This window comes from Ereboglobus sp. PH5-10, from assembly GCF_029504735.1.
In the GTDB taxonomy this organism is placed as follows: Bacteria; Verrucomicrobiota; Verrucomicrobiia; order Opitutales; family Opitutaceae; genus Ereboglobus.
Window position 1 is genome coordinate 1 of sequence record NZ_JAQFIP010000010.1, and the last position, 57,671, is coordinate 57,671.

Below are 57,671 nucleotides of genomic sequence, written 5' to 3' on the forward strand. Positions count from 1 at the left end.
AGGCACTTGTCCGAGATAAATAGTTTCGCGGTTTTGAGGCCCCGTTCTTTCAGGCGTCGCAGGAAATTTTGCCACGAGGCTTTGTCCTCTTTTGTGCCTTCCTCGACTCCGAGCACTTCGCGGTAGCCCTCGGCGTTCACGCCAACTGCCACAAGGATGCTCACGTTTTTGACTTCGCCGCCCCAGCTGCGCTTCAGCCAGATGCCGTCGAGATAGACGTAAACATGCCCGCCTTCGATTGGCCGCGCGCGCCAGCCGTCAATTTGCACCGCGATTTTCTGATTTAGTTCGCTCAGTGTCGAGGGGCTCACCCGGCTGCCCCACAGCGCCTCGGTGATGTCCTCGACGCGGCGCACTGACACGCCCGCCAGATACATTTCCACCAGCGCTTCCTCCACGCTGCTTTCGCGCCGCCGGTAGCGTTCGATGATGGCCGTCTCAAAGGGCAGTTTTCGCAGCTTGGGCATGCGCAGCGTCACCTCGCCCGCCTTGGTGTGGTATTGCCGCTCATAATGGCCCGCCCGGGTCGTGGCGCGTTGTTCGGTGTGCTCGTAGCGTCCGGCTTTGCATAGCAGCTCGGCCTCGGCGTCGAGCATCGCGTTGAGCGTTTGTTCCACCGTGCTTAGCACCACCTTGTCCAGGTGGCCTTTGATCATGCTTTCGTCCACGCGGATCACTCCGCCAGACAGCGCTTTGCCGACGGCCTCGGTGCCGCCTTCATCTGGGTTTTCAGTTTTTTGGTTCATCGGGAGTAGTCCCCCGCTGCTATAGCTTTAAAAAATGTGCGCAAGATTCCGGACGTTATCTTCTTTGGGCAACAGCCCCCTTGACGGACACTACCTCCGTTTTCATTCTTTGGGCAACAGCCCCCTTGACGGACACTACCCTAACTCTTCCAAGTTGCTAAGACCCTACTACGCAAAAGTGTCCACTACCTACACGATTCTCTCCTTCTCGACTTCATGAATAAATTCAGGCGTGATTTACAGGAAAACCGTTCCCCGCAGGTGCGCTCTTAAAATTCTCTAGTATGCTTTTTACTCCATTAATAAATTCTTGCCGCGAATATCGCCCGTTTACTAGACATCCCTCGACGTAATCCCTAAATTTGCTACTTTCACAACGTGATTGAAAAATTAAACACGCCCGAACGAAATGCTTTCCCTCACTCAATAAGCCATCACGATAATTTTCATACATGAATTCAAGTGTGTCGAGCTCACTAAAAACATACATTATTCTCACAAACTCATCTTCATCCCTAGTTTGTTCTGGAGTAGAATTTCCACTGATATGTTGTCCAGACGTAATAATTGTTGCGCCACTTACTAGGGGCATGAGTTTAGTTTTTTCCCGGACTAAATCTTCATTAAGTGCCCTTCTCCGCTCAAATGAAACGCGGAAAAGCTCTGAACGTTGTGCCGCACGGGTAGCGAGAGCACTCATAACAAGGCCTACAACAATTCCGGCCCAAGCAGCCGCATTGGGGTCCCATAAGCTGGGATGTGTTGTGACCGGTATAGGGGTCCGCATGGACCATTTAGGTTCGGCCCAAGACTTTGTAAACGTGAACGTATCTTGTGGGAAAAAAAAGTCGCGAATATTTTTAGGTGCGATTTCACAATTTACCACTCTGTGAGAAAAATATGGTATAAATCCGCCTAAAATACAAACAATCAAAACAACTAGATATTTGCTCCTGCGGTTCTTTATAAAAATCCACTTGATTCTTGAATCAAGCCATTCCATTTTTTTAGATGCATTTTTAGTAGGAACAAATCCTAATTCACGAATATATTTTTTAGGATTTTGGAATGCTTTGATTGCAGTCCAATGAAATTCTTTTGATTTACCTGTATTAGTTTTTTTTGAGGTCATAGTGCTTTCACGAATAAAATTATTGATTGAGGCACTGCAATGTCGCGAAACTTAGGGAATCCAATAAAATTTTTCCTCTGAAATTTAAATCCATATAGTTTTAGCAAATGAATCCAATCCGATGTTGTTTTATAATTAAAGCACATTTCTACAGCACTATAACGAGCCAGCAATCGGACAGCTACGAAATCAAGTATCGCTTGCGCATGAAACTGAGAACGGCTATAATGTTTTAAATTTTCATTAGCAAGCATGCACCAAGATTCATATAAATTGGAATTATTATGCTTAGGCTTAACCTTTAAATCGCAAGCATCCTCAATGACAAGCAGTTTTGTTCCAACTTTTACCGAGTCCCTTAACGCTTCAAACGTCTTTCTTAATTCTTGATCCGTTGAATGATGGAACACCCAGTTGCAAATAATCATAGATACTGGTGCGTGTTTTTGTGATAATTTTTTTAAATATTCTTTGAACCAAAGTTTTTGATTTGCTACTGGCACTTGTTTAAAATCCAATCCAAGGCCATTTGACGCTTTTACCTCTTTCCAGTCGGCTTGAAAATCGACAGCATCAATACCTGTGACATACTGAGTAATTTTAGCATCGTGGATCCATTTTGAGACCCATCCTCGTCCACATCCCAAATCAACTACATGAGGCTCTTTATTTTTTATAAAAGGAAAAACATTTTTTGAAAAAAATTCGTGCCGATGGGCCTCATATCTATTCCTATAGATAAAATCTAATTCTTTTCGGAAAATACGGTGAAAGCAATTTACGATATGTAACGCCTTTAAGTTTTTTTGAATTTTGTGCAGAGGTTTTAGCTTTTCGAGCAATTCCAATAAATTTTCTATTAACATCCGACTATGTCCAATTTCCCTAAGGGTAATACGCAGTGAATTATTTACATAATTAAAAGCCGCGGCATCATTCAACGCCTGATTAAGTTCATCCACACTATCTTGAGTGTTTTTCATTTTTATCCGATTTTTTTAATTTTTCTTCCATCCACGAAAATTTCGATTGCCTTATATTTCATTTCCATGGATCCAGACATTTTTAATTTTATTATGCTATTTGTAGATTTGGAACAAAGTGTCACAATCGGTCCGATTGCCGTCCAAGCCAAAGTCTCTATGTGAAAGGTTATTCCTTTTTTTGCAGTCAAAGCATTAGGTGGTATATACCAAATATGTTTATGGTTGTCATTCCAAATGTTTTTTTGCCCCACTGGAGTGGAAAGCTTCAATCGCATTCCGCTATCAAGAATTAAGCACTCTGTTTCTTGGTCTAATTGTGCGCTTACAATATTCCCAATATCCATAAATCGCGCAACAGATTCGTTTGGAGGGTGCGCAATGGCTTCTTCTGGGGAAATACAGTAACTACCATCCGGAAAAATAAAAAGGAGTCGATCGCAAATTTCAACTATTTCTTGGTGCTCATGCGAGACAATCACCGTGACCCCTCCGCGCACCAAATGCAGGTCGCGTATATGCCGGCGGATAGCTGCCCGCATTGCAGGCTCGAATGCAGCCTTTACCGGCTCATCTAACAGCGCACACCTGCTATTAGATGCAAAAACTCTAGCCAAGGCCAAGCGCTGACGTTCACCTCCACTCAGCCGTTTTGGTGATACTGTTAAAAGTTCTGAAATCTCCAATAGCTTCGCAATTTTGTGAACTGACTCATTAATCACATTCAGGGAGTTGTTTTGACAATATAAGGGAAACGCAATATTTTCAAAAACAGACATATGTTCGTAGATGACTGGATCTTGAAAAAGCATCGAAACTCCTCTATCTTTGGGCCGAGCTTTAGTTACACAACGTCCATCTACTTTAACATTTCCAGTTGATGCTGCTTGAAGACCTGCAATAACACGCAATAAACTACTTTTCCCTACTCCCGATGGGCCCAAAATTCCGATAAGCTCACCTTTATTTGCCGAAAAATTCATTTCGGGAAAAAGCTGTAAGCCACCTTCATAGCGAATTGTGACACCTTCAACTGTAAGGAATGTCTTTGATACTTGTTCAGGCATGACTATTTTGCTTCAACTTTGCTAAGACGTGACAAAAACCAAGAAAATGAAATAACTCCCAAAAGACAAGGGAGGAGAGAGAGTGCGCCGCCCATACATAAGCCTTGAAAATCTATGCGGAATTGTCCGATTGACGAAAAACAATAAACAGAAATTCCCTGCGCTTTTGGAGTTTCAGTCAAAAAGGAAACCAAAAGAAGCTCGTTCCAGCAACTCATAAACGCAAAGCACCAAGAAACAATTAATCCCGACTGAACCTGAGGCAAAATAATCCTGCAACAAATTTGCCAAGTGGAGGCACCTTCTAAGAGTGCCTGCGAGACATGGGCTTTCTTTAGTGCGAGAAAGCTAGGAACAAGACAAGTCGCAGCCACAATTGTGAACGCAAATGTATATACACAAATTAGGCCGAATAGTGTATTGATGAGATTCAATTTTGACAGAACAATATAATAAAATGGTATAAAGATAACTGGTGGTAAAAAACGGAGTCCTAGAATAAGACCAATTGTATATGAAGACATCTTGCGTATCGGTAATGAGAGAATAAGTGCAATACCCCCCCCTCCTATGACGGATGTTGTCGCGGAAAAAATTGATATGAGAATGGAATTTCTTAGCGATGAGAACAATTTAGGGTCGGACAAAAACCGCTTAATGGCCTCACTTAATGATATGTCCAATAACCCTATTGGGGAAGAACTAAAAAACGAAGCATCACTCCGCATCGAACAAAAAATAACCCATGCAATTGGAAAGAAAAACACTATAACTATCCCATATATAAAAAACGGATTAGAACGAGGTCGAAATGATATATTATACATTGTATAGCTTTCCTAAAAAAATATCTTTAATTGTTTTTCTGCATAATGTCAACGCCAACCCTAATGGCACACATAAGACAAAAGAAATAAAGGCGGCATAGGAACTGTTCCCATCTTGGAACATCAAACGATATAGATACATTGTGATTGTTTCTGCTTTAGGATTCGCGCCGCTTGCTCCCCACAATATGGCTGGGATATCAAAAATTCGAATTAGATCGAATCCGCGAATAATTATCAGTGCTAAAAACGTATTTTTAAGATGGGGAAGGAGGACAGAGAATAGTATACGTGTGCGAGAAGCTCCTTCAAGTTGTGCAATGGCGACATGTGCAGGATCAAGGTTATCTAGCTGAGAAGAAAGCACTAAAAATGTAAGAGGAAGCCATTGCCATGAATCAATAGCTATTATCGTTCCCCAAATGCCGATCTGATCGATAAATAGAAAGGACAAGTGTTGGTCACCTACCCCTATTAATGAGATTAATCCTATGCCAGGGGAACATAGCAAATAGAAACTCAATGCTGCGGTCCACGCTGGAAGCGAAGCAGGCAAAATCAGGAAAACCTTTGCTGCCTTTGAAAGAGATCCGATACATAACGTCATTAGCAATCCCAGCAAGAGTTGCAATGCGATCGAAACAATTGTTATTACGGAGGTGTTAAGAAATGCACGCCCAAGGCGATCGTCCTCTATAAGGCGCTTTGTAAGTGTGAAAAAATCACTGGGAAAATCTCCAATGCTTTTAAAAAGAAATATGAAGGAGAGTAGCGCAATACCACCTAGAATAATGGCAAAGCTCATGCAAAGTGATCGAATGAAAATGCCTACCTGCGTAGTTTCTCCACTTGGTAGGTTTCTTTCTAAGCTGCGCATGGATCTATATACTAGTTCTTACTAATCTCAAGGAGTGCATTGTTGAGTTCTTGAAGCGTTTTATCTTCTGAAATCTCGTGTGATAAGAATTTTGTTAAATAAATAGAAATTGCGTCTTCCATGCGACTCCAACGTGCAGTTCTTGGACGAGGCGTAGAATTCTCTAATGCAGTTGCTAGTGTAGGATAATAAAAATATGCATTCGGATCTTTTTCGTGAAGCATTTTAAATACACTTTTTCTTGTTGGTGGATTACCAAACTGAGCCGCTTCGTTTTGGTTCTCCATGAGCCACAAAATGAACTTTTCCGATGCTCCTTTAGACTTGGACGACGCAGGCATTGCAAGCAGCCAGTTACCTGACATCGATGTCGTTTTCGCCCTTCCTCTAGGAGGTAGCGCAACCCCCCATTTTCTCTCTCCATTTGTATCACGAGTAATTTCCCGGTCTATATTTTTAACCGCAGCTGGCCAATTGAGTTCCAAAGCGCATTTTCCTTTAATAAAAGCGGCTGTCATTTCCGTCCAATCATAATTCAATCCACCTCGTGGACTTAAACGCATCAATTCTTTGTATGTTCTCAGTGCTTCTAATGCTGATGGGGTATTCATCGATGCCCGAGAATAGGCAGGTTCACCATCATAAATATCTGCTCCAGTCGCCCATAATATAGGTAGAAAATCGGAGACCAACGGTGCACCAGATTTACCACGAATACAATAAACGTTTGAATCTGAACCGCTCACTTTACCGCCTAGTGACAAAACAGTGTTCCAATCGGTGGGCGGAGCGTTCAAGCCCCATTCATTGAGCAAATCCTTACGATAAAATAGGAGCTGACAATTTCCCACAAATGGTAAGGCCTTAAGTTGTCCTTGTGCTGACTTACCAAGTGCCAAACATGCTGGAATAAGATCCGATTCCAACGCGGGAGGAATCCCTGAAAATTGCGCAAGCTTACTTTCAAGTTCACTATACCATGGATCATCAATTAGCACAACATCATATACGGAGCGTGAGGAAGAAAGTGTTAAATTAAGCTTTTCTCTCAATGTCGTATAAGCTAATTCAACAATTTCAATTTTTGCATGAGGATACTTTTTGGCCATCGATGCAATGGCGGCTCCTTCGTCTCCTGCATTAATCGCTATCACCAGGGTTGGCAACGCTTCCTCCGATGCTTTTTGCGCAGGTTTTTTTTCGCATCCTGTTAACAAAATTCCTAATCCAAATAATAGCATTGGCAGGATGCGGGGAAAAATTCTAGTTAGTTTTTTGAGAAGGAATGTGTTTTTCATTTAAAAATTGTTGTCAAAGTGTTTGGATCTGCAACGTAAAATCGTGACTATCCAGCTGGTTGGTCTTCCCCAATTAGTCCAGAAATGGGTGAGCAATCTCCGATGCATTGTTTGTGATTATCTGTGAAAGGTTCTGGCGGAGGGGGGCATAGGACGACCGCAGTCAGAACCTTGTTAAGTCGGTGTCATGGCAAAGTTACTCGGCCTGAGCAAGCCCAGAGATCGATGAGGGCGAACTTCGTTGTCGTAGTTTCTCCAGTCCGAAAAAAACACTCGTGACTTGCTTAGGGGTTATCCCTAATTAAAATTGAATGTTTGCGTAATATATTGGTATCAAATGAATAATGAAAAAATTACGCAAGTCGATCAATTTTGGACATTTTAACAAAATTATTTTGAAATCAATAAGTTACAACATATCTAAAGTTAATTAGGGATAACCCCTTAACCCGAGTTCGTCAGTTGGAAAAACGCTTGTGTTGCAAATCAATGGGTTGCGCGATTTAAGGGGCGATTTTCGGCACTACATTCGCTATTTGCCTCGCGCTTGTCCCGAGGCCCTTGGCGCCCATCCATTGCTCAAGCGAGCGCCACATCGCCAGCGCCAGAAAACACACCAGGATGTGCGCTTGCACGCGCTCCTGTTTGTGATGGAAAACAGGCCTCATCCCGAGGTCGCTTTTGCTTGTGCGAAACGCCGCCTCGGCCTGTGTGAGTTGGATATACCACCTCCAGAGTTACGCCGGGTCGGTTTCCTCGCAGTTGGTTCTCAATAGATACGCGCCTTTTTGACGGTTCGCCTTGCTCCCTTCCGCCAGTCGGCTGCTGATGCAAAGCGCGTTCGCCCGGCCTTGCGCGTCGCGCTCAACTCGCGCCTCGATGATCGCCGCCGCGGCGGGGTTTTTGCCAAGGTGTCTGCCGATGCGCCGGCCCACCGTTTCGTGGTCTTCTTGCGGTGAGCGTCGCAGCCACGCGTCGATTTTGACCAGTTCGTCGGTGAGCCGCTCGCTTTGGCGTCGCAGCATCGCGCGTTCTTTTTCGGCCCGCGCCTCGCTTCGGCACAACACGTAACGCTCGCCCGGCTCGCCGCCGGGCTGCTCCACGAGGCGCACTTCCAGGCCTTCGCGGATTTGCGTCCAGTTGTCGTTGTCCATGAGTGTTTGCTCGTGGGCTTTGAGCCAACTCTTGGGCGTGCCGACCAGGTAGCGCGCCTTGTTCGCGCGCAGCAACTCGATGTTGGCCTCGCTGACCATGCCCCGGTCCATCACCCAAACGCGGTTGGCCGCGCCGTATTTTTCCTCCATCGCGCGGACTATCTCCACCACAGTGGTCGCGTCGTTGCGGTTGCCCGCGAACACCTCGAAGGACAAGGGAAGTCCCTCGGGCGTGCACACAAGGCCGATGCACACTTGCTTGTTGCCGGGGCGCTGGTCGCGCGAGTAGCCGCGTTGCGCCTGCGGGTTGCGCGCGCACTCGCCTTCGAAGCAGGTGCTCGTCACCTCGTAGAGCACGAACTCGAAGCGCACGCCGAACCAGTCGCGGTAGCGCGCCATCAGGTGAGAGCACAGCGCGTCCTTGTGTTTGCCGACCCGGTCGAGCGCGCGGTAGAGCCTCGCGTCGTTGACTTGCGCGGTGTCGATGCCGAGCAGCTCGTCGAGGGCGGTCGAGTCGAACCACTGCTCGGCCACTCCCAGCTCGGAGCGCTGCGCGCAAAACCGCGCGACGGCCAGTAGCGCGGCGGTGTGCGACCAGCCGACCGACTCGCGCCCCGGGGGAAGGAGTCGGGCGAGCAACTCGTCGAGGCCGAGGCGGTGCCAGAGGGCCAGCGCGAGGTAGCACTCGCCGAAGTCGCGGCAACGCTCCACGCGCACTTGCGAAAGCGCGCCGAGTTCCCAGCCGGGGGCCGGCGCGGCGTCGTCCGGCCCGGTGGCGGCGGACTGGGAAGGGGCGAAGCCGGGTAGCGGGGGCGTGTGCTCGCGGGGCTTGACGGCGGGGTGTTCGCCACGCAACAACGCGGGCAGCTCGTCCCACGAGTCGCGAATAGCGGACGCGTCCCGCTCGTCGAGTTTGCCGAGCGAGGCGACGATGCGCTGGCGCGGGCCTCGCGCGGTGCGCACCGTTTCGCACAGGTGCCAGTAACTGTAGCCTGCTCCACGGCACGATTTGGTTTTGCGACGCAAGAACATGCACGCAGTATCACGCAAAAGCCTTCGGGCATCAATGGGGTGTTCGGCACTACAAGCACTCCGGCGAACGGTTCCCCTATGAAGAGCCGCGCACGAAAAACGCGCCCTCCTATGAAACTTTTTCCAGACTTCTCTCCAATTGACGAACTCGGGCTAAAAAAGAAACATCGTTTGCCCCAAAAGGGGGGACGGCTGACTGCGTGCGCACGGGTGCGCGAAATCTTGAAGATTTCTCCGCACCCATGACTCGCGGTGTTTCTTTAAAAAGCCACCGAATCTTTTTTGCCCCGGCTTTGCGATTTTACCGCGGCGGGAACTCGAAATCGGCTTTTTTCTTGTCCTTGGACAATACCAGGTAGGCGTTGAACTGGCTGCCGCGCTTGCTCACGAAACCCTCAATTAAGGGGCTTTTGCCGTCGGCGAGCATTTGCTGAACGTCGTTAAGGGCGATGTCTTTTTGGCAGATGCTCTTTTTGCACTCAAACACGATGCGGGGTTCGTCGTTCGCGCCGGGTTTGGCCACGATGTAGCTGTCCGTCGTTTCGTAGAGCGTGCCGCCTTCGTGCGCCTTGCTGTCGCCGATTTTGGTCGCTTTGGTGAGGTCGGGCGCAGCCTTGGTTTTGCGAGCTACGGGTTTGCCGTCCTTGCCGACTTTCGGGGCGCGGGGAGGGAACTCCCATGCAATGCGCGCGCCTTTGCGCAGGAGATACGCGTCGAAGGGGCGTCCGCGTTTCGATATGAAGGCTTGGATAAGGTCGGTTTTGCCCTCGGTGACGAGCTTGATGGCTTGGTCGAGTTCGATGGGCTTTTGGCACATGAGGCGCCCGACCGAGAAGGTCTGCTCCCAGCCGCCGTCGGCTTTTTCGTTGCGGCGGCGGAGGATGTAGTTGGTGGGCGCTTCGCAGAGTTCCTCGCCGGTTTTCGGGTCGGTCCAGACGGGCGTGAGCGCGGCGAGATCGACTTTGTTGCCGAAATCGAGCTCGACCTTTTTTTGGCCTTCGTTTTTCGGGTCGTCGATGATGCGGAGTTTCGACGGGAAGCGGTTGCCGGTGCGGGGCGAAACAAAGCCGTCGAGCGGGCCGATTTCGCCGGCGGCGACGAGCTGGCGGATTTCGTCCTCCTCGATTTTGCGGCCGGTGATGACTTTGTAGATGGCGAGCGCGCCGTCCTGCGATTTGTAGGCGCGGAGCGTTTCTTTCATCGGCTGGTTGTCGGTCGGGGAGATGATGTCGGTGACGCGCGCGGTGGTTTCGTCCTCCTCGAAGTTTTTCGTGCGTTCGACGACGCCCTTGGTGACATCGACGATTTCGCGCATGAATTTGTCGCGTGTGTAATTGTTGTGCTCCATGAGGCGGAGCTTGTATTCCCACTCGCCGGTCATGTCGGGCTTGGTGAGCGCCTCGGCGCCGACGACGGAGAGAAACTCAAGGAGACCCTCGGCTTTCGGGGTGGGGGAGAGTTCGCGGCCGTTGCGCTCCATGTATTTTTGGTAAATGAGGCCGTCGATCGTGTCGGCGCGGGTGGCGGGGGTGCCGAGGCCGCGTTCTTTCATGGCGTCGGCCATGTCCTCGTCGTCAACGAGTTTGCCGGCGCTTTCCATCGCGGAGAGGAGCGTGGCCTCGGTGTAGCGCGGGGGCGGCTTGGTGGCTTCGGCGTGGAGTTGTGTGGAAATCGTTTTGGCCTGGTTATTATCCGAAGGCGTGAGCGCGGGGAGAGGGGGCGCGATTTTGGATTTTGGATTTTGGATTTTGGATTGGGAGTCGGAGGTGGACGCGTTTTCCTCGTCGATGCTGGTGCGGCCGTAGACGGCGAGCCAGCCGGGGTTGGTGAGGACTTTGCCCTCGGTTTTGAAGTTGTGCTTTTGCGCGATGGTGCTGATGCGCGTGGTGACGTCGTATTCGGCGACGGGATAGAAGGCGGCGACAAAGCGGCGGGCGATCATGTCGAACACCCTGGCCTCCATGTCGTCGAGGTTCTTGTATTCGGAGCCGGTGGGGATGATGGCAAAGTGATCCGAGATTTGCGCGTTGTTGAAGATGCGTTTGTTCGGGCGCACGTAACCCTCGGCGAGGGCTTTTTGGGCGTGCGGGGCGAGGTTGCCCTCAAGGGCCTGGAGCGTGGTTTTGCAGGTGGGGATGTAGTCCTCGGGGAGCGCGCGCGAATCGGTGCGGGGGTAGGTGATCATCTTGTGCTTCTCGTAGAGCGCCTGCGCGATTTGGAGCGTGCGGCGCGCGGAGAGGCCGAGGCGGTTGTTGGCCTCGCGCTGGAGGGTGGTGAGGTCGTAGAGGCGCGGGGCGATTTGCGTGGCGGCTTTTTTCTCCTCGGTGACGGCGGCGGGCGGGTTGCCCAGGCAGTCGGCGAGGACGGCCTCGGCGTCGGCCTTGTCCCAGAGGCGGTCGATGCGGTCGTGCGGATCGGCGTCGTTTTTCTTGTAACCGGGGCGTTGGTAAACGCCTTCGTAGGAGCCGTTGGGGATGCCGAATTGCGCGGTGATGCGCCAGTAGTCGCGGGAGACGAAGTTGCGGATTTCGAGCTCGCGGGCGACGACGAGGGCGAGGGTGGGGGTTTGCACGCGGCCGACGCTGGCGACGTTGCCGGCGCGTTTGCCAAACATGCGCTTGGTGAGGGCGCGGGTGCCGTTGATGCCGATGAGCCAGTCGGCCTCGGAGCGGCAGCGGGCGGCGTCGGCTAGGCCGGACATTTGTTCGGCGGTGCGCAGGTGGTTTTCCTCAAAGGCGGCGCGGATGCCCGCGGGCGTCATGGTTTGCATCCAGGCGCGGCGGACGGGGAGTTTGGATTTCGCGAGCTGGTATATATAAGTGAAGATGAGTTCGCCCTCGCGACCGGCGTCGCAGGCGTTGATGACCTCGTCGATGTCCTTGCGGGCGAGGAGTTTTTTGAGGGCGCCGAAACGGTCCTTGGTTTTGTCGATGGGTTTGAGTTCGAAGCGGTTGGGAATGATGGGGAGGGTTTCGAGGCGCCAGAAGCCGTATTTCTTTTTATCAATGTCCTCGGGCATCTGAAGTTCCACAAGGTGGCCGACGGCGGAGGCGATGACGTATTGGTCGTTTTCGTAATGATCGCCCTTTTTGGGCACCTTGCCGAGGGCGCGCGCGAGGTCGGCGGCGACGGAGGGCTTTTCCGCGATGATGAGTGACTTCATGATGTTTTAAGAGGCGAGCGGTTATGGGGGTGGCGCAAGGATTTCAAGGTTTTGTTTTTTGGGGGGTGTGAAAAACACGGATTTTTGACAAAGCGCAAAGTCACGAAATTGCAATGGGATGCGCATGCAAAATGGCCGCCGTTCGATGGGCGAATATTCCGGCAATAATTTTTTTCCGAGGGCCGGGCGCGGCGGTTTGCAGAACGTCGCCGTGCGCGGAACGGCAAAACCGCCGCGCCGTCCGCCTGCCGGCGACCCGGCCCTTGCCGCAGTTCGTCGGAAGCCCTTAGACCTTGGCCATCTTGCCCTTTTCCATCAGCGTGAGCATGACGCCGCGGCGAAAGAGTGTCACCTGGCCGGTGCTCGACGAAATCGCGATTGAGATGCAGTTGGTGGCGACCGAAATCGCCGCGGCGGCCGCGTGGCGCGCGCCAAGGCCGCCGGGGAGCGCGTGGCCGTTGTCCGCCGCCTGGATCAGGCTGCCGGCGGAGATGACCACGCCGTCGCCGCGGATCACGAACGCGCCGTCAATCGACGAAAACTCCTTGATGGTTTCGTCCATGAAGGGGTTGAGGATGTTGCGATCCTCCTCCTTGTATCCATAAAATGGATTCAGCACGAGCGGCTTGGTGAGTTTTTCCACGTGCGCGTTGTCGCCGAGGACGAAGAGGCTGCCCACGGGCTTGCCCTCGCGCCCCTCGATGGCGAGTTCGCTCGCGACGGCGATCACGCGCTCGAACACCTCGGGCTTCACGTCGTCGGGCAGCAGGTCGGTGTTTTGCGTGAGCAGTGTTTGGAATTCGCGCCCCACATCGACGACCACGATTGTGTCGAACTGGTTGTTGCCGGTCAGTCCCGCGAGGCAGCAGATGCGGTCGTCGAATGAAATGATGCCGCGGGTCAGCCCGACGATGATCGCGCTGCGCAGTTGCGCGAGCCGCTGGCTTGAGAAGGAGCGCACTTGTATGACCTCGGCGAATTTTCCCTGCGCCTGCGAGGAGTCGACCAGGTTGCGAGTCACAAGCAGCGATTTGACCTTGGAGGACCAATGCCCGAGCTCGACGCCGCTGTTGAACGTGTCGCCGAACACCATGATCATGCCGCACGCCGTGCCTTTGGCGACGCGCTCCGCCTCGGCGATCATCGTGCGGTTCATGCTGTTTTGCTGCACTTGCACGGGGCGCGCGGTCATGCCGCCGAAGGCCGAGTAGAGGCGTTCGTAAACGTCGTCGAGCTTGGGCGCGGTGAGCAGCGTTTTTACGAAATCCGCGTCGTCAATGATGCGCGCCAGGGCGGCGAGCACCTGCAGGTAGTCGCGCGCGCGGTCATCCGCAAGGAGCATGAAGATCAGGTTGATCGCCTCGTCGGCCTTCGTGCCGTCGTGGCGTATGCCCGCGACACTGCGGCCCACTGCGAGGATGTAGCGGCGTTCGCCGCCGAGCTTCACGCGCACGTGCGGGAGCGCGACGCCGTTGCCGAGATAGGTGGTCATCGTGCTCTCGCGCTGGAGCAGGCCCTTGAGCAGCACTTCCTGCTTCAGGTTGGGGAAGCGGCTGATGGACACCTCGAGCAATTCCTCCAGCGCGCTGGTGATGTCGGGGCTGCCGAGTTCAACAATTCTGCTCCGGGCGATGATTTTTTCTAGCCGCATGGAATGAATCTAGTGGGGGGAGGGGAGGGCGGACGGGCCGTGTTACTTTTCCCATTTAAGCGCGCCCTTTTTCACCTCGTAGAAAAGGCCGAGCACGATCACGCCGATGAAAACCAGGATCGGCGCGACAATTTCAATGTTGTTGGCGAGGAAATCGCGATAGATGAACGCCCAGGGGATGAGAAAAACGACCTCGATGTCGAAAAGGATGAACAGCATCACGGTGACGTAAAACTTCACCGAAAAACGCGTGTGCGGGTTGCCGTCCGACTTGACGCCGCACTCATAGGGGGTGTCCTTGATGGCGTTTCTGCGCGCGCGCTGTCCCAGCAACTGCGAGGTGAGGAGCACGCCCGCCGTGAGCGCGATGGCGAGGCAGATTTGGACGAGGATGGGAAAATAAGCCGCGGAGGACATGGTGAGATAAATTTGAGAAGCGAAAAACGCAGCCTGTTACATGGCCGCAGAACAGCCGTGGAGACAAGGGATTTTTTGGATGGTTGCGTGTTGGCGCCGTTAAGTGCCGCTAAAGGCCATTCGCGCAAGATGATGGCCTGCCCGGGATGCCGCCAAATCAGGAGGGCGTAAAAATAATATGAGTTTTCATTCTTGAGTCTTGGGCTTTGGATTTCTATCCAATCACCTTCTCCCCCTTTTAGCCGCCCTATGCAAAACCCTAGACCCATGCCTCGCTTATTCCATTCCATGAGCGCGCTGCCCGTATTTTTGGCATTGCTGCTGTTTTCCGCCGCCGGACTTTTCGCCGCGGACGCGCCCAAAAAAGCGCCTCAAAAGGAAATCGTGTGGCACGACGCCGCGCAGTGGAAACCAGGCGGCCGCGCCTGGGACGACACGCCCTCGCACTACTCGCGCCTCCCTCAACGCGCAGAGGGCAAGGTCACCAAGGCAGTCTGGCGACTCTCTCGCAACTCGGCGGGCCTCGTTGTCTATTTCAGAACCAACGCGCCGGTGATCCACACGCGTCACGAAGTCTCGGGCGAGTTGGCGAAACCGCACATGACCGCAACCGGCGTCAGCGGTCTCGACCTGTATGCGCGCGCTCCGAACGGCCAGTGGCGCTGGGCGGGCTCGTCGAAACCCAAGAACAAAATCCACGAGGAAAAAATCCTCAACGGAGCGACCCCCGAATGGCGCGACTACATGCTCTATCTGCCGCTCTACAACAACACCGTTTCGGTCGAAATCGGCGTCCCCGAGGGCAGCTCGCTCGAACCCGTCGCGCCGCCCCAGGCCAAGCCGATCGTTTATTACGGCACCTCCATCGCGCATGGCTGCTCCGCGTCGCGTCCCGGCATGACTACGCCGGCAATACTCGGACGCAAGCTCGACACGCCCGTCATCAACCTCGGTTTTTCCGGCAACGGCAAAATGGAACCGGCGATGGCCGGCCTCGTCGCGGAAATCGACGCCTCGGTCTTCGTTCTCGACTGCCTGCCCAACATGAGCTCGCTCGCCGCGGACGAGATCACCAAGCGCACGGAAAACTGCATCCGCGCCATCCGCAAAAAACACCCGGCGACCCCGATCATATTGATGGAGGATCGCAGCTACGCGAACGCGTGGATACTGCCCCGGCAGTTCAAGAAAAACGAAACCGCCCGCGCCGCGCTGCGCTCCGTTTATGACAGCCTCACTGCCGAAGGCGTGAAGGGCATCACCTACGTCACCGGCGGCCAGTTGCTCGGCGACGACGACGAAGGCACCGTTGACAGCTCGCACCCCACCGACCTCGGCATGTATCGCCAGGCCGAAGTCCTCCTGCCCGTGCTCAAGCGGACATTGGGGAAATGAACCGAACGGGCGCGCCCCGCACGCGCCCTCTCGCGCGTGTTCCCAAGGCAAACGCGCGCAAACAGTCTTTCACAAACCCATCAAGGCGCCCGCAAGGCGCGCCCGCCCACACCCAACCCACACTATCCCATGAAAAACACCCCCGCACTGCTCATTGCCTCCATCCTCGCGCTCGCACTCGCGCCCGCGACCCGCGCCGCCGACGTCTTTTGGGGCGGCGGCACAGGCGCCATCACCGACAACAACTGGTATTCCAGCGCCGCGCTCACCACTGCCGCGACCCGCGCCAACAGCGATACCATCAACCTCGCCAGCGGCACCGTTTTCATCACCGACAACGCCACCGTTTACGACACCAACATCGGCCTCGCCGCTGGCGATAACGCCGCCGTCATCGTCTCCGGCACGTGGACCAACACCAACCTCGAAATTTCCATAGGCGGCGTCAGCGGCACCAGCGCGCTTTACCCCGTCCCGACTGGAGGCGACGGCTCTCTCACCATCCTCAGCTCCGGCTCCGTTCGCGCCTACACCTTTTACGTTGGCAGTTACGGCTCGGGCACCTTCCACCTCGCCAAAGGCGCCGGGCTCACCAACACCGCCAACGCTTGGTTCGGACGCAACGCCGCCCCTGCCCCCGCCTACAACACTGCCATCATCGACGGCACTTGGAACGTCGGCGGCTATTTTCGCCTTGGCCACTCCCTCAACACATCCAGCACCCTCATCGTCAACGGCCTCATCCAAGTCGACAGCACTACCGGAATCAATTCCATCGGCTATACGGGAAACAACAAAACAGCGACTGACACATCGGCTTCCGGCGTCCTCGTCATCGCCCAAACCGGCACCGTCGCCTTCAGCGGCACCGAAACCACCCTCGGCCACCTTGGACGGGGATCCACCGATGACTACCACAGCAATGCTTCCGGCACCGCCATTGTGAACGGCGTTTGGTTGCAGAACAACGCCACCCTCATTGTCGGGCGCTCCGGCGCGGGCCATCTTCATGTTGGACAAACGGGCACCGCCACCGCCGGGCGCCACACCATCATCGGCCAGTATAAGGTTTTCAACGCCAAGCACCCCGTCGGCAGTCCCACCGACGGCCCCAGTGGCGGCACGCTTATTGTGGACGGTTATTTTAGCACCGGCACCTACGTTCATGTCGCTTCCAGCGCCAACTCGCGCGGCAATGTCGATGTCTCCGGGCGATGGGCTGTCGGCACCTCCTTCCAAGTCGGCTATCAGGGATCCGGCACGCTCAATATCACCGAAACAGGCACCGTCACTGTCGGCACCTACTCATCCCTCGGCGGCCAAAATAGCGGTCATGGCACCGCCACCGTCGCGGGACTCTGGACCAACAAGACTCATTTTTACCTTGGGCGCAATCCCACCGTGTCCCCCGCCGCCGGCAACGTCGGCACCGGGATTCTCAATATTCTCCCCACCGGCACTGTCACTGTTGGCGGCGATTTTCGCGCCGCAGCCAGCGCAAATTCCGGCCAGAGCAACAACGCCGGCGTCTATTCCACCGGCACCGCCAGCGTCGCCGGGCTTCTCGACATCAGCGGCAACCTCGCCCTCGGCGAGCTTGGCGACGCCCATCTTCACATCATCTCCGACGGCGCCGTCCTCGTTGGCGGCAACTATTCCCAAAACGCCCAATCCTCGCTTGCCGTCACGCTCGACAGCGCGCGAGCCACCCCTTGCGTCACCATCTCCGGAGCCGCCGCGCTCGGCGGCGCGCTCCGACTCGAAGGCGTTGGGGATTTTTCCACGCCGGCCGACAAGTCCGGCGACCTCCGGTCAGCCTTCGTCCTGCTCGCCGGCGGCGGCATCACGGGTGACTTCGCCACAATCACACCCGCCTTCACCGGCACCGCTGGTCTGCCCGATTATATCTTCCTCGGGAGGAATGTTCTTAACTTAAGCGAATACCACGTCGGCCATTTCCTCGCATGGAATGCCCCTGCCGCCAACGCCCACGGCGCCTTCACCGTTGACGCGGGCAAGACCTTCACCATCGACACCCCGCTTGCCGACCGCACTGGCGTGGCCCGCTTCACTTCGGGCTGGGATGGAAAATCGCTCGTCAAACGCGGTGCCGGCACGCTCGTTCTCGCCGCGGCTGACACGCGCACCGGCGACACCACCATCGAGTCCGGCACGCTCCGTGTCGCCACCCCCGCCGTATCCCTTGGCAACCTCATCAACACCGCCGTCCTTGACCTTGGTGGCTCCACCGTCGGCGGTTATCACACTGCGGAAGCCCTCACTCTCGTTGGCTCCGGCACCATCATCCTCGCCCTTGAAAGCGCCGCCCCCGGCGCCGCCGGCGACAAACTCATCATTAATGGCGACGCCTCCGGCACGCATGCCACTTATGTTTCCATCAATGGCGCCGCGCCCGTTGCCGCCACCCCCGCTCAAATCGCCGCCCGCATCACTGTCGCGGGCAGCAACACCGCCACTTTCGACGGCACAGGCGTCCCCGCCGGCCTCGCCGTTACATTCAACCCGCAAGGCGGCACCGTTTCCCCCGCCAGCAAGGCCATCCAGCGAAACACCGCCTATGGCGCGCTCCCGACACCCGTGCGCGGCAGCACCGTCTTCGACGGCTGGTGGACCGCTCCCACCGGAGGCACGCAAGTCACCTCGGGCACCATGGTCGCTTCCGACGCAACCAGCCACATTCTCTACGCACGTTGGAAAACCGGGCACCAAGACATCATCCCCGAAGTCGGAAACGATCTCTACGGCTCCATCATGGATGAAACCGGCGCGCCCGTCGAAGGCGTTGTTGTCAGCGACGGATACTCATGCGTCAAAACCGACGCCAACGGCGTTTACCAAATGAAACGCAATACCAAGGCCCGCGTGGTCTATTATTCCACGCCTGAAAACTACGCCATCAACACCCTCGGCACCCCCGCCAAGCCCGGCATGGCCCTGTTTCACGCAAAGCTCTCCGACAGCCAACAGCGCTATGACTTCGACCTCGTGAGACTTCCCGCGCCCGAAAAGGACTTCATCCTTCTCGGCGTCGGCGATCCCCAAGTGAGAAATACCAGCAATCTCGCCCGCTACAAAAACGAAACCATTGCCGACCTCATCCAATTCCGCAAAACCGCCACCCTGCCGGTCTACGCCATCCTCCTCGGCGATATTTGCTACGACAGCCTGCCCTTGCTCGGCTCCATCCGCGACACCACCAATCTCGCGGGCATCCCCCACTTTGGCGTCATCGGAAACCACGACCACGATCAGACTATTTCCGACGACTACGCCTCCAGCGCGGAATACGAGGAGACTTACGGCCCGGCCAACTACTCCTTCAACCGCGGCGACGTCCACATCATCGGCCTCGACAACGTCATCTACAAAGCCAGCCAGTCTTATGACGCCGGCTTCACCGACGAACAAGTCGAGTGGCTCCGCCAGGACCTGCTCCATGTTCCAAAGAGCAAGTTCCTTATCGTCGCCTATCACATCCCCATTCGCAACACCACCACCATCAAAAACTACACGGCGGTGATGAACCTCCTAAAAGGCTTCGCGGGCGTCCACTTCATGGCCGGGCACACCCACTATCATCAAAACGTCCGCATCACCGCCGTGCCCGGCGGCTACGAGCACATCCACGGAGGCGCCTGCGGCGCATGGTGGAACTCCTTGGTCAATCTTGACGGAGCGCCAAACGGCTACGGCGTCTTCACCTTCAGCGAAAACAAAATCAACGATTGGTATTACAAACCCACCGGCTACAGCGACACCTACCAAATGCGCATGTATCGCGGCAACGCCTCCTTCGGCGGCACCCACGGCACATACACCTACGGCAAGGCCTCCAACGTCATCGTCGTTGACGCCTGGAATTCCGACACGGACTGGACGCTTGTGGCCTACGAGGACGGCGTCGAGGCCGGCACATTGACAAAAGACTCGGCAAGATCGGACGCCTATGCCAGCGGCTATCACAAGGGTGTCCTCGGACGCACCTCGGACAGTTACAACGGCAATAAAAACAACCACCTGTATTACCACACCCTGAAGAACCCCGCCGCCACCCGTATTGAAATCCGGGCCACCGACCCCTTCGGAAAAACCTACACGCTCTCCGACTTCACCACCGACCTCGACGAGTTCCCCGCCAACTTCGCCTCGCCCGAAATCACCGCGCACCCGGCGGACGCCACTGCGAATGCCGGCCAGTCAGTCACCTTCACCGCCGCCGCCGCCGCCGCCCCGGCTCCTTGGTTTAAATGGCAGTCCTCCGGCGATGGCGCCACCTGGGCCGATGTCTCCGCAGCCAGCGCCACCGCGCTCACACTCACCGCCACCGCCCCGATGGACGGCGTGCAATATCGCTTTGTTGCAACCAACGCGCGAGGCAGTGCCACCAGCGCCGCCGCCACGCTCACCGTCAACCAAGCGCCTGCCATCACCACGCAGCCTTCCAATCAAAGTGTCATCGAAGGCCAGAACGCCACCTTCACGGTCGCCGCCACCGGCAAACCAACGCCAACCTTCCAGTGGCAGTCCGCGCCCGCCGGCAGCAACACATGGGGCGACATCTCCGGCGCGACTTTTGCCGCCTACACCGCCGCCGCCGCCACCACTGCGCAGAACGGCATGCAATACCGCTGCGTCGCCTCAAACGGCATCAATCCGGACGCCACCAGCGCCACCGCCATCCTCACCGTCACCAGCAAAGCGGTCGCTGATGCGCAAACCCTCAAAAACCAACTCGAAGCACCCGGCACTGGAACCGTCACGGTGAGCGGCACGGTTGACCTTTCGCTGGTCGGCGGCGCGACGCTCGCCCCCGGCAAGACCATCGTCGGCGCGGACGCCAACTCCACCATCACCGGCAACCTTACCATCCCGGAAAGTGCGAGCGGCGCCGTCATCACAGGCGTCAATTTCACCGGCGGCACGCTGACTATCAACGGCGCGAACGACGTGGACGTTTCCCATTGCTCCTTCACCGACGCCCCCGTCTCCATCACCGGCGAATCGGACAATATAGCCTTCTCATGGAATAAATTTACCGCAACGGGCGGCAGCGGCTCGGCCATGACAATCGCCAACGCCGGCGCTTCCACCGGCATCCTCCTGCACAACAACCTGTGGGATGACGGACTCAAATCCGACATGCCACGCGTAACCAACGCGCAGGTTTACATGTTCAACAACTACATCACCGCGACGGGCAACACCACCGCGACCGTTGCTGGCGCGGGCGCGCAAATCCTCTCGGTCAACAACCTCTACGAAGGCACCAACAACCCGCTCACCACAGAGCCCACCGGCAAGCTGCACGCCTCGGGCAATGACACGACCACGACCACCGGCACGACCGCGACTGGCGCCGACGCGGTGTTTGTCCCCGCGTATTCGCACGTCATCACTCCCGTCGACACGCTTGCGACCCTCATCGCGGCGAACGCCGGCAACACCGCGGGCCAAAGCTCGGTGACGCCTCCCGCGTTCAACGGCACCGTCGCAATCAGCGCAACCGTGACCGGCGTCGGCTCGGGCACGACCAGCGTCAGCGCCAATGTGCCCGCGATGGGCGGCTTCACGCTCACGGCAAACGCAACCGGCTTCACACCCGACGCATGGCAATGGTATCGCGGCAACAGCGCCATCGAGGGCGCGACCTCCGCCACCTACGCCGTGACCAGCGCGGACAAGGACACGCACGCCGGAACGTATGCCGTGGCATTGACGGCCGCCACGGGCGAAATCGTGACCTCCGGCGCGTTCACGGTGACGGTGGGCGAACTCGCCGCGCCGGTCATCACAACGCAACCCGCGTCAAAAACAATCAAAGTGGGTGACAGCACGACATTCACGGTCACGGCGACAGGCGCTGGACTGACCTACCAATGGAAGAAAAACGGAACGGATATTCCCGGCGCGACTAATGCGAACCTTGTGGTAACCAACGCCCAAAAATCCGACGCCGGCAGCTACACCGTTGTCGTTACCAATCCCGCCGGTTCCAAAACCAGCAACCCCGCAACGCTCACCGTCAACACCGCAAGCTCCGACGGCGGCGGTGGCGGTGGCGGCGCGCCTTCGCTGTTCCTCATCCCCGCACTGTTACTCCTTCTGGCAGGGCGAAGCCTCCGGCTGGGCCGAAAACCACGAAAACCATAATGCTCGCCGCGCAGCTTCCGGCGTTTCAAAAATCCTGCATGAAAATGCTCCCTAAATTTGCGGCAGCCATCCTGCTTCTCACCCTCGCCACGGCGGTGCAAAACACCGCCTTGGCGCTCCCGCCTGTTTTCGGTCCCGAATACGATGGCAAAACCCAAAAGGACACGCTCGCCCGCGCACTCATTTCGCCGCAACGCATCGTGTGGAAAAACGACGGCGGCGAAAAACTCGTTGCCAACGAAGCCGTCCTCCTCCGGCGGGGCGACAGCCAGTCCGTGCTTGGCCGCCGCAACATGTGCGTGATGAAAAGCACCGGCACCAAAACCGCGTCCATCCTCCTCGACTACGGCAGGGAAATCCACGGCGGCTTGCAACTCGTCATGGGCAGCTCAGCGCGCCGCGAACCCTCGCTCGTGCGCATTCGCTTCGGCGAGTCGGTCGGCGAGTGCAACAGCGAAACCAACAACAGCGAATGGATGGTCGGCCGCTCCACCGACGACCACGCCAAGCGCGACATCGTCATGGAAATCCCCCGCGACGGCATGATCGAAATCGGCAACACGGGGTTTCGTTTTGTGCGCATCGACCTCCTCCAAAAAAACACCGCCATCCACATCAAGGAGGCGCGCGCCATTCTCCGCTATCGCGACATTCCCTACCTCGGCTCCTTCAAAAGCAGCGACCCGCGCCTCGACCAAATCTGGCTCACCGGCGCCTACACCGTGCACCTGAACATGCAGGAATACCTATGGGACGGCATCAAGCGCGACCGGCTCGTCTGGCTCGGCGACATGCACCCCGAGGTCTCCTCCATCCGCGCCGTCTTTGGCGACAACGAAACCGTTCCCAAGAGCCTCGACCTCGCGTGCGCGCAATTTCCCCTTCCCGGTTGGATGAACAAAATCCCCACCTATTCGCTCTGGTATCTCATCATCCATCACGACTGGTATATGCAAAACGGCGACCTCGCCTTCATGCAAAAACACAGGAGCTACATCCTCGGACTGATCGACCAAATCGACCGTCACATCGACGAAAACGGCATTGAAAAAACCAAGACCCGCGAATTCCTCGACTGGCCCTCCAGCCCCAACGCGGAAGGCGTCAAGGCCGGCTGCCGCGCCCTCATGGTTTGGGCCATGCAACACGCCGCCAAACTCTGCGCCTGGCTCGACGAGCCGGAATACATCAAAAAAACCGGGGCCATCACCACCCGGCTGAACCGCTCAATCAAGGATCACAACAATCTCAAGCAAGCCGCCGCGCTCATGGCGCTCGCGGGAATCCTGCCTCCGGAAAAGGCGTGCGACGAGGTCGTGTCTGTCGGCGGCCCGAAAAACTTCTCCACCTTCTACGGCTATTACATGCTCGAAGCCCAGGCGCTCGCCGGGCAGCACCGGCAGGCGATTGACATTATTCGCGCCTACTGGGGCGGCATGCTCGACATGGGCGCCACGACCTTCTGGGAGGATTTTGATCTCGAATGGACAAAAAACGCCGCGCGTCTCGACGAACTCACGCCCCCCGGAAAGAAGGACATTCACGGCGATTTTGGCGCCTATTGTTATCCCGGATACCGGCACAGTTTTTGTCACGGCTGGGCGTCCGGCCCGACCGCGTGGATGAGCGCGCACATACTTGGAATCCAGGTGCTGGAACCCGGTTGCAAAACGATAAAAATCGCCCCGCACCTCGGCGACCTCGACTGGGCCGAGGGCGCATATCCCACTCCGCTCGGCGTGTTGAAAGTGAGGCATGAAAAAGACGCCTCCGGAAAAATCACCACCACCATCGACGCCCCCGCGGGCATAAAAATCGTGCGCCCATAGGGAATACTCACCGAGCGCGCCGATGAAATACTGCTTAAGTTTTTAATATCATTCCTTTGGAAACTGCGTTTCGAGCAAATCGCGCATGCCGTCGATTTCTTTGGAGAAAACATCCTCCAATTTGCGAATATGAACAACTAGCCAATCGATCATTTTAGGCCAGTTTTCGCGATCATAGCCTTCGCCATTCACAGATTTGGCATAGCCGATGGCTCCGGTTTTGTCGCGCATGCGCCATTGAAGCGGTGCCCCAAAGGCATCCTCGATTTTGGTTTTCTTTCCCTCCAAATAAGCAAATAAGGCGTGGTTTTTTGCTTCAACCTTGCGTCCAATGGTGAATTCCACGCGCACGCCTTCCTGTCCGAAAAACATGAGATAGCTTATTCCGGCCATGCCTGCGCCTGCGTTAATCCACGAGTCTTTGCTCGGACTGACATTACTATAAAGTGCGACTCTTGCCTTTTCCAAGGCGGCCAGTGTTTTGGTCCAAAACTCTTTGCGCAATACATGCCTGCGAGCCTGGCGCTCTTCAACCGCTTGTTCTTCTTTTTCCTTTTCGGAAATTCCGATCATGTATTCCTGCGCCTCTGGAAGCGGAATAATTTGTTCAAAATCCACATAAAGTGAATCCCCATGGCGCAGCGGCGTAACCTTGAAGCATTGCAATTTCAATTGGTGCTCCAAGAGCCATAGCGCCGTTGAGGTGACCTCCTTTCTGAAGTGTGCCGCCACCAGTATTATTCGCAGGGTTCTTTTTGGATTTAGTGTGATTTCATCAAAATTATCTTTTCCAAGGAAGCCGCATATTTTTTCTTTGGCAGAGGATTTGTCGCCGGATTGTTCCAGATAATCCTGATATATTTCGACTATTTTCGATGTGCCCAGGGTCGAGCAGTAAGAGGCGTATTTCAGGCTTTGCCATACGACGTCCCTTCCAGAGTCATCGAGTTTGTTTTCAATTACGACCAAGTATCCATTTTCATCAATGGCCAGCAAATCAAGCCGTTCCTTGGTGTCATCAAAGCCGTCAAATTCCTTTTGTATAATAAGCAATTTTTCGCCGAGGGCGCTGGGTTGGTTCGCTATCCATTCTTGCAGGTGTTGTCTTTCCCTAAATCCAAGCTCCGAAAAGGAGACAGATGGAATTTCTTTTATGGAATTTGAGGAACGGTCTATGGAAAACATGGGGAATGGTTTATATGTTGTTTGTCTAAAATAGCACGGTGGAGATAAGGGGCTCAGTAGTTTTTGTCCTGAACCCTCGCGGCGGGTTCGCCCCTGAGCCGGCGTTCCACGTTTTCGATGTAGATCTCGTCGGGCTTGGGCATACCGGCATAATACCGGTTCAATTCATCGCGCAATTTCTTCTCCATCTGCGCGGCTTTTTCGGGATATTTTTTGACCAGGTTGTTTGATTCGCGCGGGTCGATGTTGAGGTTGTAGAGCTCGTCGCCCTCGCCGTTGAAGAGCATTTGGTATTTCCAGTTGTCCTCGTCTTTCATGGCCGCGCTTGCGTATTGGCCCCAGTGCATGCGGGTGCTGGGGAAATACCAAACGAAGGTTCGCGCGGGGAGTTTTTCCTGCGTGCCCAAGGCGAGCGGGAGCAGCGAAAGGCCGTCGCCGTCGTGACTGTCAGGAAACGCGGTTCCGGCGGCGGCAAGCATGGTGTGGGGCAGGTCGTAGATGTTGATCTCGCTGTGGTTTTCCGCTCCGGGCTTGATTTTCGCCTCCCATGTCAGCGACGCGGGCATTCGTATGCCGCCTTGATAGGTCGAGTTTTTTCCGCCGCGATAGGGGGTCTTGATGAGCCAGTTTGTCAGTGGTCCATTGTCCGAGTAAAAAATGATCAGCGTGTTTTCATACACGCCCTTCTTTTTGAGCGCGGCGACGACGCGTCCCACGCTTTCATCGACACTCTCAATCATGGCGGCGTAAATGGCGCAGCGGTCGTCCATGGCCGGGTTTTCAAAATACCGCGTGCCCTTGGCGTCGTAAAAATACTCCTCGTTCATGCCGGCGAGGCGTTTTGCCTTTTGCCTGTATTTCTCGATTTTCTCCGGCTTTGCCTGATGGGGTGTGTGCACGGCGAAATGCCACAGGTTGAGGAAAAACGGGGCGCTTGTGTCATGCTTTTCGATGAGCCGGAGCGCCTCGTCGGTGAGTCTGTCGGTGAGGTATTCGCCCTCGCGCCCGCCTTCCTCCAGGCCCGGCACGCGGGAGCGCGTGGGCACTTTTTCGATGGGACGGTTGCGGTTCTTTTTATACGGCCAGAAATACGACGCGGGCGCCCACGCCTCCCAGCCGGCGATGTTGACGTCGAACCCGACATCGTGCGGAAGCGTTTTGTTGGCGGGGCTTCCGCAATGCCATTTGCCGACGTGCCACGTCGCGTAGCCGGCGTCCTTGAGGCGGTTGGCGACGGTTATGGAATTGTCGGGCATGTGATGATAGTGATTCCACATGCCGAGTTTGAGCGGATGTTTTCCGGTCATGGCGGAGGCGCGGGCGGGCGCGCAGATCGCCACGGGTGTGTAGGCGTTTGTGAAGCGCATGCCGCGCGCGATGAGATTGTCGATGTTGGGCGTTTCGTAAAAGCTCGCGCCAAACGCGCCGATGTCGGAAATGCCGAGGTCATCAACGAGGATAAAAACGATGTTGGGACGCGCGTCGTCCGCCGAAAAAACGGGGGCGGCGCACGCAAGCAGCCCTGCGGCCGCGGCGGATATTTTGGTTTTCATGTTCAATGCTGTGTTAATGCGGGATTGTGTTGCTTACGGTAAATTGGGGGCGATAAGCGTGGCGCCTTTTTGATAGTCGGGCATGATGCGGAGGCGGTGCTTCAAAATGGGCGCGCCGTCCACGGTTTGCATGATGAGCTTGAAAAGGCGGCGGGCAAAGGCGGCGGAGTCGAACGAGTAGCGCGTGGGCACGGGCCTTGTGTAGTCGAGAAACGTGTCGTCGTCGCGGCACATCAAGGAAACGTCGCCGGGCACGCGAAGCCCGAGTTCGTGCAGGTAGGTTTGCGCGAGAATATAAAAATGCGGGTGCGCGACGAGCATCGCGGTGGGGCGGTCTTCCCTGGCGCGCAACTTGTCCAGTAATTTCATCACGCTTTGCCTTGTGTTATCGTGGCGCATGATCTGGCCGCGCGCCTGCGAGTCGCTGGCGGCGGCGATGCCGTCCATGAATCCGCGCTCGCTTTCCAAGTCGCCGGCCTTGGTCGAGTTTTCTGTTACAAACACGATCCGCTTGTGGCCGAGTCCGGTCATTTGTCCCGCCGCGTGACGGCAGAGCGCGTAATAATCCAGGTCCACAAACGGCAGGCCGATGTCCGGATCGCAAGTGCCCGACACCACGCAGGGGATGTTCCGGTCGCGAAACCATTTTTTCACCTTGTCGGGCGCAAGCGTGAGCACCCAGCAATCGTGCGGGTGCCCGGCGACGAGGCGCTGGAGCCTCGAGTTGGCCCCGGACGAAAAATACTGCCCGCCGTGAAACGTGCGCAGCCTGTATCCGCATTCCGCCAGCTGCCCGCGCAGCTCGTCGATGATGAGCGCGATTTTGGGGCGCAACATGGTGATGGGCTCGGGCGTGAGGAGCGCCACGATGCGGCTTTGTTTTGCCGGAGCCGTGGCTGTCTTGCGCTGGCCGAGAATCTTTGTGCCGTGGGGCCGTTGCGCCCGAACCATGCCCATTTTTTCCAGTTGCGCCAGTGCCGCGCGCAAGGTGCTGCGGCTCACATGCAGGCTTTCCGCGAGCGCGCGCTCGGAGGGCAGCCATTCCTGCCAGGTGCGTTTTTGGATGCCCGCTTGAATTATCTCCACAACCTGCCCGGCCAGCGAGTGGCGCAGGGGAATGCCGCCGTCGAGTTTTTCAAGCAGCTCGCCGCCGTGCGCGGACGCGCGTTTTGTTTTTTTTGAGGGTTTTGTCGGCGGCGTGGCTGAAAGCATGGGGAAGGGCGGGCGGGCGGCGGGTTCGCGGATTTTAGAGAGGGTGGAGGGGCGATTGGTTTGGTTTGTAAACCATGAGTGTCTTGCTTGTCCACCACTCTGTTTTTTGGGGCGGTTTTGCCGGGGGCGCCCTAGTCCAGATGCAGGCGGCGCATTTTTTCCAAATCCACTTGCAGCACCTTGCGCAGATAATTTTCCACGCTGCCGTGGTCTTTTTTCATCTGTTCGAAGCCGGCGCGCAGGAACTCGGGGCTCACGCGGTAAAGCGGTTCGAGTTGCGGGTTCTTTTTGACCAGGGGCTCGTATTTTCCGGCGAGGTATCGGTTGGAGAGCATGTAATCCTCAAAGATTGTTTTTTCATCCACTCCGAGCGACGCGAGAAACAGGGCCGCGCCCATGCCCGTGCGGTCTTTTCCCGCCGAGCAATGAAACATCAACGGCAGTTTGCCCTCGTCCTGCAGCAGTTTGAAAAACTTCCGATACTGTCCGATTATGCGTTCGTCGGTCACAAAAAGGCGGTTCATTTCGATCATGAATTCCTCCGTTTGTTTTTTTGTGAATTTGTTCAGGTCGTCCGCGCTTGTCAGGTTGCCGGGCGTGATCGAGTAGGCGTATTGATGGCGCACCGACGGCGCGGGAAGATCGGGCGCGGCCTTGATCTCGGACTCCGAGCGGAAATCGACAATCGAGGTTATCGGAACGCTTGCCAGGTAGGCGAGGTCCTCCGTCGTGAGTTTGTTTAAATCATCCGTGCGAAACACGCGTCCCCACCGCACGCGTTTCCCGTCGGCGGTTTTGTATCCGCCCAGATCGCGAAAATTGTAACCGCCGGCCATGGGCAGGTGCCGCTCCGCGAGCACGGTCTCGCCCAGGGTGCTTTTGACTCGAAAAAACGCATGGTCCGCATTTTTCAAGGGCAGCTCAACGCGTCCCGTTTGCGCGCCTTCGAGCAGAGGCGTGGTCATGTCGATTTTCCCAACCGACGCGCCGGCGTAAACGCTCCACTTTCCCGGCGCGTTCACCACTAGAAACGCCCGCTTGCCCGGCGCCTCGCGTTCGATTGAAAAAACTTCGTCGGCGGTTTGTTTTTCCGCCCGCTGGCTTTTCCCGCATCCGGCGAAAGCCAGCAACGCGGCGATTCCCACAAGTGTGCTTCTGATCAGGCGTGCGTGTTTCATGATTAAATACTTTTTGCGAGGCGAAGCGCGGCAACGCCAAAGTGCGGCGTGCATCCAGCCCAGGGCGACACCCTCGCGCGCAATCAATCCCGGGCACGCACTTCAAATTCGAATGAATGCTCGGGCGCGTGGAGGGCGTAGCGGCCGGCGGGGAGCGGGCGTTGCGCGCGGATGACATACAGGCCCGGTTCGGTTTCGGAGCGGTCTATGATGACGCGCTCGCTTGCCTTGCCGAAGGTTGCCGCGGCGTCGCCGAGGCGCTCGAGTTCGGCGACGCGTTTGCGCCCCCTGCCCTTGATTTCCAAGGGGGCGACTTCGATTGGCGGCAGTCCGACGGGTGTGCCGGGATACGTGACAAAGGCGCCTCGAAACGCGAGCAACACATCGCGCCCGGAAACCGAGGGCGGGATGTCCGTGCCGTCGAATGTGAGCGTGCCGGTTTCCTGTTTCTCGGGGCGCGTCTTGATGAGCGAGATTGCGGAGCTCCACACGCCGCCGACTTTTTGGAGTGTCGAGCGCACGACCCTGGCGTTGTTGGAGGGAAGCGGACGCCACGCGGTTTCGTCCCAGATATACGCGCCATCGGCCCCGGGCGGCGGCGTGGCGGGCGATGCGGGAACGGGCCGGGTGGGCGGGGCGGCGTTTCCCGGAAGCGGGGCGATGTTGATGGCGTCCTGACTGGCGGCGTGTTTCCGCCCGGCGCGCGCGCGGGCGAGCGCATCGACCTCGGCGAGAAACTCCGCGCCGGCGGGTTCCAGCGTGACCGGGCTCGCCTCGATCATGCGTATTGAACCTTTGAATACATTTCCGTTTTCGAGGCGGAGGCTGAGACCGATGGAGGGAATGTTGGGTTGTGTCGAGTCGAGCGTGGTGAGGAGGCGGACGGGGAAGCCGCCGGAGCGGGCGGGGCTGGCGATGAGCGAGCCCTGAAGCTCGTGTTTCCAGGGGCCGTGTATGTTTTCAATGGTCGCGGTGAGCGCGCCGGTGGCCGGGTTTTGTGTTTTGAAGCGCAGGAGCAGGTCGCCTTCCGTCTCGGTGTGGACGCGATAGGCGCGGCCGGGGCGCGTGGCGTCGAGGAGTTTTTGCTCGGAGGCGCTGAAGGTGGCGATCATGGAGGCGCGGCTGGAGTCGGGAACGCGCGCAAGTTTGCACGACCATTCGCCCGCGTCGCCGGTGAGTTCGGAGCCGGAAAAATGGAGCGTGATGCGAAAGGGTTTTGCGCCGGCGACGGCGAGGCCTGAGGCGCTGACGACGGGAAGGCCCGCGCGCGCGGAGAGTGTGATTGTGAAGAGGTCGCTGCCGGTGTCGTAGCCGTAACGGCCTTCGAGGGGGCGGGCGTCGATCCACGAGCTGTCGGCGCGGAGGTTGGCGCGGAGGGTGGAGGCGTCGCGGTCGATCGAAACGATTTCAAGGCAGATGTCCGGCATGGCTTGCCGTCCGGGGAGGGTGGCCTTGCCGGAGTAGAGAGCGCCGGGGGTGAGTTGGGCGAGCTTGGCGGAGACCACGCGCGTGGCGTTGGCGGCGAGCTCGGCGCGGTGGCGTTCGCGGGCTGCCTCGACGCGGCGGAGCGTCTCGCCGGTCTGCGCGACGGCGCGGCGCAGCGCGGCGATGTCGGATTCGCGGGTGATGTCGATGAGGCGTCCGCTGAATTTGCCGAGGGGCTCGCCTTGGGGAAGGGGCGTTTTCGGCGTGAGGGAAACGATGTGTGTCCGCCATTCGTCGCCGGCGCGGGATGCCTCGATGTGCGCGCCCATTTCGAAGCGCGCCCCCGCGCGCGCGGTTTCACGAATCAGGCGCATGGAGGCGAGCGAGGCGGTGTCGTTGCCGATGCCCGCGAGTTCGCGGATGCGCGGGCCGCCGGGGCCGCGAAGGATTTCCTCGATTTTTCGCTCGGGGGAGGTGTCGAGTTTCAATTCGCGCTCGATGTAGTCGATGGTGTTGACCGGGGCGTAGAGTGTCTCGGCGAGTTTTGCGGTGAGTGTCGCCTTGTAGTGAAGGCGTCCGTCGGGGGCGGGGGCGGCGGCAACCGGGGAGACGGGCGAGACGGGGCTGGCGCCGGCGGGTTGTATTGGGGAAGTGGATAAGGGCGCGCGGTCGAGCGCGGGGCCGGGCGTGAAATGCGCGAGCGTGTAAAGGCCGCCGTGGCGCGTCCCGAGCGCGGCGGCGGCGGCGGATTCGAGGGCGGCGGGCGGGGGGGCTTTTGAGGGCGAGAAAAGGATGCGGTGCCCGAGGATTGCGACGAGGGTGAGGACTGCGGCGCCGAGCGCGCCAAACGCGAGATTGCGCGGTTGCAAAAGTGTCCGGACAAACGGGGGGCGTGGTCGCCGCTGGCTGGCGTTGGAAGTGGCGGGAGGCATGGAGACGTTGCGCCTAGTTTTACCGCGCCAGCCCGCTGCTCAAGAAAATTGGCTGACGGCGGGGCGGGGCGGGCGAAAAAAAAGCGGCGCCCCGGTTTTTTCGGGACGCCGTTTTTGTTTTTCTGACAAGGTTTTTCTCAGTTGTTTTCCGCGGGTTGCGATTGCGCGTTTTCGGGCTCGAAGATGTAGCCGATGCTGTGCACGGTGCGGAACGAGTCCAGGCTCAGGCCGTTTGCGCGAAACAGCTCGCGGACTTTCACGATGTATTGGTCGAGCGAGCGGCTTTTCACGTCGGCGTGGATGCCCCACACGGAATGGATGAGCGCCTTGCGGGTGATGACGATGCCGCGGTTTTGGTTGAGGTAGGAAATAATGCCGAGCTCCTTGCGCCCGAGTTTGACGGTTGCGCCGTTCGGGAACTCAACCTCGAGGCGAACCGGGATGACTTTTGCGCCGCAAAACTCGAACGGCTCGTCGCTGACTTTCGCGTTTTTGGTGACGTTAAGGTCGCTGACCGATTCGGCGCGGCGGAGCACGGCGCGAATGCGCGCGATCAATTCCGGGTAGCTGAAGGGCTTGGTGATGTAGTCGTCGCCGCCCATGTCGAGCCCGCGGACCTTGCTCGTCTCGAGCGTGTTGCCGGTGAGGAAAATCGTCGGAACTGAAATGTCGCTCTTCTTGAGCTCATCGAGGAGTTGAAAACCCGATTGGTCGGGCAGATTGATGTCGAGCAGGAGCAGATTGGCAAAGTTGCGCTGCAAAAAACGCATTGCATGAGCACAACGTGTGTAAACCTGCGTCTGCATGCCCGCTTCCTCAAGCTGGGCGGCGATGAGCTTGGCGAGCTCTTCCTCGTCTTCTACTATGACAATCAGTGGTTTTGGTGCGGATCTCATGGGAATTTAAGTGATGAACGGCATTTTTTACAAATGGTCTAAATTGTAAAGTTTAAACAAGGCTCTTTTGCAAACGAGAGGCAACAGAAGGCGCGAAAACTGCCAAAGATTTTGCTGTTTTTTGAAAAAAACTTGAAGCCTGTAAAACATGCGTTTGCCTTGCTCACCACTATGTCAAACCCAGCGCCATTGCTCATGATCGGACTGCCCAAGGGCAGCCTCGAAGAATCCACCAAAAGTCTTTTTGCCAAAGCAGGTTGGGTAATTACGACCAGTTCCAGATCATACAAGCCAAGCATCAACGATCCCGAGCTCGACGGTCGTTTTATCCGCGCCCAGGAGGTGAGCCGTTATGTCGAGCACGGCTTCTTTGATTGCGGCCTCACGGGATATGATTGGGTGCAGGAAAACCAGTCCGACGTGGTTGAAGTTTGTGATTTAATTTACAGTCGCGCGAGCACGCAAAAGTCGCGCTGGGTGCTTTGTGTTCCCGAAAATTCGCCCGTTCAGAAACCCGAGGACCTCGCCGGCAAGCGCGTCGCCACCGAGATGGTCGGCACGGTGAAACGCTATTTTGAAAAACGAAACATTCCCGTGACCGTGGAGTTCTCCTGGGGCGCGACCGAGGTGAAGGTGCCCGACCTCGTCGATGCGATTGTGGACATCACCGAGACCGGCTCCTCGCTCCGCGCGAACAAGCTGCGCATCGTTGACACGCTCCTCACCACGAACACCAAGCTCATCGCGAACAAGGCCAGCTGGGCCAATCCCGAGAAGCGCAAAAAAATCGAAACCATCGCGCTCATGCTCACCGCCGCGCTCGAGGCCGGAAGCAAGGTCGGGCTCAAGCTCAACGCGCCGAAGGCAAAACTCGACGACCTTCTCAAATCGCTTCCCTCGCTCCGCAACCCCACGATCTCGCCGCTCTCATCGACCGAGTGGGTCGCGCTCGAAACAATCATCGACGAAAAAGTCGTGCGCGAAATCATTCCCCAGCTCAAGGCAATGGGCGCCGAGGGCATCATCGAATATCCGCTGAACAAGGTGGTGTATTAAAACCGGGACTGCCGGTTTTGACGGACTGTGCCGCATCCCTCCCGGTTCCGGGGGGCGTGTCACTTTGCGCGGACTTCGCATGCGCCGGACGCGCCAACGGCGCGCCCTGTTTGGCGGACGAAAGCGCGAGGGCGCGCGTTGCGCCTCGTCCGGCGGCCTGGAGACCGCCGCTCCCCGGCCCGCGTGTGATTTCGTGACACCACTTTGAATTGCCCCCGCATGCGCTCGCCCTTGTTATTTTCAAAAGACAACCTATTGTTTCGCGCATGGATTTGTTAACCGTAGTCGTCATCTACTGCTTTGCCGTTGGAGGATTCTTCATGGGCTTGTGGTTGTTTTACGGACGGCGCGAGTATTCGCTTTTCGAGCAGGCGCGCCGCAAGACGACGTTTCTTTGCGCGCGGTGCAACAAATTGTATGCGGCGGCGGGAAGCCCGGAGACGTGCGTCTGCCCGCGTTGCGGCCACGAAAACGCGAGGCTGAAATTCTAGGGTTCAAACCGGTCTCATCATGCGATCCTTTTTATCCGACACCTCCGGGCAGCAAAAGATTTTGCGCGTGCTGAACGCGACGCTGGTTTTGTGCGCGCTGGGCGCGTGCGCGCTTTTTGTGCTGCTGATCGGCTGGCCGCTTTCCAGCCAGAAGGAGTGGATGCTGCATGTGCTCACGCGCATTGTGCTGGGTGTTTTTGTGCTGCAAGAAATCGTGCGGCTGCTGATCAACCCTCACAGGATGCAGCACCTCCGCGAACGAAAACTGGAGTCGGCGCTCGCCGTGCTTGTGCTGCTGGAGTCGCTTTTCAGCCACCACGTGGACGGGGTGATCAGCGGCTGGATTCCTGATGCGAAGCCGGGCACGATCGCGTTGTTCGTGCTGGCGTTTTCGCAACTCACACTGATCGGGCTCATTTGTTTGCGGGGGCTGAGGCGCATTCCGGCGATCGCGTCGAGAAACCTCACGCCGGGCGGCGCGCTTATCCTGAGCTTTGCGCTGATTATCACGGCGGGCATGTTGCTTTTGAAAATGCCGCGCGCGACGCTCGACGGGATTTCCTGGATTGACGCGCTCTTCACCTCGACGAGCGCGGTGTGCGTGACGGGGCTGACGGTGTTGGACACGTCGCAGGCGTTCACCCAGGAGGGGCAGCTCATAATTCTCGGGCTCGTGCAGGTGGGCGGATTGGGGATCATGACGCTCACGTATTTTTTCGCGCACTTCCTGACCGGTGGCGTGTCGTTTCGGAACCGCATCGCGCTGCAGGATTTGTTGAGCGAGGAAAACCTGGGGCAGATCGGCATGGTGCTGGGCATCATTGTCGGCTTCACGTTTTCCTTCGAGCTGGCGGGCGCGGCGGCGATTTACTGGTCGGTGGACCACGTGCCGGGAGTGGGGACGGTGGATCGTTTGTTCTTCGCGGGGTTTCACTCGGTCATGTCGTTTTGCAACGCGGGGTTCAGCACGGTTCCCGACGGGCTCGCGAACACCGTGTTGCGTGGCAACGTGGGCCTGATCACCGCGGTGATGCTGCTCGTGAGCGCGGGCGGCATCGGGTTTCCGGTGGTGAAAAATCTCTGGCAGGTGGCGGTGGCCGTGGCGCGCAGGGCGTTGCGTTTGCGCGTGGCGGCGCCGCCTCGGCTCACGATCAACAGCCGCGTGGTGCTGGTCGCGTCGCTGTGCCTGACCGTTGGCGGAGCGGTGTTTATTTTCTTCTCGGAGTATGTTTTTGCCGGGAGCGACACGGGCGGCTTTCCCTCGTGGCTGGCGGCTTTGTTTCACTCGGTCACGGCGCGGTCGGGCGGTTTTAACATTACCGACACGAGGATGCACGCTCCCGCGACGATTGTGATTTTGCTGTTCCTGATGTTCATCGGCGGCAGCCCGGCGAGCACGGCGGGCGGCGTGAAAACCTCGACGCTGGCGGTGGCGGTGCTGGCGCTGCGCCGCGTGCTGCTCGGGCGCGCCGAGATCGAGGCGTTTGGCCGCCGCGTGAACGACGAGACCGCGAATCGCGCGCTCGCGGTCATGCTGCTGGCGGGGGCGTTTTTCACCCTGGTGCTCGTCGTGCTGTGCATGCTGCACCCCGAGCTTTCGACGATGGACATGGCGTTCGAATCCATAAGCGCGATCAGCACGACGGGGCTGACGCGGGGCGTCGCGCCGCTGCTTGGCGGCGCGGGGAAATGCGTGATGGTGCTGGCGATGTTCGTCGGGCGCATCGGCGTGCTGATGGTGCTGCTCGCGATCATGCCCCGGCACCCGCAGGCGGGTTTCCGCCTGCCGGAAGGCCACATTGTGATCACTTGACCCTCAAACAATCCTCAACCCAACAAAATCCAACTTTATGAAATGCTGCATTATCGGACTTGGTGTTTTCGGAAAAAACCTGGCGCGCGACCTCGCGCAACTCGGCGCGGACGTGCTCACGATCGACCGGCGCGATGACAACATCGCGCAAATCAAGGACGAGGTCGGCGCGGCCGTGGTGATGGATTTCGACGATCCGACGCCGCTGGCGCATTTCCCGATCTCGGAAATGGACGCGGTGATCGTGGCGATCGGCGACGACTTCGAGCATTCGATGGCGCTGACGATGAAGTCGCAGGAGCTCGGCGCGAAACGCATCGTGTGCCGCGTGCTCTCGCCGATGCACGAGCGGCTTTTGCGTTTGCTCAAGGTTGACCGCCTCGTGGTGCCCGAGGAGGTCGCGGCGCGCGGGCTCGCGCATTCGCTGCTGATGCGCGGCGTGCTGGACGGCTTCGACATGGGCAACAACCATTCGATCATCGAGGCCACGGTGCCGGCAAAGCTGGTCGGCAAATCGCTCACGGAAAGCGCGGAGGATTTTAAGGTCGCCGGCGTGCGCATCGTGACGATCAAGCGCGTCGAAAAGGGGCTGCTCGATGGATTGCGAAAAATATCGGACCAGTCCGTCAAGCGCCGCACGCTTGGCGTTGTGACGATGTCCGAGATTTTTCAGGCCGATGATATTTTTGTGCTCTTCGGCCCCGAGAAGAACCTGCGTTCATTTCTGGAAACGTATTCGGGCGATTGAGCAGTGCGTGTTTGTGCCAGCCTTGCCGAACACGACATGCGCAAGGCTCGCGTTGCCGCGGGCTCGAAAACCCCAACGGGGTTTTATAATATAGAAGACATGGAAGCCCTTCAGGCTTCGTGTCGGCATGCCGTCCAAATGGGCTTTCGCGGCAATCGGAGGGTCATTGCGTCGTTGCGCCGCTGACGAAAAACACATCGCGGATGGTTTTGAGTATTTCGGGGTCGGTGGCGATGCTGACCGCGCCGTTCACCACAAACTGCACGCCCATGCACATGAGGAGCAGCCCCATGATTTGTGTCATGGCGCTGATGCCCGTGGGGCCGAGAACTCCGTTCATGCGAATGGCGAGCCGCAGAAAAAGATAACACGCGAGCGCGACCACGCAGATGCCGAGAATGATGGCGACGTAGTGGAGCCACGACGTCGCGAGCGACGCGAAACCGATGGTGACGCTGATGGAGCCCGGGCCGCCGAGAATCGGCATCGCGAGCGGCGAGAACGAAACGTCGTTTTTCGCGAGGGCCTCCTGGTGGGCTTTCCTGTTGCGTGTTCCTTCCGGGCGGTTCGGGGAGAGCATACGCATGCCGATGCCCGCGACGATGATGCCGCCCGCGATGCGGAGACCGGGAATCGAGATGCCGAAAAAGTTCATCACAAACGAACCGCACAACAGCGAGCCGCTCAAAATGAACACCACGTAAACGCAGGCCTTGCGGACTTGCTCGATGCGGCGCGCCTCGGAGTCGCCCGTGGTGATGGCGAGAAAAGTGGGCGCGGCGGCGAGCGGATTCATGATGGGCAGGATGCCGATGATCGTGCCCAGAAACAGCCCCCAGAGCTTGAAAATGCTTTCATGCATGGGCAACGGGTGTAGTCAGCCATTCCGCCCGCGTCGAGCGCGGACTGGCTGGGCGCGCTCAAAACGGCGGGGCGGGCGAACCGTCCCCGATGTGCCGCGAATGGCTTTTGTTTCAACCGAAGTTTTGTTCGCAAAAACAAGAAGCTCCGGGCGCCTCAAAGCGAATCCAAGTCGGCGATAATTTCGCGGGGTTTGGAGCCGTTTTCAGGGCCTACGATGCCGCGCTCCTCCATCATGTCCATCATGCGCGCGGCGCGGTTGTAGCCGATGCCGAGCTTGCGCTGGAGCGCGGAGGTCGAGGCGCGGCGCGTGTGCTTTACGACGGCGAGCGCCTCGTTGTAGAGCTCGTTGTCGTCCATGTCGGAATAGTCTTTTTTGCCGTTGTCGTCCTCGCCGTCGATCGGGGCGGATTCGATTTCGTCCTGCACGTCCTGCGCGTATTGCGGGGGGCCGTTGAAGCGTTTGAGGTAATCGACGAAACCCTTCACTTCCTCGTCGGAGACGAAGGCGCCCTGCGCGCGCACGACGCGCGAGGTGCCGGGCGGGGTGAAGAGCATGTCGCCGCGTCCGATCAGGGATTCCGCGCCCTTGCCGTCGAGGATGGTGCGCGAGTCGATTTGCGAGGCGACTTGAAACGCGATGCGCGAGGGAAGGTTGGCCTTGATGAGGCCGGTGATGACGTTCACCGAGGGGCGTTGCGTGGCGATGATGATGTGGATGCCCGCGGCGCGCGCGAGCTGCGCGAGGCGCGCGATGGAGGTTTCGACCTCGGCGGCGGCGACCATCATAAGGTCGGCGAGCTCGTCCATGATGACCACGATGTAGGGCAGGTGGTCGGGCACTTCGAGCTCGTCGAGCGGATCGACGCCCTCGAGCTTGGCCTGCTCCTCCTCGTTTGGAAGAAGGTCGTCTTTTTCGTCGATCGGGAACGCGGGGGCCTCGTGTTTTTTGCGGTTGTTGAAGCCGGTGATGTTGCGCACGCCCGTCTTGCCGAAAAGCTGGTAGCGCTGGGCCATTTCCTGGAGCAGCCACTTGAGCGCGGCGGGCGCGCGCTTGGGCGCGGTGACGACCGGGATGAACATGTGGGGCAGGGCGTTGAAGACCTGGAGCTCGACGACCTTGGGATCGACCATGATGAGGCGCACGTCCTTGGGGCTCTTGCGAAACACAATCGAGGCGATGATGGAGTTTACGCACACGGATTTGCCCGAGCCGGTCGCGCCGGCGATGAGGAGGTGGGGCATGCGCGTGAGGTCGGAAATGAGCGGGCGGCCGGAGACGTCCTTGCCGAGCGCGATGGGAATCTCGGCCTTGCTGTTCGCCCAGTCCTCGGATTCGAGGATGTCCCTCATGCCGACGGGCATGGGGATTTTGTTCGGCATTTCGATGCCGACCGCGGCCTTGCCGGGAATCGGGGCGAGAATGCGCACGGATTGCGCCTTCATGTGCAGCGCGATGTTTTTGTCGAGGTTGGCGATTTTCTCGACGCGCACGCCCGCGGCGGGAACCACCTCGTAGCAGGTGATGACGGGGCCGACGTGAATCTCGCCCGGCGAGACGGTGATGCCGTATTCGCCAATGATGCGCACGAGGTCGGCCATGTTGTTGGCGTATTCCTCGTCGGTGTCCGTGTCCGAGCTTTTCGGGTATTCCTTGAGGAGCGCGAGCGGGGGAAATTGGTAATTGTCCTCCGTGGCGGGAACGGCGGCGTTTTTGGCTTTTTTGGTTTCCTCGGGTTTGACGATGGAGAGCGCTCCGGGCTTGGTGGCGGCGGAATCCGTGCCGCGAAAAATTTTTGGCGACAATTTGGGTTGTTCGGGATCGTCAACAGGCGGCGGATCGTCGTCCGCGTGGCCGCCCGCGTCGGTTGCGGTGGGTTGGGGCGGTGCGTCCGTGTTGTCATCGCTTGCCTTGCCGTTTGCCGCGCCGTCTTTTGTTTTTCCCTCCAGGTCAAAGGGCGTGTGCGTGACCGCCGGGTCGTAGCCGCCCTTGGCGCGGGCCTTCGCGCGGGCGCGATCCTCGGCGGCGATGCGGCGGATTTCGGCGCGCTCGGCGCGGATTTGCGCGCGGCGGGCGCGCCACGCGGCGAACATGGCGGCGACTTTTTCGAGCTCGGCGAAAATATCCTTCGTGAAAATGAGCATGAGCCCGATTGCGTAGAGCAGCACGAGCACGACCCCGGCGCCGGCGGGGCCGATGGCTTCCGAAAGGAAATCGCCGTAGAGCGCCTTGCCGAGCATGCCGCCGGGGCCGGACGGGAAATAGTCGGTGGGGTTGCTTTTGCCGAAGAGCTCGCCGAAAAGCGTGGCGAGGCTTGAGAACGTGACGACGCACAGGACCATCGCCAGCGCGCGGGTGAGCGCGAGGATGCGGGCGTTGCGAATGGAGGTGAAGGCCATCCAGAAGAAAAACAGCGGCAGGTAAAAAGTGCTCAGGCCGAGAAACGTGAGCGTCCAATACGAGCCCTCCGCGCCGAGCATGCCGACGAGGTTGTGCTCGCGCACCGGATCGTTGATCTGGAGGCTCTGGTGCGGCGCGTAATCGAGGAGCGCGATGGAGGCCAGCACGCCGGCGACAATGCACACGACAAAGACAACCCAATGGCGCGGATGGCGCGCGGTGCCGAGCTGCTCGGCTTGGGCGGCGGATTGTTTTTTATTTGTGTTTGAACTCGCGGAACTGGCCATGTGTTTTATCGGACCTGCTTGGACGATCTGACTGCGCAGGGGAAGTGCATTTCCTGATGCAACGCCAGAGCGGTCAAATCCAATATTTCACCACCGAAACAAAAACACACGGCAAAATTATCAACATGACCCAATTCCTTCGTTTTCAACCCCTGTATCAGGACCGTGTTTGGGGCGGTCGCGTTCTCGAAACCTCACTCGGGCGCAAGCTGCCCGCGACCGGCAAGCCCGTCGGCGAGAGCTGGGAAATTGTGGACCGGCCCGAGGCGCAATCCGTCGTGCAAGGCGGCAAATACGACGGGCTCGCGATTCGCGCGCTGATCGAGCGGCACGCCGCCGACATCATGGGGCCGAAATGGGACGCCTCGCGCGCGTTTCCGATTTTGGTGAAGTGGCTGGACTGTCGCGAGCGACTGAGCCTGCAGGTGCACCCGCCCGCGTCGGTCGCGCCGGAGTTGAAGGGCGAGCCGAAAACGGAAAACTGGTATATCGCCGATTGCGCGGAGGGCGCGAACCTGATCGTGGGGCTGCGCCGCGGTGTGACACGCGAGGAGTTTGAGCAGGCGGTCAAAAACCTGACGCTCGAAAACTGCGTGCACCGTTTCCCTGTGTCGAAGGGCGACTCGATTCTCGTGCACAGCGGGCAGATTCACGCCATCGACGGCGGCAACCTGATCCTCGAAATCCAGCAAAACTCGGACACCACTTATCGCGTTTACGACTGGGGCAGGGTGGGGCTCGACGGAAAACCGCGCCAGATGCACGTCGACGAATCGCTCAAATCGATCAAATGGGACGACTTTGAGCCGAAGCCCGTGCGCGGCGAGCGCAAGAACGCCGTCATTGCCGATGCGAACGAATTCCGCATCCGCCGCGTGCCGCTGGCAAAAGGCGAGAAACTGCGCGTCGCCGCGGGCGAGCAGGCGCGGATTCTGAGCGTCGTGGACGGCGCCGTGCGCGAAACGCTCTCATCGTCCGCGGACGACACCGCCGCCACGCTCACACGCGGCGAAAACGTGGTGCTGCCCTACGCGGGCGGTTTCGCCTTCGAGGCGACGGAGGACAGCCTGCTGCTGCTGACGGAAAACTTCGGGTAAAATATCTCCGCGAGAACCGACCAAGTTTGCGATTAGGTCGGCGGCAGCTTTTTCAGTTTTATCAAGAGACGGCGTCGTTTGTTTTGGAGTGCGGTGGCAGAGGGCGAAGCCCGGCGACACCGCTTTTGCGCGCAGTGAAAATCCGTGAATCGCTCAAAGCGGTGTCGCCGCTTCGCTTTGCCTCCGCACTCCCAAAAAAGCATCGGTTTTGCGAGCTAGGTCAGTGTGAAATAATTCGAAAATCAACAAACAGCGTCCCGACCCCTTCGGCTATTCCCAACAAACAGCGTCCCGACCCCTTCGGCTATTCCCATCGGTTTTGCGAGCTAGGTCAGTGTGAAATAATTCGAAAATCAACAAACAGCGTCCCGACCCCCTCGGCTATTCTTCCTCGAATTGCTCAAAGCGGTGTCGCCGCTTCGCTTTGCCACCGCACTCCCAAAAAAGCATCGGTTTTGCGAGCTAGGTCAGTGTGAAATAATTCGAAAATCAACAAACAACGTCCCGACCCCCTCGGCTATTACCCAACAAACAACGTCCCGACCCCCTCGGCTATTACCACCCCCTCGGCTATTACCACATCGCGCGCGATTTTAGCGCGCACGCCGACGCGGGCGGGATGGCAGACTGCGCACCGAGCGAAGCGAGGGAGCAAGCAGACGGCGTGACGGGCGCGGCCTCCGCGCCGCGATTGGCGCGACGTGTGCCGCAGGACGTTCGAGTGACGTTGCCGCGTGCGATTGCGTGCGAGTGGCGTTCGTTCGCGTTGCTGCGGCTAAAGGGAAAATCAACAAACAACGTCCCGACCCCTTCGCCTGTTTCCCATGATAGATGCGGCGTGAATAATAACAGCATTTTCTTGAGAGCTTCCATTTCCACCTGAGTATTTAAATTCGAACTGCTGTGGCCGACTTGCTGGAGGCATGGGACTCTCTCGTTTAGCTTCAGAATTTAGGATATGTTCTGGATTTGAGTGGAACGGTGCCGGTTTTGTTTTATATAACGCATTCGCCATATTCTCAATAATTTGGGGTATAGTGAGCCCAGTTTCTATATGAGAGGCGTGCAGTTTTACTGCGAGTATTCGAGCTTCTTTTAGCGTCAAGAAACCTAATGAGTGTCCGAGTTTTTGATTTTGCTGATTAATTAATTCTACAGTTAATCGTAAGCGCAGTCTGGCTTCGTCCATGCTTATGTGCGTTTTTGTTCCAGCAAACTGCTGTTCTTGTATCTTCGCAACGCACTCTTCTTCGAAGCGTAATCCCTTTTGGGTAATGTGTAAAAAAGCAATTGCTCCGATAAGTATAATAATTATCAATATTATCATGGCATAAATTATTTTTGACTAATGTTACCAATTATCCTTGCGGGGACAATTTGTTGATAAACTGTTGTGAAAAACGAATCAAGTTTCGTTGATTTTTAGCGAATGATATTCTGTCTGCTATTTTTATTCGATTTCCTCAACAGTCGCTTCCACCCGGCGGTCGCCGATGGTCATGGCGTATTTTAGGACGTTGCCGGCGGTGCCTGCCTCAGCCGTGGGTGCGGGGGAGGGCGCGGAGGCTTTTGCGGCAGGCGCGGGGGCTGTCGGTGCTGCGGCAGGAGCCGCGGGTGCGGGTTGCGCGTAGAGTTCCTTGAGTTGTTGCGGGAACATGGCGTAGATGACGCAGTGTTCATCGTCCGTGGGGAGCTTGTTTTGCGCGAGTTCGGCTCGGAGGGTTTCCATCCTCGGCTTGATGAGGTCGGCGGGACGGCAGGTGATGGGGTCTTTTTTCGCGGTCGCGGCGGCGAGTTTCTGGATTTCGGGATCGACAGGCGCGGGGGTGCGGCCGAAGTAACCGAGCGCGATGTTCATCGCGCCGGGGATGAAGTTTTTCCATCGGCCAAACTTCACGTTCATCACGGCTTGCGTGCCGACGATTTGCGAGGTGGGCGTGACGAGCGGGATCCAGCCGAGTTTTTCGCGCACATAGGGGATTTCGGCAAAGACTTCGTCGAAGCGGTCCTCCATTTTCATCTCGGTGAGTTGCGAGCGGAAGTTGCTGAGCATGCCGCCGGGGACTTCGTAGGTGATGGCGTCGGTGTCCACGACTTCGTTGGCGTGGCGCGTGAACTTGGAGAGTTGCGCGTAGACGGGTTTGAGGGCCTCGGAGATTTCGCGGACTTTTTTGAGGTCGTAGTCGGCGGCTTTGCGGGGGGCGTTTTCGAGGAGGGCGGTCATGCGCAGGTGGTCGGGTTGCGCGGTGCCGTCGGCGAAGGGGCGGATGCCGACGTCGATGGTGTCCACTCCGGCTTCGATGGCGGCGAGGTAGGCGGCGGAGCCGAGGCCGGCGGTTTCGTGGGTGTGGAGGATGACGGGGATTTTGATTTGCGCCTTGAGACCCTTGATGATGGCGGCGGCGATGTAGGGGGGAATGAGGCCGGCCATGTCCTTGATGCAGATGCTGTTGCAGCCCATGGCGGCGAGCTCGGCGCCCATTTTGACGAAGCCTTCGATGGTGTGGACGGGGGACTTGGTGTAGCAGATGGTGCCTTGGGCGTGGCCACCGGCTTTTTTGGTGGCGGCGATGGCGGTCTGCATGTTGCGCGTGTCGTTGAGCGCGTCGAAGATGCGGAGAATGTTCATGCCGTGCGCGATGGATTTTTGCACGAAGGCGGTGACGACGTCGTCGGGGTTTTGGTCGTAGGCGACGATGTTTTGTCCGCGCAGGAGCATCATGTGCGGGGTCTTGGTTTTGGCGCGGATGGCGTCGAGGCGCTTGAAGGGGAACTCCTTCAGGAAGCGCAGGCCGGAGTCGATGGTGGCGCCGCCCCAGGTTTCGAGCGCGGCGTAACCGAGGGAGTCGAGCGGCACGAGGAGGGGGAGCATTTGCTCGGTGGCCATGCGGGTGGCGGCAAGCGATTGGTGGCCGTCGCGCAGGACGGTGTTGTTGAAGGTGACGGGTTTGCTCATGGTGTTTGTAAAAAAATGACTGCGGTTGGTGGCGGCGAAATTGCCGGTTTCAACTTTGAAAACAGTTTTTGCGCGGGTGGCGAGTGTTCGTTTTGAGGGCGGGTGATTTTTCAGTTCGGAGCATCAATTCTCCAGTCCGTTTGACCGCTCTACGAACCTGCGAGTGGCCTGACATTGCACGGATATGCACGGATGGCGAATCGGGCGTCGCAAGCGACGCCCCTACGGCATTTATCCGTGTCGATCCGTGTAATCCGTGGTCATCTGATGTTTTTGGTGGCGTTGGTTGCGTGGTGGCGTTTAGTTGCAGGGTTTAAATTTCCATGAGCACAAAACCCAAGAAGTCCAAAACTCCGTCCAACGCGGTCGCCGCTTCCAAGAAGGGGCCGATCTCGAAATTCATCGCGCACAACTACCGCCATTTCAACGCGGCGTCGCTCGTCGATGCGGCGCGCGGTTACGAGGATCATCTCAAGAAGGGCGGCAAGATGGTCGTCACGCTCGGCGGCGCGATGTCCACCGCGGAGCTTGGCATCACGCTCGCGGAGATGATTCGCAAGGACAAGGTTCACGCGATCGTGTGCACGGGCGCGAATCTTGAGGAGGATGTGTTCAACCTGGTGGCGCACGATTATTACGAGCGCGTGCCGCACTACCGCGACCTCACGCCGGCGGACGAGCAGGCGTTGCTGGAGCGGCACATGAACCGCGTGACCGACACGTGCATTCCCGAGATGGAGGCGATGCGCCGCATTGAAAACGTGGTGCTCGACGAGTGGATGAAGGCCGACAAGGCGGGCGAGCGTTTTTTCCCGCACGAGTTCATGTATAAGATTCTGCGCGGCGGAAAACTGAAAAAGTCGTATCAGATTGACCCGAAGAATTCGTGGATGCTGGCGGCGGCGCAAAAGAACCTGCCGATCATCGTGCCGGGCTGGGAGGACGCGACGCTGGGCAACATGTATGCGAGCCATGTGATCACCGGCGAAATCAAGAACGTGCACACCGTGCGCACGGGCATCGAATACATGATGTGGCTCGCCGACTGGTATACGAAGACGGCGAAAAATCTGCGCGACGGCAACGGCTCGATCGGCTTCTTCCAAATCGGCGGCGGCATTTCGGGCGACTTCCCGATTTGCGTGGTGCCGATGCTGCATCAGGACTTGCAGCGTCCCGACGTGCCGCTGTGGGGCTACTTCTGCCAGATCAGCGACTCGACGACGAGCTACGGCAGCTACTCGGGCGCGGTGCCGAACGAAAAAATCACCTGGGGCAAGCTCGGCGAAAAAACGCCGAAGTATATCATCGAAAGCGACGCGACGATCGTGGCGCCGCTGGTGTTTTCGTGGGTGCTGGGGCGCTGACGAAGCGCGCGCGTTGAGCGCGCGGTTTTCATTTTACAGCTTGCTGTCCACTGCTGGGCGCCGCCGCTTTCTTGCGGCGGCGCATCAGGCGCGGTGTGCGAGGCGGGCCTTGGTTATGCGCTCGCGGATGCCGCCGCGTTTATCTCTGGTAATTCTCGACGCGCTCGGCGAGCACGCCCTACCCGTTAACGCCGAAAACTCCGCAGGGTGGGGCGCATGCGCGCCGCACCCTTACATCCCGCCGTGGCAGTTTTTGTATTTTTTGCCGCTGCCGCAGGGGCACGGGTCGTTGCGACCCACTTTCGGGGTCTCGCGACGGATGGTGACTTTCGGGAGCTTGATTTCGCCTTCGGGCGAGTTGGTCGAGAGCTGTTGTTGCGCGGGGCCGCTGTGCGTGACGGTGGTGCGCACGCTCGGGCCGGAAGCCTCGGCGTTTTCGGGGCCTTGCAACTTTGCGCCGCGCGAGAGCATCGCGAGCATGTTTTCGAAGGCTTGCAGGTTGCTCGCGCTGCGGAAGAGGCCGGTGCAGATTTGCAGGCGCACGGCGTCCATGAGCTCCTCGAAATATTTGTAGGCTTCGTTTTTATACTCCACGAGCGGGTCCTTCTGGCCGTAGCTGCGGAGGCTCACCGACTGGCGGAGGCTTTCCATCTCGGTGAGATGCTCCTGCCAGTGCTGGTCGATGGCGTTGATAATTGTGTAGCGTTCGAGTCCGCCGAGGGCCTCGGGGACTTCGGCGGATTCCTTTATCGCGTAGGCGTCCTTGATGCGGTCAACGATGAGCATCCTTGAGGCGGTGGCGTCGAGGTTTTGGATTTCCGCGGGCTTGATGGAGGTGCGGAAGTGCTGGTTGACCCAGCCGACGAGTCCGTCGATCGAGCTTTGCGTGGAGCCGCCTTTTTCACCGATGCCGGCGACGGCGACGCGGTTTTCAATTTCCTCGTCAACTTGCTCGAAGATGAGGTCCTTGGCGCGGTCGGCGTGGATGGCGGCGTTGCGGATGTCGTAGACGACCTGGCGCTGGAGGTTGAGGACGTCGTCGTATTGGAGGAGGCGTTTGCGGGCGGAGAAGTTTTGCTGCTCGACTTTTTTCTGCGCGCTTTCGATGGAGCGGTTGAGGAGCGGGTGCTGGAGCTCCTCGCCCTCCTTCATCGTGCCTTCCATGAGGCGCGAGGCGAGGTTGCCTTGGAGGAAGAGGCGCATGAGCTCGTCCTCGAGCGAGAGGAAGAACTTGGTGAGGCCGGGGTCGCCCTGGCGCGAGCAGCGCCCGCGGAGCTGGCGGTCGACGCGGCGTGATTGATGGCGCTCGGTGCCGATGACGTAGAGGCCGCCGGTTTCCTTTGTGCTTGGCGTCAGGCAGAGGTCGTAGGCCTCGTCGCTGTCGGAGTCGTATTTTTTGACCTCGCCGGTCTTGGGTTCGGTGAGCGTGTATTGGAAGATTTTCTTCGCGGCCTTCTCGGGGTCTTCGTGCGGGCCGTAGGTGACGTTGAAACGGACGCCCTCGCCGAGTTTGATGTCGGTGCCGCGGCCGGCCATGTTGGTGGCGATGGTGACGGCGCCGCGCTGTCCGGCGCGGGCGACGATGTCGGCTTCCTGCGCGTGGAACTTGGCATTGAGCACGGTGTGCACGATGTTCGCGCGCTTGAGCATGCGCGAAAGGACCTCGGAGGATTCGACCGAGGCGGTGCCGACGAGGACGGGCTGGCCGCGTTTGTGAGCGGCCTCGATTTCGCGGACGACGGCGTTGTATTTGTCGCGGCGGGTTTTGTAGATGGAGTCGTTTTTGTCGATGCGGATGCAGGGTCTGTTTGTCGGGATGACCTGCACGGAAAGTTTGTAGATGTCGTTGAACTCGGTGGCCTCGGTCTCGGCGGTGCCGGTCATGCCCGCGAGTTTTTCATACATGCGGAAGTAGTTTTGGATGGTGATCGTCGCGTAGGTGCGGGTTTCGTTTTCGATGGCGACGTTTTCCTTGGCCTCGATGGCTTGGTGGAGCCCGTCGGACCAGCGACGGCCGGGCATGACGCGACCGGTGTTTTCGTCGACGATCATGACCTTGCCCTCCTGCACAACGTATTCGACGTCCTTTTCGTAAAGCGAGTAGGCGCGGAGCAGTTGCGAGATGGCGTGGATGTCCTCGGAAATGACGGCGTATTCGGCCTCGGCCTTGCGCTTGATGTCCTCGCGTTGCTCGGGCGTGTATTGCTCGTCCTTTTCGAGGAGGGCGAACTGGGTCGCGAGGTCGGGGAGGACGAAGGCGTCGGGGTTGTCCGGGCGGAGATGGTTGCGGCCTTTGAGCGAGAGGTCGGCCTGGTGCTGGCGCTCGTCGATGGAGTAGTAGAGTTCCTCCTTGAGGGCGTAGAGTTGCGATTTTTGGAAATCGGAGTGGAGCTCGGTTTCGACCTTGTCGAGGAGCTTGCGCCATTCGGGTTGCTCGAGGAGGCGGAGGAGTTGCTTGTTGTTGGGCGCGCCAAACTTGACCTGGAGCATCTTGAGGCTGGCGGCGTGGATGTCGTCCTTGGACGCGTCGGTTTTTTCGAGGAGTTCCCTGGCCTCGGCGACGAGGTTGTTGCAAAGGCGGGTTTGCGCGGCGGCGAGGCGCTCGATGCCGGGCTTGAGGCGGGTGAAGGGTTGCTCGCGCTCGATGGGCGCGGGGCCGGAAATGATGAGCGGCGTGCGCGCCTCGTCCACGAGGATCGAGTCGATTTCGTCAACGATGCAATACCAGTGCTCGCGCTGGACCTGGTCTTCCTTGCGGGTGGCCATGCCGTTGTCGCGGAGGTAGTCGAAGCCGAACTCGGAGGCGGTGCCGTAGGTGATGTCGCGCGAATACATTTCGCGGCGCACGTCGTTTGGCATTTGCTGCTGGATGCAGCCGACGGTGAGGCCGAGGAAGTTGTAGAGGTAGCCCATCCACTCGGAGTCGCGGCGGGCGAGGTAGTCGTTGACGGTGACGAGCTGGGCGTTGCGACCGTTGAGGGCGTTGAGGTAGAGGGGGAGGGTGGAGACGAGGGTTTTGCCCTCGCCGGTGGCCATTTCGGCGATGCGGCCCTCGTGGATGGCCATGCCGCCGATGAGCTGCACGTCGAAGTGCACCATGTTCCATTCGAGCTCGTGCTCGCAAACGACGAGTTTCTGGCCGCAGAGGCGGCGGGCTGCGTTCTTGACGGCGGCAAATGCCTCGGGGAGGAGCGCGTCGAGGGTTTCGCCGGCTTTGACGCGGTCGCGGAATTCGTCGGTTTTGGCGCGGAGCTGCTCGTCAGTGAGCGACTGGTAGGAAACTTCGATTTCGTTGATGCGCGCAACGACGGGACGGCAGCGTTCGAGGAACTTGCGATAATGGCGGCCGGAAAACTTTTTAATGAGCCAGGAAATCATTTGGAATGCGGAATGATGAAAAAGACTGAATGACTGAAGAGCTGAAAGGCTGAAGAATGCGGAATGGTTGGGAAAATTAAAAAAGAAAAAATGTGCAGGGCCGCGGCGTCCGTTGCAACGGAAGAATTTTGCGGTCAAAACCGAAAAGTGGAGGCGTTGTTCGGGGCGATTTTTATCGCCGTCGCAACAGAAACGCGCACGCGCCATCGTGGCCGTCCATCCACGGGAACGATTGCACTGATTTTTCCAAGGCAAACCGTCCATGTCCGCCGGGGCCGTGCGGGCGTTCGAGAAACGCGGTGACGACGTGCTCGTTTTCCTCGGCATCAATGCTGCACGTGCTGTAAATCAGCCGTCCGCCGTGGCGAACGCGCCGCGCCGCGGCTTCGAGCAAGGCCAGTTGCTGGCGCGCGTGCTTCGTGAAATCGTTCGGCTGCAGGCGCCACTTCACGTCCACGCGGTGGCGCATCACGCCTGTGTTTGAGCAGGGCGCGTCGAGCAGCACCGCGTTGTATTCCGCGGGCAGGTTGTGCTCGTCGAAGAGCGGCGGGCGCGCCGCGAGCAAGTCGCCCTGCACCAGCGCCACGTTCATTCCCTCCGGCGCGCGCGACAGGTTTTCCTTCAATCGGTCAACGCGCGCGCCCGGCAAATCCATCGCGACAAGCAGCGTTTTTTCCAATTTTTCGGCGTCCGCGTTCGCGCGTATCGCGTCGGCAATGGCGAGGCATTTCCCGCCCGGGGCGGCGCACGCGTCGAGAATGCTCTCGCCCGCCTGCGGCGCGAGCAGCCCGACCGCGAGGCGAGTCGAGGGATCCTGCAAATACAAATCGCCCGCTGTGATCGCCGCCTCCACGGAGGGCCAGTTGCCCGCCCTCACCTCATAAAATTGCTCCCATCTCGACGGCGCCAGCCATGCCAGCTCCGCCTCGGACGGCGCGCGCGAGGCCCGCCAGCGCGCATGCACCGGCGCGGGTTTCTGGTTCCACTCAAGCAATGCGCGCGCGCCCGCCGCGCCGAATTGCGCGAGCCAGCGTTGCACGAGCCAGGCGGGGTGCGAGAACCACGCGGCGAGTTGTTCCGCGCCCGCCAGTTTTGCGGGAGGTTTTTCCTCCGCAAGCGCCGCGGCGAGTTTGCGCACCACGGCGTTCACCATCCGCGCCTCGGGCTGGCTTGCGAGCGTCTTGGTTTGTTCCACCGCATGGTGCACGACGCGCGCCGCGTGCCCCTCGTCGCCGCCCTCGATCAACTCAAAGCCCGCCACCAGCAGGACGGCGCTCAATCGCGGACGCGGCGCGCGCGCGACCAGCCGCTGCAGGTGCGAGTCGACGCGCCCCTTGTGCCGCAACGCGCCGAACAGCAAGTGTTGGCAGCGCGCGCGTTCCACGCCGGCCACCTCGCGGGGCAGCGAGTCGAGCAGCGCGTCGGCGCGCTCGGATTTTTCGAGCCAGCGCGTGATCAGCATCACTGCGAGCGACCAGGGAGTCGTGGGCTGTTCGTTTGTGGACATTGCGCAAAGTTCGCCGCCCTTGTTCCGCAAATCAAAGAAAATCGCCGCGACGGGTGAAATGACTGCGCATAGTTTTTTGCGGGACATTTGCCGGATGCCGTCCAACCTTTCGGCAAAACATGAACGACATATCGAAACCTTTTGTTTATCTGGTCATTGGCGCCACGGGGTCGGGGCGGCGCGGGATGCTGGCGGATATTCTTGCCGAGGGGCTTGATGCCGGGGATCGCCCGCTTGTCATGCTTGCCGAAAACGAGGCGGCGGACGCAGCGGACGCCTCGCTGGGCGAGATCGCGCGCTGGCAATGGCGCGCGCAGGGCGGCGGACCGGAGGGCATGGACGGACGCATCGAGGCGGAGGGCGTCGATATCGCGGGGCGGACGCATGTGTTTTTCGTGACTGACGGAAGGCGCAATCCGATCGACCAGATTGAGGCGTTGAAACCGTGGCTGACCGAGGCGGGCGGCGAGCTGGCGCGCGTTGTGTGCGTGGTGAACTGCCAACTGGCCGAGCAAAACCGATCGCTGATGACGTGGTATGACGCGTGCATCCATTTTTCGGACATCGTGCTGCTGGCGAGGCGCGACGGGGTGACCAACAAGTGGGTGTCCGATTTTCAGGCGCGGTATAAAAATAAATTTTATCCGTGCCTGTTTGAGTTTGTGAAAGACGGGCGCGTGCGGAATCCGTCGCTGGTGCTGGAGCCCGAGGCTCGGCGCATGTCGCATTATTTCGAGGAGGCGGATTATGAACTCGCCGGCGGAGGCGACATCGAGGAGGGCATTGACGACGATGACAAGCCGCGCAAACGGCAAAGCGACGAGGAGATCGAGGTCACCGAGCAGCTTGACGAATACCTCGCGCGGCGCGCGGGCGGACGCCGGGTGAAGGAGATTCCGGATATCGCGAAATTTCTGGACGCCGACTAACGCTCGGCGTTGATGCGGGATGGGAACTCGGTGGGGTCGGAGGGGCGGACTTTTATCTGGAAGGGTGAGTCGAGTTTTTTCTTGGGATCGGCCATGTGGGCGACGAGGCGGTTGTTAAACTCCTCGGCGGAGTGGATGCCGACGCGCTTGAGCGCCTGGGTGAGGGCGGCGACCTCGATGAGGCGGGCCATGTCGCGCCCGGGGCGGACGTAGAGGGTGATGTGCGGGATTTTTTGGCCGAGGATTTCGTAATAGTTGTCGGCAAGGCCGGTGCGCTCCTCGATGGCGTCGGGAGTCCATTCATACATGGAGACGACGAGGTCGATGCGTTTTTCGGGGCGCACGGCGCGCACGCCGAACATTTCGACGATGTTGATGATTCCGATGCCGCGGCATTCGAGGTAGCCGAAGTTGAGCTCGCGGCTGGATGCGGTGAGCTCGCGCTCGTCGAGGAGGCGGAGCACGGTGTAGTCGTCGGCGACGAGTGAGTGGCCGCGCTCGATGAGGGCGAGGGCGCATTCGCTTTTGCCGACGCCGGAGCCGCCGCGAATCATGACGCCGATGCCGCGAACATCGACCGTGGTGGCGTGCTCGGTGATGGGGCTGTGAAATTCGTTGTCGATGAAATGCGTCGCCTGGTTGATGAACTTCATCGTGATGAGCGGCGTGCGGAAGAGGGGCAGGTTGCACTCCTTGGCGACGGCGAGCAGCTCGGGGGTGGGGTGAAAACTGCGCGTGAGGATGAGGCAGGGAATCTGGTGCTTGAACATGCCCCGGAAAATCTCGACCTGGCGCTCGGGGTTGAGCGTCTTGATGAAGGTCATTTCGGCGGCGCCGAGAACCTGGATGCGCTTGTTGGCGAAGTAGCGGAAGAAGCCGGTGAGGGCGAGTGAGGGGCGGTTGATGCTGCCCTCGCGAATGACCCGGTGCAGGCCGCCCGCGCCTGTGACGAGTTCCATTTTGAGTTTCGCGCCGTAGGTTTGGAAAAAGTGCGCGACTGTGATGCCGTTGATCGTGTTGGCTTTGCTCATGGGGAAGGGGATGTTATTAGGGAGTGCAAAATAGAAGGGACATGGCTTGAAGCCCAACGGGCTTCCGTCCCTTAGCCCAGGGTTGCGAGCTTCGCGAGCTACCCTGGGAATAACGAACACAACAAACAACCCCAACGGGGTTGCGGCCTGTGTGTTCGGCGGGTGTTTTCCGAGGGTGCAACCCCTCCAGGGTTGTGGGTTCTTTTTCATGGCACCCGGGGTAGGCGCTCGCAGCTCGCGCCAACCCCGGGCTAATGGATGCATCCCCGTTGGGGATGGGCAAACGACAAACTCGTGTTTTCATGTCGGTGTTATTTTGCACTCATTAATAAGTTTTAAATTCCAAGGAGGGAGCGCGCCGACTTTACATGTTAAAATCCTTGCCGAGGTAAAACTCGCGCGCCTGAGGGTCGTTGATGAGATGCTCGCTGGTGCCGCTGGTGAGGACTTTGCCCTGGTGAATGAGGTAGGCGCGGTCGACGACGCGGAGGGTTTCGCGGACGTTGTGGTCGGTGATGATGACGCCGATGCCGCGCGATTTTAGTTCGAGGACGATGCGCTGCACTTCGGCGACGGAGATGGGGTCGATGGCGGCGAAGGGTTCGTCCATGAGGAGAAACTTTGGCTCGGTGACGAGCGCGCGCGCGATTTCGAGGCGGCGGCGTTCGCCACCGGAGAGGGTGTAGGCTTTTTGCTTGGCGACGTGGGTGAGGTGCAGCTCCTCGAGATGGCGTTGCACGCGGGCGGGACGCTCCTTGCGGGGAATGGGCAGCAGCTCGACGATGGCGAGGATGTTTTCCTCGACGGTGAGTTTGCGGAAGGTGGACGCCTCCTGTGGCAGGTAGCCGAGGCCGAGGCGTGCGCGCTCGTGCATGCGGAGCGGGGTGGCGTCGACGCCGTTCAGGTAAACGCGGCCCGATGTCGCGGGCACAAGGCCGACGATCATGTAGAAGGTGGTGGTTTTGCCCGCGCCGTTGGGCCCGAGGAGCCCGACGATTTCGCCGGCGCGCGCGTTGATGTCGACTCCGTTGACGACGTTGCGCTGGCCATAGGTTTTGACGAGCGCCTGCGTGGTGATTTCCGCGGGCGTCGGGGTTGCGGTGGTGTCGGCTTGGGCGCTCATTATTTTGTTAACGCGAAAAAGAGTCTGGAAAGGTTTGAGGATGACAACAGGAATATGACGAAAATTGAGCGTGGTGCGCGCGTCGCGCCGGGAGTTTTTTATTTGCGTTTTCCGCATTGCGGAGCGGTGGCGTTTGCGCGTTTCATTGGCGGCAACATGCGCATTTTGATTGTCGATGATGATGCCGGCATCCGGAAAACGACGGGGATGGCGGTGGAGCTTATGGGGCACCAAGTCGAGCTGGCCCCGGGCGGCGCGCGCGCACTCAAAATAATCGGGGAGGAGCCGTGCGACGTGTGTTTTCTCGATGTGAACCTGGTCGGCGAGAACGGGCTCGATTTGCTGGAAAAAATCCAGAAGGCGCAGCCGGGGATCGTGGCCGTGATGTTCACCGCGTATGCAAACATCAGCACTGCGGTGGAGGCGATGCGCCGGGGGGCGTTTGATTTTATTCCGAAGCCGTTCACGCCGGACCAGATCCGGCAGGTGCTCGGCAAGATCGAGCGCGAGCGAAAACTCGAGCAGCGCGTGAGGCAGCTCGAGTCGCAGCTCACCGCCGGGGCTCCCGAGATCGACTTTGAGTCAACGGAGCCCGCGATGCAGCGCGCGTTGCAGATTGTGTTCAAGGCGGCGGAAACCCAGGCCACGATTTTGCTGCTCGGGCCGAGCGGCACGGGCAAGAGCGTGCTGGCGCGCGAGGCGCACCGGCGCGGCGCGCAACGCGACGGCGCGTTTGTGACGGTGAACTGCCCGAGCCTCTCGCGCGAGTTGCTCGAGAGCGAATTGTTCGGCCATGTGCGGGGCGCGTTCACCGGCGCGGTCGGCGACACGACGGGCAAGGTGGCCGCCGCGGAGGGCGGGACATTGTTTCTCGACGAGATCGGCGAGCTGCCGCTGGAGATCCAGCCGAAGTTGCTGCGCCTGCTCCAGGAGCGCGAATACGAGCGCGTCGGCGAGCCGAAGGTGCGCCGCGCCAATGTGCGCGTGATTGCGGCGACAAACCGCGATCTCGAGGCCGAGGTGAAGGCGGGGCGCTTCCGGGAGGATTTGTTTTACCGGCTCAACGTCATCAATGTGGCGCTGCCGCCGTTGCGCGGGCGCCCGGGCGACTTGACGCGGCTGGCGGACGCGGCGCTGCAATTTTTCGGCGCGGGCATGGGCAAGCGCGTCAAGGGCTTTTCGCCGGAGGTGGTCGAGGCGTTCGCGCGCTACGAGTGGCCGGGCAATTTGCGCGAGCTGCGCAATGTGATCGAGCGCGCCGTGATTCTTTCGTCGGGGGAGGAAATCGCGATGGCGGATTTGCCGGAGCAGTTTTCAAGTTGCGGTGGCTCCGCGGTGCAGGTGGGCTCGCCGGTGACAATCGAGCAGTTGGAAAACGAGCACATCCGCCGCATCGTCGCGTCGGCGAAAAGTCTCGAACTGGCGGCGCGCACGCTGGGGATTGATCCGGCGACGCTGTATCGCAAACGGCAGAAGATGGCGGGCGGGCAGGGGAGCGCTGAATAGGGATGGCGCGCGAATCCCACAAACACCATGTTGCGCAATAAACTTTATCTCGGGCTGCTGCCGTTGCTTGCGCTGTTGATTTTGGTCGGCGTTGCGGGGATTCTCGTCAACCGCGATCTGGCGCGTTCGAGCTCGGAAAAAATCGATCGCGGTTACTCGATGGTGATGGGCGAGCATGAAATGCGCGGCGCGGCGCTCGGCATGGTCACCGCAATGCACTCGGCGCTCCGTGGCAACGTGCTGGAGGTGCGCGGCGCGTATGAGGAGCAGCGCGGCCTGTTCAAGCAGACGCTGATGGCGCAGTCGTTTTCCGCCGCGGGCACGGAGCGCGAGAAGGCGGTCAGGCAGGTTTCGCGCGCGTTTGGCCGGTTTGAAAACATAGGCGATTCGCTGATGGTGATCGGCGGCAGTTTCCAGGATGCGGGTTATGAGGATGTGGAGCGGGCGTATTTCGGCGTGCTGCATTCGTTGGATGAATTGCTGCGGACGGACTCGCGCGTCATGCAGGTCGAGTCGGAGCGCGTGGCCGGCATTGCGCGCGTGAGCATCGGCGTGCTCGTGGTGGTGATGGTGATCGGCATTGCGCTGTCGGTGCTGCTGGCGTTCAGGCTTGCGCGCATGTTCATCGGGCCGATCAGCGCATTGACGGAGTCGTCCCGCGCGCTTGGCGAGGGCAACTTGGAAAAGGACGTGCCCGTGACTTCGCGCGACGAACTCGGCGTGCTCGCGCAGTCCTTCAACGCGATGGCGGCGAGCCTGCGCGAATATCGCGACGCGATGGCGGCGCGCGTGCTGCGGGCGCAACGCACGATGGAGGCCACGCTCACCTCGACGCCCGATCCGCTTTTTGTGGTTTCGCCGGACGGCAAGTCAGACATTCGCAACCCCGCCGCGGAGAGGCTCGCCGCGCTGCCGGAATTTGCCGACGGATTTCCCGAGCCGCTCGACGCGCACGTGCGGGAGGTGCTGCGCACGCGCGAGCATTTTCTGCCGACGGGCTACGACCAGGTGATTCCGGTGAGCATCGACCACGACGAGCGTTTTTACCTGCCGCGCATCCTTTCGGTCAGCGACAAGCTCACGGGGCGGGAGGGCGGTGCGGCGATTTTGTTGCAGGACGTGACCAAGTTTCGCCTGCTCGACGACGCGAAAAACAATCTCGTGGGAACGGTGAGCCACGAGCTGAAAACGCCGCTCACGAGTCTGCGCATGGCCGTCTACCTGCTGCTCGAGCAAAACACCGGCGCGCTGACGCCCGCGCAACGCGACTTGCTCGAAACCGCGCGCGACGACGCCGACCGGCTCCTGCGCATCCTGAACGACATTCTCGACCTCGCGCGCATCGAAAGCGGCACCGCGGCGCTCAGCCGTTGCGAGGTCGAGCCGGCGGCGCTCCTTGAGGAAATGGCGCGCGAAATGCGCCCGCTCATCGAGGATGCGGGGCAACGCTTGGAAGTGCGCGTCGCGCCGGGCGCTGGTGTTGACGGAAAGGTGTTCCTAGACCCCGACCGCATTCGGCACGTGTTTGTAAACCTGCTGGGCAACGCATCGAAATACACGCCGGAGGGCGGTCGGATTGAGCTTTACGCCGAACCCGACGCCGAGCCGGGCGCGGTGCGCTTTGGCGTGCGCGACACCGGCGCGGGCATCGCCGAGACGGACCTGCCCTGCGTGTTTCAAAAATTCTACCGCGCGCCGGGCCAAAAACGCCGGGGCGCCGGGCTCGGCCTGAGCATCGCGCGCGAAGTCGTGCTTGCGCACGGCGGCACCATCGCATGCGCGAGCAAGGCGGGGGCGGGCAGCGATTTTTATTTCACCATCCCCCCGCGCCGCCCCGAAAACGCCGCGGCTTCTTAAAACCCAAAAATGTAAATTAGAGTTGTCACGGGCGCGGTTCCTGATGAGAACAACACCCGACCACACCCACACAACCAAGCAATATTGATGGCAAATTCGTTCCCTTACGCCGGTCCAAGACGCGGCCCATACCAACGACGCTCGAACAACGATCCGTTCGCGAGCATTCGCCGTAATCAACGCATCAGGGCCGCGCAGGCCCGCGTTATCAGCCCCGAGGGCAAGCAGCTCGGCATCATGCCAACCGAGAAGGCGTTGCAACTCGCCATCCAAGTGGGTCTCGATCTCGTCGAGATCGCGCCCAACGCCCAGCCGCCCGTCTGCCGCATCATGGACTTCGGCAAGTATGTTTACGAGGAGCAGAAAAAAAGTTCCCACGCCAAGGCCACCGCGGGCAAGGTCAAGGAGGTCGAGTTCACCGCGCGCATCGCCGACAACGACTTCATGACCAAGCTCCGGCGCACGGAGCAATTTCTCAACATGGGCAGCAAGGTGAAGCTTCGCCTCAAGTTTCGCGGGCGCGAACTCGCGCATCCCGAGATCGGCTTCGGCGTCATCAACAAGGCGCTCGCCGAATTGACGGAAATGGGGCATCCCGACTCGCCCCCCAAGCTTCTTGGCAAACACATCAACGTGATGCTCACGCCGCTGCCCGCAAACAAACGCAAGCCCAAGTTCCTGCGACCCGACGACGAAGGCGAGGACGATATCCCCGACGATTCCGCATCCGACGCCGACAATCCCGGCGATGGTGAAGGGGATAAATAAAACGCCCGCGCGCATTCATGTTTTGCGCGCGCGCGCCGGCTCGCCCCCGTCAATCGGCGCGGTCGTTTCACGCATGTTGCGAGGATTGCTCGCGTGCGCCCTGTTCGCGGCGGCGCACATCGCCGCGGATGCGCAGGATGCCAGCCGTCCGCTGAGCTCGCCCACGCGCCCCGGCGCGGCCTCGAGCCAGCATTCAAACATTCCGCTTTCAAAACCAACCGCCCCCTCGGCCTCCGGCGCAAGCGGCGCGAAGGCGTCTTCCAAGCCGGCAAACACCGGCGCGAAAAAGAAATCGTCCGCCTCCAGAACCGTCGTCAGCCTGGGCGGGTTGAACCACATCGACTTGGTGCCGTTTGCAAAAACGATGGGCTA

The 57,671-nt window shown here is 58.8% G+C and carries 39 protein-coding genes (1 of these 39 running past the window's edge); 14 read left to right on the forward strand and 25 right to left on the reverse strand.

Annotated features, from left to right (window positions below; translation table 11 throughout):
* The 11 genes from M2447_RS09130 to M2447_RS09180 all read right to left on the reverse strand — a co-directional run.
* Positions 1 to 689: transposase (locus M2447_RS09130; RefSeq protein ID WP_277558431.1), on the reverse strand; the 689-nt coding region annotated here is incomplete at its 3' end.
* A 283-nt stretch (positions 690 to 972) separates the two neighbouring features.
* On the reverse strand, positions 973 to 1,878 hold the full coding sequence (locus M2447_RS09135; protein WP_277558358.1) for a hypothetical protein: 906 nt from the start codon (positions 1,876 to 1,878) through the stop codon (positions 973 to 975).
* The gene (locus M2447_RS09140) at positions 1,875 to 2,861 is read right to left on the reverse strand and encodes a class I SAM-dependent methyltransferase (RefSeq protein WP_277558359.1); all 987 of its coding nucleotides are present in this window, start codon (positions 2,859 to 2,861) and stop codon (positions 1,875 to 1,877) included. Before M2447_RS09140 ends, M2447_RS09135 begins: the two co-directional genes overlap by 4 nt.
* Positions 2,862 to 2,863: 2 nt before the next feature.
* Positions 2,864 to 3,928, reverse strand: a complete 1,065-nt coding sequence (locus M2447_RS09145; protein WP_277558360.1) for an ABC transporter ATP-binding protein — start codon at positions 3,926 to 3,928, stop codon at positions 2,864 to 2,866.
* A 2-nt stretch (positions 3,929 to 3,930) separates the two neighbouring features.
* Positions 3,931 to 4,452: an ABC transporter permease subunit gene (locus tag M2447_RS09150; protein WP_277558361.1), complete on the reverse strand. Its 522-nt coding sequence runs from the start codon at positions 4,450 to 4,452 to the stop codon at positions 3,931 to 3,933.
* A 295-nt stretch (positions 4,453 to 4,747) separates the two neighbouring features.
* Complete coding sequence (locus tag M2447_RS09155; RefSeq protein WP_277558362.1) at positions 4,748 to 5,560, reverse strand: sugar ABC transporter permease; 813 nt, start codon at positions 5,558 to 5,560, stop codon at positions 4,748 to 4,750.
* A gap of 83 nt (positions 5,561 to 5,643) precedes the next feature.
* Complete coding sequence (locus tag M2447_RS09160) at positions 5,644 to 6,930, reverse strand: extracellular solute-binding protein (RefSeq protein ID WP_277558363.1); 1,287 nt, start codon at positions 6,928 to 6,930, stop codon at positions 5,644 to 5,646.
* Positions 6,931 to 7,667: 737 nt separating this feature from the next.
* A complete protein-coding gene (locus M2447_RS09165) occupies positions 7,668 to 9,116 on the reverse strand; it encodes an IS1634 family transposase (protein ID WP_277558364.1) in 1,449 nt (482 codons plus the stop codon).
* 301 nt (positions 9,117 to 9,417) lie between these two features.
* Entirely contained in the window at positions 9,418 to 12,279 is a 2,862-nt protein-coding gene (locus tag M2447_RS09170) for a type IA DNA topoisomerase (RefSeq protein WP_277558365.1), read from the reverse strand.
* Positions 12,280 to 12,565: 286 nt separating this feature from the next.
* Complete coding sequence (locus M2447_RS09175) at positions 12,566 to 13,930, reverse strand: PTS sugar transporter subunit IIA (protein ID WP_277558366.1); 1,365 nt, start codon at positions 13,928 to 13,930, stop codon at positions 12,566 to 12,568.
* 42 nt (positions 13,931 to 13,972) lie between these two features.
* Entirely contained in the window at positions 13,973 to 14,347 is a 375-nt protein-coding gene (locus tag M2447_RS09180) for an NADH-quinone oxidoreductase subunit A (protein WP_277508722.1), read from the reverse strand.
* A gap of 288 nt (positions 14,348 to 14,635) precedes the next feature.
* On the opposite strand from M2447_RS09180, the gene M2447_RS09185 reads away from it, so the two are divergent.
* From M2447_RS09185 to M2447_RS09195, 3 genes are all read left to right on the forward strand, one after another.
* Positions 14,636 to 15,742 carry an SGNH/GDSL hydrolase family protein gene (locus M2447_RS09185; RefSeq protein WP_277558367.1) on the forward strand — a complete coding sequence of 369 codons (1,107 nt, stop codon included), beginning with the start codon at positions 14,636 to 14,638 and terminating at the stop codon, positions 15,740 to 15,742.
* Between the two features lie 129 nt (positions 15,743 to 15,871).
* Positions 15,872 to 21,913, forward strand: coding sequence for a calcineurin-like phosphoesterase C-terminal domain-containing protein (locus M2447_RS09190; RefSeq protein ID WP_277558368.1), 6,042 nt, complete (start codon positions 15,872 to 15,874; stop codon positions 21,911 to 21,913).
* 44 nt (positions 21,914 to 21,957) lie between these two features.
* Entirely contained in the window at positions 21,958 to 23,742 is a 1,785-nt protein-coding gene (locus M2447_RS09195; protein ID WP_343215390.1) for an alpha-L-rhamnosidase C-terminal domain-containing protein, read from the forward strand.
* A gap of 48 nt (positions 23,743 to 23,790) precedes the next feature.
* Here M2447_RS09195 and M2447_RS09200 read toward each other — a convergent pair whose 3' ends face one another.
* The 6 genes from M2447_RS09200 to M2447_RS09225 form a co-directional block, all read right to left on the reverse strand.
* Entirely contained in the window at positions 23,791 to 24,927 is a 1,137-nt protein-coding gene (locus M2447_RS09200) for a DUF4268 domain-containing protein (protein WP_277558370.1), read from the reverse strand.
* Positions 24,928 to 24,980: 53 nt separating this feature from the next.
* Positions 24,981 to 26,480 (reverse strand): sulfatase, encoded by a 1,500-nt coding sequence (locus M2447_RS09205; protein WP_277558371.1) that lies wholly within the window; start codon positions 26,478 to 26,480, stop codon positions 24,981 to 24,983.
* A gap of 33 nt (positions 26,481 to 26,513) precedes the next feature.
* Positions 26,514 to 27,692: a substrate-binding domain-containing protein gene (locus M2447_RS09210; RefSeq protein WP_277558372.1), complete on the reverse strand. Its 1,179-nt coding sequence runs from the start codon at positions 27,690 to 27,692 to the stop codon at positions 26,514 to 26,516.
* 131 nt (positions 27,693 to 27,823) lie between these two features.
* Entirely contained in the window at positions 27,824 to 28,870 is a 1,047-nt protein-coding gene (locus M2447_RS09215) for a tyrosine-protein phosphatase (protein WP_277558373.1), read from the reverse strand.
* Between the two features lie 83 nt (positions 28,871 to 28,953).
* Positions 28,954 to 31,227, reverse strand: coding sequence for a hypothetical protein (locus tag M2447_RS09220; RefSeq protein ID WP_277558374.1), 2,274 nt, complete (start codon positions 31,225 to 31,227; stop codon positions 28,954 to 28,956).
* A gap of 137 nt (positions 31,228 to 31,364) precedes the next feature.
* Positions 31,365 to 32,123, reverse strand: coding sequence for a response regulator transcription factor (locus tag M2447_RS09225; protein ID WP_277558375.1), 759 nt, complete (start codon positions 32,121 to 32,123; stop codon positions 31,365 to 31,367).
* A 195-nt stretch (positions 32,124 to 32,318) separates the two neighbouring features.
* On the opposite strand from M2447_RS09225, the gene hisG reads away from it, so the two are divergent.
* From hisG to M2447_RS09245, 4 genes are all read left to right on the forward strand, one after another.
* Positions 32,319 to 33,179, forward strand: coding sequence for an ATP phosphoribosyltransferase (hisG, locus tag M2447_RS09230; protein WP_277558376.1), 861 nt, complete (start codon positions 32,319 to 32,321; stop codon positions 33,177 to 33,179).
* 266 nt (positions 33,180 to 33,445) lie between these two features.
* Positions 33,446 to 33,670, forward strand: a complete 225-nt coding sequence (locus M2447_RS09235; protein WP_108825740.1) for a hydrogenase nickel incorporation protein HypA — start codon at positions 33,446 to 33,448, stop codon at positions 33,668 to 33,670.
* A gap of 19 nt (positions 33,671 to 33,689) precedes the next feature.
* Positions 33,690 to 35,483: a potassium transporter TrkG gene (locus M2447_RS09240; protein WP_277558377.1), complete on the forward strand. Its 1,794-nt coding sequence runs from the start codon at positions 33,690 to 33,692 to the stop codon at positions 35,481 to 35,483.
* Positions 35,484 to 35,520: 37 nt separating this feature from the next.
* Positions 35,521 to 36,231 carry a TrkA family potassium uptake protein gene (locus M2447_RS09245; RefSeq protein ID WP_277511064.1) on the forward strand — a complete coding sequence of 237 codons (711 nt, stop codon included), beginning with the start codon at positions 35,521 to 35,523 and terminating at the stop codon, positions 36,229 to 36,231.
* A 163-nt stretch (positions 36,232 to 36,394) separates the two neighbouring features.
* Here the strand turns inward: M2447_RS09245 and M2447_RS09250 are convergent, their stop codons facing one another.
* The gene (locus M2447_RS09250; RefSeq protein WP_277558378.1) at positions 36,395 to 37,093 is read right to left on the reverse strand and encodes a MarC family NAAT transporter; all 699 of its coding nucleotides are present in this window, start codon (positions 37,091 to 37,093) and stop codon (positions 36,395 to 36,397) included.
* A gap of 155 nt (positions 37,094 to 37,248) precedes the next feature.
* Positions 37,249 to 39,780: a DNA translocase FtsK gene (locus M2447_RS09255; protein WP_277558379.1), complete on the reverse strand. Its 2,532-nt coding sequence runs from the start codon at positions 39,778 to 39,780 to the stop codon at positions 37,249 to 37,251.
* 125 nt (positions 39,781 to 39,905) lie between these two features.
* Between M2447_RS09255 and M2447_RS09260 the strand changes: the two genes are divergently transcribed.
* Positions 39,906 to 40,877, forward strand: a complete 972-nt coding sequence (locus M2447_RS09260) for a type I phosphomannose isomerase catalytic subunit (RefSeq protein WP_277558380.1) — start codon at positions 39,906 to 39,908, stop codon at positions 40,875 to 40,877.
* Positions 40,878 to 41,664: 787 nt separating this feature from the next.
* Here M2447_RS09260 and M2447_RS09265 read toward each other — a convergent pair.
* Both M2447_RS09265 and M2447_RS09270 read right to left on the reverse strand, forming a co-directional pair.
* Positions 41,665 to 42,204 carry a hypothetical protein gene (locus tag M2447_RS09265; protein WP_277558381.1) on the reverse strand — a complete coding sequence of 180 codons (540 nt, stop codon included), beginning with the start codon at positions 42,202 to 42,204 and terminating at the stop codon, positions 41,665 to 41,667.
* Positions 42,205 to 42,327: 123 nt separating this feature from the next.
* Entirely contained in the window at positions 42,328 to 43,833 is a 1,506-nt protein-coding gene (locus tag M2447_RS09270) for a pyruvate carboxylase subunit B (RefSeq protein ID WP_277558382.1), read from the reverse strand.
* A gap of 323 nt (positions 43,834 to 44,156) precedes the next feature.
* Here M2447_RS09270 and M2447_RS09275 point away from each other — a divergent pair, with 323 nt between their 5' ends.
* Positions 44,157 to 45,200 (forward strand): deoxyhypusine synthase family protein, encoded by a 1,044-nt coding sequence (locus tag M2447_RS09275; RefSeq protein WP_277558383.1) that lies wholly within the window; start codon positions 44,157 to 44,159, stop codon positions 45,198 to 45,200.
* 231 nt (positions 45,201 to 45,431) lie between these two features.
* On the opposite strand, the gene secA is transcribed toward M2447_RS09275, so the two are convergent.
* Positions 45,432 to 48,578 (reverse strand): preprotein translocase subunit SecA, encoded by a 3,147-nt coding sequence (gene secA, locus M2447_RS09280; protein ID WP_277558384.1) that lies wholly within the window; start codon positions 48,576 to 48,578, stop codon positions 45,432 to 45,434.
* 172 nt (positions 48,579 to 48,750) lie between these two features.
* Positions 48,751 to 50,085 (reverse strand): RsmB/NOP family class I SAM-dependent RNA methyltransferase, encoded by a 1,335-nt coding sequence (locus M2447_RS09285; protein ID WP_277510045.1) that lies wholly within the window; start codon positions 50,083 to 50,085, stop codon positions 48,751 to 48,753.
* Between the two features lie 119 nt (positions 50,086 to 50,204).
* On the opposite strand from M2447_RS09285, the gene M2447_RS09290 reads away from it, so the two are divergent.
* Positions 50,205 to 51,014, forward strand: a complete 810-nt coding sequence (locus M2447_RS09290) for a hypothetical protein (RefSeq protein WP_277510043.1) — start codon at positions 50,205 to 50,207, stop codon at positions 51,012 to 51,014.
* Here M2447_RS09290 and hprK read toward each other — a convergent pair.
* Both hprK and lptB read right to left on the reverse strand, forming a co-directional pair.
* Positions 51,011 to 52,045 (reverse strand): HPr(Ser) kinase/phosphatase, encoded by a 1,035-nt coding sequence (gene hprK / locus M2447_RS09295; RefSeq protein ID WP_277558385.1) that lies wholly within the window; start codon positions 52,043 to 52,045, stop codon positions 51,011 to 51,013. The genes M2447_RS09290 and hprK overlap by 4 nt on opposite strands.
* A gap of 364 nt (positions 52,046 to 52,409) precedes the next feature.
* Positions 52,410 to 53,168, reverse strand: a complete 759-nt coding sequence (gene lptB, locus M2447_RS09300) for an LPS export ABC transporter ATP-binding protein (RefSeq protein ID WP_108826579.1) — start codon at positions 53,166 to 53,168, stop codon at positions 52,410 to 52,412.
* A gap of 156 nt (positions 53,169 to 53,324) precedes the next feature.
* On the opposite strand from lptB, the gene M2447_RS09305 reads away from it, so the two are divergent.
* The 4 genes from M2447_RS09305 to M2447_RS09320 all read left to right on the forward strand — a co-directional run.
* Positions 53,325 to 54,674, forward strand: a complete 1,350-nt coding sequence (locus M2447_RS09305; protein WP_277558386.1) for a sigma-54 dependent transcriptional regulator — start codon at positions 53,325 to 53,327, stop codon at positions 54,672 to 54,674.
* A 27-nt stretch (positions 54,675 to 54,701) separates the two neighbouring features.
* On the forward strand, positions 54,702 to 56,531 hold the full coding sequence (locus tag M2447_RS09310) for an ATP-binding protein (RefSeq protein ID WP_277558387.1): 1,830 nt from the start codon (positions 54,702 to 54,704) through the stop codon (positions 56,529 to 56,531).
* A gap of 87 nt (positions 56,532 to 56,618) precedes the next feature.
* Positions 56,619 to 57,299, forward strand: coding sequence for a translation initiation factor IF-3 (infC, locus tag M2447_RS09315; RefSeq protein WP_277510038.1), 681 nt, complete (start codon positions 56,619 to 56,621; stop codon positions 57,297 to 57,299).
* A 73-nt stretch (positions 57,300 to 57,372) separates the two neighbouring features.
* Positions 57,373 to 57,671, forward strand: partial view of an N-acetylmuramoyl-L-alanine amidase gene (locus M2447_RS09320; protein ID WP_277558388.1) — the 5' portion only. 862 nt of this gene lie beyond the right edge of the window; 299 of the gene's 1,161 nt are visible here — the first part of the coding sequence; the start codon lies at positions 57,373 to 57,375; its stop codon lies off the right edge, out of view.

What these genes read in the sequence shown, in the direction of transcription:
- M2447_RS09135 (WP_277558358.1), bottom strand. Translation starts at nt 1,878, where the DNA reads ATGACCTCAAAAAAAACTAATACAGGTAAATCAAAAGAATTTCATTGG.
- M2447_RS09160 (WP_277558363.1), bottom strand. Translation starts at nt 6,930, where the DNA reads ATGAAAAACACATTCCTTCTCAAAAAACTAACTAGAATTTTTCCCCGC.
- M2447_RS09165 (WP_277558364.1), bottom strand. Translation starts at nt 9,116, where the DNA reads ATGTTCTTGCGTCGCAAAACCAAATCGTGCCGTGGAGCAGGCTACAGT.
- M2447_RS09310 (WP_277558387.1), top strand. Translation starts at nt 54,702, where the DNA reads ATGTTGCGCAATAAACTTTATCTCGGGCTGCTGCCGTTGCTTGCGCTG.
- M2447_RS09265 (WP_277558381.1), bottom strand. Translation starts at nt 42,204, where the DNA reads ATGATAATATTGATAATTATTATACTTATCGGAGCAATTGCTTTTTTA.
- infC (WP_277510038.1), top strand. Translation starts at nt 56,619, where the DNA reads ATGGCAAATTCGTTCCCTTACGCCGGTCCAAGACGCGGCCCATACCAA.
- M2447_RS09240 (WP_277558377.1), top strand. Translation starts at nt 33,690, where the DNA reads ATGCGATCCTTTTTATCCGACACCTCCGGGCAGCAAAAGATTTTGCGC.
- M2447_RS09270 (WP_277558382.1), bottom strand. Translation starts at nt 43,833, where the DNA reads ATGAGCAAACCCGTCACCTTCAACAACACCGTCCTGCGCGACGGCCAC.
- M2447_RS09290 (WP_277510043.1), top strand. Translation starts at nt 50,205, where the DNA reads ATGAACGACATATCGAAACCTTTTGTTTATCTGGTCATTGGCGCCACG.
- M2447_RS09200 (WP_277558370.1), bottom strand. Translation starts at nt 24,927, where the DNA reads ATGTTTTCCATAGACCGTTCCTCAAATTCCATAAAAGAAATTCCATCT.
- M2447_RS09175 (WP_277558366.1), bottom strand. Translation starts at nt 13,930, where the DNA reads ATGCGGCTAGAAAAAATCATCGCCCGGAGCAGAATTGTTGAACTCGGC.
- hisG (WP_277558376.1), top strand. Translation starts at nt 32,319, where the DNA reads ATGATCGGACTGCCCAAGGGCAGCCTCGAAGAATCCACCAAAAGTCTT.
- lptB (WP_108826579.1), bottom strand. Translation starts at nt 53,168, where the DNA reads ATGAGCGCCCAAGCCGACACCACCGCAACCCCGACGCCCGCGGAAATC.
- secA (WP_277558384.1), bottom strand. Translation starts at nt 48,578, where the DNA reads ATGATTTCCTGGCTCATTAAAAAGTTTTCCGGCCGCCATTATCGCAAG.
- M2447_RS09220 (WP_277558374.1), bottom strand. Translation starts at nt 31,227, where the DNA reads ATGCCTCCCGCCACTTCCAACGCCAGCCAGCGGCGACCACGCCCCCCG.
- M2447_RS09140 (WP_277558359.1), bottom strand. Translation starts at nt 2,861, where the DNA reads ATGAAAAACACTCAAGATAGTGTGGATGAACTTAATCAGGCGTTGAAT.
- M2447_RS09170 (WP_277558365.1), bottom strand. Translation starts at nt 12,279, where the DNA reads ATGAAGTCACTCATCATCGCGGAAAAGCCCTCCGTCGCCGCCGACCTC.
- M2447_RS09150 (WP_277558361.1), bottom strand. Translation starts at nt 4,452, where the DNA reads ATGTCTTCATATACAATTGGTCTTATTCTAGGACTCCGTTTTTTACCA.
- M2447_RS09210 (WP_277558372.1), bottom strand. Translation starts at nt 27,692, where the DNA reads ATGCTTTCAGCCACGCCGCCGACAAAACCCTCAAAAAAAACAAAACGC.
- M2447_RS09180 (WP_277508722.1), bottom strand. Translation starts at nt 14,347, where the DNA reads ATGTCCTCCGCGGCTTATTTTCCCATCCTCGTCCAAATCTGCCTCGCC.
- M2447_RS09305 (WP_277558386.1), top strand. Translation starts at nt 53,325, where the DNA reads ATGCGCATTTTGATTGTCGATGATGATGCCGGCATCCGGAAAACGACG.
- M2447_RS09195 (WP_343215390.1), top strand. Translation starts at nt 21,958, where the DNA reads ATGCTCCCTAAATTTGCGGCAGCCATCCTGCTTCTCACCCTCGCCACG.
- M2447_RS09260 (WP_277558380.1), top strand. Translation starts at nt 39,906, where the DNA reads ATGACCCAATTCCTTCGTTTTCAACCCCTGTATCAGGACCGTGTTTGG.
- M2447_RS09155 (WP_277558362.1), bottom strand. Translation starts at nt 5,560, where the DNA reads ATGAGCTTTGCCATTATTCTAGGTGGTATTGCGCTACTCTCCTTCATA.
- M2447_RS09145 (WP_277558360.1), bottom strand. Translation starts at nt 3,928, where the DNA reads ATGCCTGAACAAGTATCAAAGACATTCCTTACAGTTGAAGGTGTCACA.
- M2447_RS09225 (WP_277558375.1), bottom strand. Translation starts at nt 32,123, where the DNA reads ATGAGATCCGCACCAAAACCACTGATTGTCATAGTAGAAGACGAGGAA.
- M2447_RS09245 (WP_277511064.1), top strand. Translation starts at nt 35,521, where the DNA reads ATGAAATGCTGCATTATCGGACTTGGTGTTTTCGGAAAAAACCTGGCG.
- M2447_RS09215 (WP_277558373.1), bottom strand. Translation starts at nt 28,870, where the DNA reads ATGAAACACGCACGCCTGATCAGAAGCACACTTGTGGGAATCGCCGCG.
- M2447_RS09255 (WP_277558379.1), bottom strand. Translation starts at nt 39,780, where the DNA reads ATGGCCAGTTCCGCGAGTTCAAACACAAATAAAAAACAATCCGCCGCC.
- hprK (WP_277558385.1), bottom strand. Translation starts at nt 52,045, where the DNA reads ATGAGCAAAGCCAACACGATCAACGGCATCACAGTCGCGCACTTTTTC.
- M2447_RS09285 (WP_277510045.1), bottom strand. Translation starts at nt 50,085, where the DNA reads ATGTCCACAAACGAACAGCCCACGACTCCCTGGTCGCTCGCAGTGATG.
- M2447_RS09250 (WP_277558378.1), bottom strand. Translation starts at nt 37,093, where the DNA reads ATGCATGAAAGCATTTTCAAGCTCTGGGGGCTGTTTCTGGGCACGATC.
- M2447_RS09275 (WP_277558383.1), top strand. Translation starts at nt 44,157, where the DNA reads ATGAGCACAAAACCCAAGAAGTCCAAAACTCCGTCCAACGCGGTCGCC.
- M2447_RS09235 (WP_108825740.1), top strand. Translation starts at nt 33,446, where the DNA reads ATGGATTTGTTAACCGTAGTCGTCATCTACTGCTTTGCCGTTGGAGGA.
- M2447_RS09185 (WP_277558367.1), top strand. Translation starts at nt 14,636, where the DNA reads ATGAGCGCGCTGCCCGTATTTTTGGCATTGCTGCTGTTTTCCGCCGCC.
- M2447_RS09205 (WP_277558371.1), bottom strand. Translation starts at nt 26,480, where the DNA reads ATGAAAACCAAAATATCCGCCGCGGCCGCAGGGCTGCTTGCGTGCGCC.
- M2447_RS09190 (WP_277558368.1), top strand. Translation starts at nt 15,872, where the DNA reads ATGAAAAACACCCCCGCACTGCTCATTGCCTCCATCCTCGCGCTCGCA.